Here is a 55,082-nt window from a genome sequence, read left to right as displayed (position 1 = left end):
GGGATCCCAAGCTGGCGGTAAGGACTCCGTTCCGCTGCGGGGAAGGGTTCCGGCGAAGATCTCCCACAGATCCCGCAGATCCTGAGTGGTGGTGGCCTCATCCAAGCTGATCCCCAGCGTCCGGTCATCGATCTGGCGGAGGTTGATCTGCCGCTGAGCAGCGCGGGCCTGGATCGCCTGCACCTGCTCTGGAGAAGCTACCTTGACCCAGAAGGTATCGAAGAAATGCTCTGGCCCCACCTCATAACCCAACTGGCAGATCCCAGTGGCCAAGTGATGGGCCTGGCGGTGGATGCGCTCGGCTATGTGTCGCAAGCCGCGGGGGCCGTGGTAGACGGCATACATAGAAGCCATCACCGCCAAAAGCACCTGGGCAGTGCAGATGTTGCTGGTGGCCTTGTCCCGCCGGATGTGCTGCTCGCGGGTCTGCAACGCCAAGCGCAGGGCTGGCTTGCCTTGAGCATCCTGAGAAATCCCCACCAGCCGTCCTGGCAGCAGCCGCTTGTGGGCCTCGCGGGTGGCGAAGTAAGCCGCATGGGGGCCGCCATAGCCCAAAGGCACGCCGAAGCGCTGGGTGGATCCCACCACGATGTCCGCTCCCCACTCTCCTGGGGGTTGCAATAGGGTTAAGCTGAGCAGGTCGGCAGCCACCGCCACCACCATCCCCTTCTGGTGAGCCTGCTCCACCAACTGCCGGTAGTCCCGGATTTCTCCAAAGGTGTTGGGATATTGCAACAGCAGCCCAAAGCCCTTCTCCGGGCAAAACTCCGCCAGATCCGTCACGCGCACCTGGATCCCCAAGGGCTCTGCCCGCGTCTGTACCACGGCAATCGTCTGGGGATGACAGCCCCGATCCACCCAGAAAACTGGGGATCCCCTGCCTGCCAAGGTGTAGGCAAGAGCCATGGCTTCTGCGGCTGCCGTGGCTTCGTCCAGCAGGGAAGCATTGGCGATCTCCATCCCCGTCAGGTCGATCACCATCGTCTGGAAGTTGAGCAGGGCTTCCAACCGTCCCTGGGCAATCTCAGCTTGGTAGGGGGTGTAGGGGGTGTACCAGGCAGGGTTTTCCAGGATGTTGCGCTGAATCACCGGTGGCGTCAGGGTGTTGGAATAGCCCATGCCCAAAAAGGAGCGCCACACCTGGTTCTGGGCCGCCATTGCCTGCAGTTCCGCCAACACCTGCTGCTCAGGGCAAGGGGATCCCAATTGCAAAGGCTGGCTGCTGCGAATGGCCGGCGGCACCGCCTTCTCCACCAGCTCCTGCAGCGAACTCAGCTCCAACACTTGCAACATCTGCCCGATTTGCCGGGCATCCGGCCCAATGTGCCGCCTGAGAAAGAGTTCGGTCTGCTCCAGCAACCCCACATCGGGAGAAGGGGTGGGTTCTGGGATCCCTGTGGATGGATCCCGGCTTGGGGGGTCAAGTCGAGTCGAGTGGAGAAGGGCCAAGTCGGACATGGTGCAATCAGCCGCGAAAGGAATGGCAAGAAAGACTGTCTCCTGATCATAGTTGTTAAAAATTGTTTCTGTCGGGATCCAAATCCTGTCTTGGCCTTCGATTCGGGGTAGAGGGGATGAGACACTAGATGGTCGGAGAATGCTAGCGACCTATACATACAGATGAGCCTTTTGGATTCTGCTTGGAGAAGTGATGCTATGCGTTGGCTGCTGTCCATCTTGGTTCGTATCTTGTTGGTGCTCTGTCTGTGCCTTACTCCCTTGGGGATCCCTGTTGTGGCCAGGGCCGCAGAGCTTCCCGCGGTGAAGCACTTAGACACTCCGATTGACGTGAACAACACCATCTTGCGCAACTACCGCCAACTGCCGGGCTTCTATCCCACCCTGGCTCGCATCCTGGTGAAAAATGCCCCCTACAAGAGCCTGGAAGACATGTTGCAGATCTCAGGCCTGACAGAGCAGCAAAAGGCCCTGATCAAAGCCAACGCCGAGAACTTCGTGTTTGGCGAGTATCAGGAAGGGGCTAACCAACTGGAAAACCGCATCAACCAAGGGTACTACGGCTGATCTCGGCAGAGAGACCCTCGGGAGAAGGGGCTGGTCGTTTTGCCTCTCTGCGGCTTTTTGGGAAAGGGATCCTGTGGCCTACGATAACGTCTGCAAGTACTTGGTGGAATGGTTCCCCGAGTCCTTTGCCCGGTGGCTGCTGGGATCCCCTGTTTCCTTGGCTCAGCTACAGCCGACGGAGCTGTCCACCGAGCCCATCCGAGCGGACTCTCTTATCCTGCTGCGGGCCCAAAACTTAATTTTGCATCTGGAGTTTCAAACCGACCCGGATCCCGATATCCCCTTCCGCATGGCCGACTATTGCCTGCGCCTCTACCGCCGCTATCCTGCCCAGGAAGTGCGGCAGATTGTCATCTACCTGAGAAAAACCCAGTCAGAACGGGCGTACCAAACCTCTTTTCAACGGGGATCCCTTTCTCATCGCTTTGAGGTCTTGCGCCTGTGGGAACAAGATCCGGAGGTGCTATCTCAATATCCAGGACTCCTGCCTTTAGCCGTGTTGGCAGATCCGGAAAACCCGGAGCCGCGACTCCGCCAAGTGGCCAGAGCAATAGCAGAGATAGAGGATCCAAAGCTACGGCAAGAGGTGAAAGCGGCCACTGCTGTTTTGGCAGGATTAACATGGACGCCAGAGGAAATTAGCAGGGTACTGGGAGGTCTGGCTGTGCGGGAATCTGTGATTTACCAGATGTGGCGGGCAGAAGCCCTCAAAGAGGGTCGAGAGGAAGGTCTGCAGCAAGGTCTGCAACAGGGTCTGCAGCAAGGTCTGCAACAGGGTCTGCAACAGGGTCTGCAGCAAGGTCTGCAGCAAGAAGCAGCTCGACTGACTCTGAGTCAACTGCGGCGCAAGCTGGGATCTTTGCCGGAAGACCTGTCTGAAACCATCCGCCTCTTACCTACCGAGCAACTGGAGGCTTTGGCAGAAGCGCTGTTGGACTTCCAAACCCTGGCCGATTTGATCCAATGGCTCAGGGAGTCATCATCCAACTAGGGTTTGCCGTCGCGGCCTTTTCCAACCTCACAGGACTCTGTGGGTGAGTTAGGATCCCTGTTACTCAGATGGACTCGATGAAACGGCCACAGGTTTTGATCTGTGGCTACTACGGCTACGGCAATGCCGGCGATGAGGCGTTGTTGCTGGCTCTCTTACGAGAGCTAGAGCAGTTGCCCAGCCCCGTACAGCCGGTGGTGCTCTCCCGTCGCCCTGCCGAAACGGCTGCCACCTATGGGGTGCTGGCCTATCCGCGCTTCAACAGTTTGGCTTTACGGCGCTGTCTCCAGGAGGCCCAGGCTTTCATCTGGGGTGGAGGTGGCCTGCTGCAGGATCGCACCAGTTGGCGCAGCCCTCTCTACTACCTGGGGGTAATGGGCCTAGCCCAGCGATGGGGGCTAAGAACCGTTGCCTGGGCCCAAGGGATCGGGCCGCTGCAGCGAGGGTGGATTCGTGCACTGGCCCGCCGGTCTCTGGCAGGTTGCACGGCCATTAGTGTGCGGGATGGAGTTGCCTCCCAATGGCTGCAAGAGTGGGGGATCCCTCACCAGGTAGCTCCGGATCCCGTCTGGGATTTACCGTCCAAAACCTTGCCGGAATGGGAAATGTGGCCTCAGCCCCGTATTGCTGTGGTCTTGCGTCCCCATCCGCAACTGACCGGAGCCTGTCTAGAAGCTTTGAGCCAGGGTTTACAGCGTCTCCAGGCTTCCACGGGAGCACATCTTCTCTTCGTGCCCTTCCAGCTAGCCCCTCCCGGATCCCCTGACCTTGGGCCAGACTACCGCTTGGCTCAGCAGCTTCAGCAGCGCCTACCCCACCACAGCCAAGTGCTGGAAATTCGGGATCCCTGTTTGTTGAAAGGAGTCTTTCGGGGCGTCAGGCTGGCGATCACCATGCGCTACCACGGTTTGGTGATGGCGGCGGCAGAGGGCTGCGCCTGTTTTGGTCTCAGCTACGATCCCAAAGTGAAAACACTGCTTCGGGAATTGGGCATGCCCGGCTGGGATGTGCAGGAGATACCCACCGATCCTGAAGCCCTGCACCGAGCCTGGTTGGCTTGCTACTCAGAGGGTTCGGCTCTCAGTCCTGATCAAGTTGCGGTTTGGGTGGAGCAATCGACTCAGCACGGCCAGTTGCTAAAACAGCACCTGAGGTGGGATTGATGAGGTTCCGTGAAGATCGCAGCAGAAGCTGCTGCCCCTGTAGCTCTGTTTCCGAATGCCAGTGCGGATTTCGGTAGCCGTTGTTTTCGAGATCCGCTCTACCCTAAAAAATAGGGTTAAAGTACAGGGATCCCCCTCCATGACTTCCCAGACCCAGCCCTGCACGCGCGAACAGATCTTAAACGGGATGGGCATCACCACCCTGTTCTCGGCTCTCGTTGTGGGTCTCTGGATCGGGCTGGGATCCTCCTTCCCTGTGCCGTTTCGCTGGGATCCCCTGGCCTTGGCGTGGGGAACGGGGCTGGGGCTAGGGGTGGCTCTGCTCAGCGGGGGGGTTTACCGGTTCTGGCCGGCTTATCGTCGGGCAGCCACTGCCTATTTACACTGGGTGGCGGATCCCTTGCGGTGGGGAGATGTCTTTTGGGTGGGCCTGCTGCCGGGCTGGAGCGAGGAATGGCTGTTTCGCGGCGTGTTGATGTCCCTGCTGGTGGCCAGCCCCTTGGGGTGGACAGGCGGGATCCTCCTGAGTGGCCTCTTGTTTGGCGTCTTGCATTGGTTGGGATGGCAAGGCTGGCCTTATGCCGTCTGGGCCGGTGGGGTCGGCATCCTCATGGGGATCGGCTTGTGGCTGTCGGGAAACCTGTTGGTCACCATTGTCGCCCACACCCTTGTCAACTGGATTGGGGTTTGTGCCTGGAAATGCTTTTTCTCTCAAGCGGAGCCCTGAAGGATGCAGTTTTCCTGCTCCCCTCTTCCCTTATGGGAAAGGGGTTGCCTGTAAGCAGCGCAGAACCTTGGGCAAGTGCCGCAAATTGAGCTTAACTTACTTGTCGATGCCTTCCTGTCAATGCCCCACCGAGATCTCCTACAACTAGTTTGGGGATCCTTCCCATGGCTGCGCGTGGGGCGATCCTTGCTGCTGGTCGGGCTGGTGGTGTACGGCTACCTGCTCTGGCTGGGCTGGTTTCAATCGGAGCGGCTGATCTTTCTGCCCCAGCCCGCCAGCTATCGAGATGGGGACGCCATTCTCAAGCTCACGACCTCTGATAGGCTGCAGATTTCAGCGGTATATCTGCCCAATCCGGCTGCTGCTTATACCCTCCTCTATAGCCATGGCAACGCTGAAGACTTGGGGGATATCCTGCCCCGCTTGGTGCACCTGCAGCAGGCTGGGTTTGCCGTCTTGGCCTACGACTACCGCGGTTACGGCACCAGCGAAGGGATCCCTTCCGAGGCCGGCGCTTACAAAGATATCGAGGCCGCTTACACTTACCTAGTTGCCCAAGGGATCCCGCCGGAGCGGATCTTGGTCTATGGAAGATCAGTAGGGGGCGGGCCCTCGGTTTACCTGGCAGCGCAAAAACCAGTGGGCGGCCTGATCCTGGAATCTACTTTCGTGACTGCCTTCCGCGTCTTGACGCGCATCCCGCTGCTGCCCTTCGATCGCTTCGATAACCTCAGCCGCATGGCCAAGATCAATTGCCCGCTGCTGATTTTGCACGGCACCCATGATCGTTTGATCCCCTTTTGGCACGCTGAAACCCTTTATCAAGCAGCGAGGGATCCCAAACGCTTGGTGCCCATCGAGGGAGCCGATCACAACAACTTGCTGCAGGTGGCCAGAGAGCGCTATGTCACCATCCTGCACCAATTCGTAGCCGAGCTGGTGGATCCCAAGCTGCAGGCAGGCTGAGCAGCAACTGCCAATGTTCCCTTCCTTGCGTAACTGGGAGGTCGCGAGCGGGAATAGGAATGGTGGCGTTAACTGGCCTTTAAGCTTTTTGAGCCAGCAATTCTTGCAACAGATTCTGCGCCGTCTCCATAAAGCGCATCACATCGGGATGATGGCTCCAGATGGGGTCATTTTCAGGAAAAACCTCCAGCGAGAACATACCCTGCACTGCCTGGAGGTAGGGCAGCAGGACGGCATAGCTGGCCTGGCTGAGACCAGACCTCAGAACCTTATCCAAGAGCTTGAGCATCTGCCGTACCAGCTCCCAGCTCACTTTCAAAGGGGGGTAGAGCATCACACAGAGGGGAAACAGCTCCTGCTGGATAGCCGCCATGCTGCCTTCTAGGGCACAGAGGCCCAAGTACACCTGAAACATCTCCACATCGCGGATGCTGGAAATCCGCACGTTCAGATCTGTCAAGGGACCGCTTTCGCAGTGATAGTCCGGAAAACGTTGGGCTACCTCGGCACAAATGGACTCTGCCACGCTGGTAACCAGGGGCAAGAGCTCTTGAATAGCAGCCAAAGGCGCAGAAAAGTGATCGCCTGCCTGGGCGGCAGCGGCCTCGTACATCCTCTGCAAAGGCATGTACAGGTGGTCATCCATAACCTTCAAGTAGGGGTGGAAGAGACCCCGCTCCTGGGGCAGCAGAGCCTGCAGGACCATTTGCCCCGTGTAGTGAAATTGCATGCTTAAAAAGCCAAGTACCCGCGGATCCGGCTTGCTGTAGCGAGCCCGCAGCTGGCCACAAGATGGCGCGATCTTTACCGAAAAGCGGGCTGGTGAGAGGCCCTCCCCACAACTTGCTGCTGCCTTTTCAAATAACTCCTGGGAATCCTCGGCAATTTGCCAGGGATCAATCAAGTCCGGATCCAGCCGCTGCCTCGGTATTTCAGCAGCCAAGAGCCGCTCCGTCTTCGCCCAGGCCTGGGAGCTGGCAAAGCGCAAAGATCCCTTCACCTTGTCAGCTAGAGGGGCGCCTGGCAGCTCGCCCAAGGCAGCCTGTGCCCGTAGCTTGTCTACATATTTTTGCGCCCACAGGGTGGCCAAGCTGCAAGGTGTAACGGTTTCTGCGTCTTGCCTCAATTCTTCCATGGCCTACCTTACGTCAGAGGATCTAGTGCTACCTAGCATACTTCTAGGGGGCTACCGCTGCAGCAAAGAACTTAAGGAACGTTAAGATCCGCGCAGCAATTGTTTACGTTCTGCCTGGGCGCAAGGCGTCAGGGAAGAGGAGGAGCACTCCCTCCCGCCAGCAAGAATCTTAAAATCACCTGCAATCCGCTCGGAAAAGTGGAGTTATGTGGCAAGATCGGGAGGGATCGGATCGAAGGATTCGGATCCCTGTCTCACCGGATTGAACCCTTTTACGGAGGATCAAGAGCGTATGTCTCTCCGACTTGGCGATACTGCTCCCAATTTCACGCAAAAGTCCACCCACGGCGAAATTGACTTCTACTCTTGGGCTGGAGATAGCTGGGTGGTGCTGTTCTCTCACCCCGCCGATTACACGCCGGTCTGCACCACGGAGCTAGGCACTGTTGCGAAGCTGATGCCCGAATTTGAAAAGCGGGGTGTGAAGGTGATCGCCCTCAGTGTGGACGATGTGGACTCCCACGTCGGCTGGGTAAAAGACATCGAGGAAACCCAGAACGCCACCCTGAACTATCCCATCTTGGCGGATGCAGACCGCAAGGTTTCTCAGCTCTACGACATGTTGGATCAAACCAACATCAACCAAGAAGGGCTGCCCCTGACGGTGCGCTCGGTGTTCATCATCGATCCCAACAAGAAGATACGCCTCATTCTTACCTACCCGGCCAGCACAGGCCGCAACTTCGACGAGCTCCTGCGGGTGATCGATGCCCTGCAGTTGACGGATAAGTATAACGTTGTCACTCCCGCCGACTGGAAAGACGGTGACGATGTCATCATTCCGCCTTCGCTGAAAGATCCGGAAGTGCTGAAAGAGAAGTTCCCAAAAGGCTACAAGGAAATTAAGCCCTATTTGCGGGTCACCCCTCAGCCTAATAAGTAGTAAAAGCCCGAACACCAACTTTGACAGGCGCTTGAGAAGGGATCCCTTCGTCGGGTAAAGCTGGGATCCTTTTGGTCTGGATCCCCTTATCGGGGATCCTTTTTACTGTTCGGGGAAGGAGGCTGCCTCTGCTGCTTTTTTGGCCAGCTCATCTACTGTGAAGTAGCGATGAAATTTATCCGTCACGCGCAACCAAGGGGAACGGCAGCCTTCTTTGCGATAGCGGGTAACGAAGCCTTTTTCTACCAGCTCTGCCACGTGCTGATAAGCACCTTGACCGCGCAACTCCACCAAATCGGCTTGCGAGAGGGGGCCACGCAGAATGATTGTAGCCAGGGTACGGGTAGCACCCACCCCAATTTCAGGGGGTAAAAGCTGGTTGGCCAGCTCCAAAAACGGCTCCCGCAACTGCAGGGCAAACCCCTCCTCCACCTGTAAGACCTCCAAGGCAGAATCGCGATGGGCATAGTCTTCCATTAATTCCAGCAGCGCATCGTAGGCTTCGTCGCGACTGCAATGGGCCAACTGGGCCAGGGCGGATAGCTCCAGGGGCTGCCCTTTTAAGTAGAGGATCGCTTCGATCTGATTTTTCAGGGCCAAGACACGCTCCCTCTGACCTTGCCTTTCCGCCAACAAGGGATGCGAAATCGACTTAAGAGAACGCGGGGCCATTGCAACAAGGGATCCGCTCAACTTGCTCCGTAGCATAGCAGCAGTTCTAGGCTGAGGGATCCCTTGGCCAAGCGGGCCGGATCCATCCTCGCCTTCGAGCTAGAACCCTACCCCTGATGCCACCACCATCACCACCACCGCTGCAAAGATAATCAAAGCGTAAAACTGGGCCTTGCCGCTCTCCAGGTATTTCATCGCCTCGCCGCTCACCATGGTCACCAAGCCCGTCAGGTTGACCACACCATCCACAATGCGGCTGTCCACCTCCAGCGCCTCCCGTGCCACGAAGCGGGTGCCCTGCACAAAGACTCGCTCATAGAGGTCGTCAATGTACCACTTGTTGAGGGAGAAGTAGTAGAGCGGTTGCAGGCTTTGGGGGAAGGTGCCCGGGTCGATGCGCTTTTGCCAGTAGATCAAGCTGGCCAAAGTGATGCCGATCAGCCCAATGCCCACGGAGCTACCCGCCATGATCAGAAACTCTGCCCAATCGAAATGGCCCGCCAGCACCTCCTGCCACTCTGCTGCCACCAGCGGCAAAATCGAGCCTGCCTCCGCCACAGACTCAGCCGGCGGGTGGATGAAAGCTTCAAAGAAGTTGGCAAAAGGGGTGCCCACCAGGCCAATCAGCACAGAAGGGATGGCCAGAGCCAACAGCGGGAAGGTCATCGACCAAGGGGACTCATGGGGCTCTGAGGCGTGGCCATGCCCATCGTGTAGGTTTTCCTGAGCTTCAGGATGGCTGCTGGGCTGGGGTTTTTCTTGAATGTTCATGGCTCCGGGGCCAAAGGCCGGCTGTTTCCCCGCGAAAACATAGGCAAAAGCCGGCACAGGACGACCCGCGCTGACAGCCACCTCCTGCCGCAGTCTCAGGTTGGTGCCTCGAAACTCCCCTTCAAAGGTGAGGAAATAGATGCGAAACATGTAGAAGGCAGTGATGCCGGCGGTGAGGAAGCCCACCCCCCACAAAGCTGGGTTCCGTTCAAAAACAGCGCCCAAGATCTCATCCTTAGACCAAAAGCCGGCGAAAGGCGGGATCCCACAAATGGCCAACGTGCCGATCAAAAACGTGATGGCCGTAACCGGCATGTATTTGCGCAACCCCCCCATCAGGCGCATGTCTTGGGCCAAAACCGGGTCATGGCCGACCACCGCTTCCATGCCGTGGATAACTGAGCCAGAGCACAAAAAGAGCATCGCCTTAAAGTAGGCGTGCGTCATCAGGTGAAACAGGCCCGCCCCATAGGCGCCGCACCCCATGGCCATGACCATGTAGCCCAGCTGGGAAATGGTGGAGTAGGCCAAGCCTTTTTTGATGTCGTTTTGGGTGATGGCAATGGTGGCCCCCAAGAAGGCTGTGCCCGCCCCCGTCCAGGCGATGATGTCCATGGCCACCGGGATCCCTTCCAGCACCGGGAACATGCGGGCCAAGAGGAATACCCCAGCCGCCACCATCGTGGCTGCGTGGATGAGAGCGGAAATGGGCGTGGGGCCCTCCATGGCATCCGGCAACCACACATGCAGGGGGAACTGAGCGGACTTGGCCACCGGCCCCAAGAACACCAACACCGCAAACAGGGCAATTAAGCTGCTGCTCACCGCTCCGGCAGCCAACATCTCCTGCAAGTTGCGCCCGATCTCGTTGAACGCGAAGGTGCCGGAAATCCAGTAAAAGCCCAAAATGCCCAACAGCAGGCCGAAATCTCCCACCCGGTTGACCACAAACGCCTTTTGCGCTGCTTCTGCCGCCGCCTGCCGGTCGTGCCAAAAGCCGATGAGCAGGTAGGAGCACATCCCCACCAGCTCCCAGAAGATATAGATCTGCACCAGGTTGGGGCTGACCACCAAGCCCAGCATCGAGGAGCTAAATAAGCTCAGGTAGGCGTAGAAACGCACATAGCCGGGATCGTGGGCCATGTAGCCATGGGAGTAGATCTGCACCAGAAAGGCCACCGTGGTCACCACCACCAGCATCATGGCACTCAGGTGATCCACGACAAAGCCCATGTCCACCGAGAAGGATCCCGCCTGGGCCCAGGTGAGGGTTCTGAGGACGGTTTCGTGCCCTTGCACCTGGCTGACCAAAAGGGCAAAGGCATGAACCATCGCCGTCCCGGTCGCGAACACGCTCAAAAAGGCAGCCAAAGAGCGGTTGGCCCTTGTCCAGGCGTTGAACATCAGGATACCTAAGCCGAGGAGAAAGGCTGCCACCAAAGGATAGACGGGGATCAACCAGGCGTATGTGTAGATGAATTCCATGGGAAATGCTTCCGAATGCGTCCTCTCACAGCAACGAACCTGCTCTGCTAGCCCTGCAATTGGCCGGTGGGAGTGTCTGGTGGGCTGGCATTTGCTCAACTGCTTCTGCCATTGTAAACTTTTACGACAGGGTGCGGAGCCGGATCCCGAGCATCAAGTCCATCAGAGCAGAGGCTTTTCCCGCAGATCAACCGGGATCCCCGCAGTTGAATCTGTAGATATCCTAAAGAATCGGCTCTGAGCCGAAGCCGACGGTCGCAGGCCAAAAGATGACAGGGATCCCTTGCGAGCGCTACAACAAAGGCTAGATCTCTCAGCGGTCTGGAGAAGCTGCCCATGAGCTTGAACCTGGTGACCTTGGTGGGGCGAGCCGGCATGGATCCGGAGGTGCGCTACTTTGAGTCAGGCAAGGTGGTCTGTACTTTTAGCTTGGCGGTCAACCGATTCCGCAAAGGGGAAGACAAGCCTGATTGGTTTAACCTGGAGCTGTGGGGCCGCACTGCCGAGGTGGCCGGAGAGTATGTGCGCAAAGGCAGCCTCATCGGGGTAACGGGCAGCCTCAAGTTCGATCGCTGGACAGACAAATCCACCGGAGAAGAGCGCCAGAGACCCATCATCGCTGTGGATCGGCTGGAATTGCTGGGATCCCGTCAAGACCGCGACTCCAACCTGCCCCCCGAAGAGCCGTTTTGACCCGTTGGACTGGAGCTGGGCAACCTCAAGGTCCCGCTCCTTCCAAGCATCGCCTACAGGCCTGCACCACTGCTGTCAAATCCTGGCTGCACCAGGGATAGTCCAACGGGGGTCGCCGGATCACCCACAGAGGGATCCCCAGGGTTTTGGCCACTGCCTGTTTGATCCCCAGCCCGCCTGCTTCCCCAGAGGCTTTGCTGATCACCACCTGAGGGCTGAGCTGTTGCCAAAGCTGCAGTTCTTGCTCAAAGCTGAGGGGTAAGCGCATCCCAATCACCCGCTCGGCAGGGATCCCCGTTTGCACCGCCTGGGAAACCGATTCCGGCAGCACCCGCGCCCACAGTTGGCAGCGGTCTTGCCAAGGCACAAACAGGGGCAGCACCTTCACTCCCACCGTCAACAGCACCCGCCGCCCCGCCAGCACCGCCTCTGTGAGCACCCCCTGCCAGTCCGGCACCACCTGGACCCAGGGATCCAGCTCCAGAGGAGGGCGTTCGTAGCGCAGGTAGGGGATCCTCAGTTGAGCCGTCACCTGGATGGCCAGTTGCGAGATTTGCTGGGCAAAAGGATGAGAGGCATCCACCACTACGCGGATCCGGCACTCTTGCAGGAATTGTTCCAGAGATGGCGGCGAAAATCGGGTGACCACCACCTGACCGGGCAAATCCTGATACAGCCTTCTGGCCCCTTCAGTGGTGACGGTTGCCACCCAAGGGATCCCCTGCCGGCTGAGGGCGTCGGCCAAGCTGCGGCTCTCGCTGGTGCCCCCGATCAAAGCCACTTCAACTGGACTACCAACTGAGCTCATGGTGTGTTGCCAAACTTTGACGCCCGTAGATACGATCAAGATCACCGGCTGGAGGCAATTGCTCATGATCGAGATGCATGTGGCTGGGATTGCGGTCGATGCCGTCAACCAAAACCCCATTGTCATCCTGCGCGATGGCAGTGAGCGTCGTGCCCTGCCCATTTGGGTGGGAAAAGCAGAGGCCAACGCCATTTTGCAGGCCCTGGACGACCAAAAGCCACTGCGCCCCATGACCCATGATCTCATCCTCAATTCCTGGAAGACGTGGGGGATCAAGCTGGAGCGAGTCATCATTCACGCGTTGCTGGATAACACCTTCTACGCGGTGCTCGTCACCGTGAATGGTGACAAAAAACAAGAGATCGACTGCCGCCCCAGCGACGCCATTGCCCTCGCTCTGCGGGCCCATGTTCCCATCTGGACGGTGGAAGAGGTCATTGCGGAAGCCTCGATCCCCATGAACCAGGATGCCGACGAGGCGGAGCGGGAGGCCTTTCGCAAGTTTGTAGAAAATGTAACCCCCAGAGACTTTATCCGCAGCTACCCCATGACCGACCATCCCACCGAAGCCGACAGTTAAGCAGCTAAGGCGGATCCCACCCCCAGGGATCCCGGCAGACAGGCCATGCCCCAGGTTGCCAGGTTAACGGTCTATCCCATCAAGTCCCTGGATGGGATCTCTTTGTCTGAGGTGAGGCTGACGGCAGGGGGGACTTTGGAGGGGGATCGGCGCTACGCCCTGGTGGATGCGGAGGGAAAGCGGGTGAACGGCAAGCGCCATGCTGCGGTCCACCGCCTGCGGGCCCGGTTTGATCCCCAGTTGGGCCAGGTGCAGTTGTGGGGGGATGGCAAGACGGCCCAGTTTGACCTGCAGCAGCAGCGGGATGCTTTACAAACTTGGCTCAGCCACTGGTTGGGCTTTCCGGTGCAACTGCTGGAGGATCCTGTCAGGGGATTTCCAGACGATCCCTATGCCGACGGCCCCACCCTGATCAGCACAGCCACTCTGGAGACGGTGGCCGGTTGGTTCCCCAACTTGACCCTGGAAGCGGTTCGGCAGCGCTTTCGCATGAATATCGAGCTGTCGGATTGCTCTGCCTTTTGGGAGGATCGTCTCTTTGCCCGCGCAGATCAAGGGGTGCGCTTTCGCATTGGGGAAGTGGAGCTGCTGGGCCTCAACCCCTGCGCCCGCTGTGTGGTGCCCACCCGGGATCCCCTGAGCGGAGAGGCCTATCCCGGTTTTCAAAAGCACTTCGTAGCGCAACGGCAGAAAACCTTGCCACCCTGGGCCGAAGCCAGCCGCTTTGACCATTTCTATCGCCTTGGGATCAATACGTGGATCCCGAGAACGGAGGCGGGCAAGCACCTGAGGGTTGGGGATCCCGTCGAAATCCTCGGGGTTGAACCCCTCAGCCTTTACCCTGAGCTGAATCGAACCCCAGGTTAGTTTCCGACCTACAATCAAGCTAGAGCAGCTCTTTTGGCTTGACCAAGCTATGCAAACCCTGGATCGGCCCAACGCCCCCACCCAGCAGCCCTACCCAGAACCGGTCTATCCCCGTCGCCCCACCCGTACGGTGGCCGTAGCCGATGTGTTGATCGGCAGCCAGCACCCGGTGGTGGTACAGTCCATGATCAACGAGGACACCCTCGACATCGACGCAGCAGTAGCCGGGATCCGCCGTCTGCACGAGGCAGGCTCAGAGATTGTGCGGGTTACCGTTCCCAGCATGGCCCATGCCAAGGCGATGGAGGCGATTCGGGAGAAGCTGATCCAAACCTACAAGCCCGTGCCTTTGGTAGCCGATGTCCATCACAACGGCATCAAGATCGCCCTGGAGGTGGCCAAATACGTGGACAAGGTGCGCATCAATCCGGGGTTGTTCATCTTTGAAAAACCTCAGCCCGGTCGCACAGAATATACCCAGGCGGAATTTGAGGCCATTCGTAACAAAATCCGGGAAACCTTCACCCCCCTTGTCCAGACCCTCAAAGCCCAGAACAAAGCCCTGCGCATCGGGGTAAATCATGGATCCCTGGCAGAGCGGATGCTCTTCACCTACGGGGATACGCCTGAGGGCATGGTGGAGTCGGCCCTGGAATTTGCCCAAATCTGCGCCGAGCAAGACTTTCACAATGTGGTGCTTTCCTTCAAGGCCTCCCGCCCGCAGGTCATGTTGGCGGCCTACCGGCTGGCAGCCCGTCGCTTCGATGCCCTGGGCCTGAATTACCCCTTCCACTTAGGTGTCACCGAGGCGGGCGATGGAGAATATGGGCGCATCAAGTCGGCGGTGGGGATCGGAACCCTCTTGGCTGAAGGGATCGGCGACACGATTCGGGTTTCTCTTACGGAAGCGCCGGAAAAGGAGATCCCGGTGGCCTACGGCATTTTGCAAGCTCTGAACCTGCGCAAAACCATGGTGGAGTATGTGGCCTGCCCTTCTTGTGGCCGCACCCTGTTCAATTTGGAGGAAGTGCTGCAGAAGGTGCGCGCCGCAACCCAGCACCTGGTGGGGCTGGACATTGCCGTGATGGGCTGCATTGTCAATGGGCCGGGAGAGATGGCCGACGCCGACTACGGCTACGTGGGCAAGACGCCGGGGGTGATCTCTCTCTACCGCGGCAAAGAGGAAGTGAAAAGGGTGCCGGAATCGGAAGGTGTCCAGGCGCTGATCGATTTGATCAAAGCCGATGGGCGCTGGGTGGATCCCCCTTCTTCCCATTAACTCTGCTTCCCCCTCAAGAGGCGACCTGCCCAGCCATCCTGCCGCGCTCTTGCTTCGCTCAGAAACTGGCTAGTGGCGTTTGCCACGCAGGGCTTTGGCGCGGTTGTTCACCTGCCTTACAAACAGAGGCAGCAGGTGCGCCTGGATATATTCAAACGCTGCTTGTAGACCTTCTTTTTCGTAAACCAGGCCGATTTCCGCCTCAACCTGCGTGGGATCCCTGAAGGCCGACAAAAATTGGTTGGAGGTCAGCCAAGTGAAGAGTTCTGCGCGATTCAGGTCACAACTGGGCGGGGAGGGCACTTGCCAGTCTTGAGGTGGCCCAAGCAGCCACTGCCGGGCAAACAAGCTCAACACCGCATCCCCCAGCCAAGCCTTGTCTCGACGGGATCCCTCGTCCAACTGGACCACCTGCTGTCTGATGGTCTGGCCGGTTGGGGAGAGATGGGATCCTGTCGGCATGGAAGTGGCAAGTGCGCAAGGACTGGCAGCAGACAAGCCCGGCGGCAAAGCGCCCCTGCCTCATTTTAAGATAAGGTCTGGCCCGTTGCAGATGGAGTGTGGCATTGTGAGGATCCTTGGAGCATGTTGTTGGAGCTAACCCCAGAAGAATGCGAATCGGTGATTCCGGTGGTGCCAACGCGCCTTCAGTATGCGGCTTACTGGAGCGATGCCCTCAAGAGCACGGGCCGTATCATCACAGCCATTTTGGTGGGCGTGGCGCTGCTGGTTCTTTCCCGCGCTTTTGGCGAGGGATCCTTTCTGGGGGCAATCGCCTTCCTGGTCGGGATTCTCTCGTTGCTCTATCCCTTCCTGTGGGGGCCGCTCTATACTATCTCCCGCCGTCAGCTAGCCTTTCGCGAGATTCCCTACGGGGGATTGTTTTTTGGGCAGGTGTTGCGCACTCGCCGCTTCGAGGTGGTGGTGGAAGAGCGAGAAAAGCTGGATGAAGAGGGCAACTTCTACATTGAAGAGGTGCGGGAGCGCCAGTTTGAGATGGAAATTGGCGATGAGACCGGAGTCGTCTATCGTGTGCGGGCCAAGGACGATCCCCGCTACAGGCGAATTGTCAAAAAGCAATCGGTGCTCGGGTTGGTGAAAGCCTATTCCCGCGATTTGCAGCGCCGGCCCACCTTGAGCGAGGTCTATGTGGTCAAGCTGGGGGAGTGGGTGGGAGATGTCTCCTATCTGGATCGGGAGGCTTTTTTGGATATGGCAGATGAGCTGTTGGAGCTACAGGCCCAAGGACAAGCTTGATCCCCTGGATCCCTGGTGTTCTCTGGGATGGAGGGAAAGGGATCCCTGCCTTTTTATTCTGAAACCTAAACGGCTGCCTATCCGGGAGCGCCGCTTTTAACGCTGGGTTAGCCGCATTATTGTACTGGCCAGGGGTAGGGTTGGGTAGTTTACTGTGGACTGGCGGGAGCTTTAAACTGAGGGCTGTAAGCTAAAAACAACTGCCATGGGCGATCCTCTCACCCCCCAAGTTAGCGAGCGCATCTGCAAGCACATGAACGAAGATCATGCCGATGCAATAGCCCTTTACGCCAGGGTCTTTGGCCAGGTGGAAGGAGTTACCCAAGCCCGCATGCAGGCCATTGACCCGGAAGGGATGGACTTGCGGGTGCAGGTCGACGGGGCCGTACAAACGCTGCGGATCCGCTTCGACCACCCCCTGCGGGACTCCGAGGACGCCCATCAAACCTTAATTGCCATGGTGAAGCAGGCTCGCGCTCAAGTTAAACAGGCTACAAAGTGATGAGAGATACAGTTGAGGCTTAGCTGGCCTGCTGTAGGAGCAGATCCAACTGGCCGCGAGCCTCTAGCGCGTAAAGATCGTCGCAGCCGCCGATATGCTGGTCGTTGATGAAAATTTGCGGCACCGAACGGCGGCCGTTGGCCCGCTTGGCCATTTCCGCCCGTGCTGCCTCGTCTCCATCGATGGCGTACTCGATATACTTCACGCCTTTGCGATCCAGCAGTTGCTTAGCCCGGATGCAAAAGGGACAAAAACGCCAGGTGTAAATCTCAACAGTCATAAGAAAACAACAAACGCTTTTACATAGCTTAACATTTTCACGGAGCCGGGATCCCTTTCCTTGCAAACCTGGGGTTTTCTGCCTCCCATGGTCTAGTTGGCTTCCTTCCAATTGTGGCCAATTTGGATATCCACCACCAGCGGTATGGAGAGGGGCACCGCTCCTTCCATTTCTGTTTGGATCAGCGGTTTTAGGGCCTGCCATTCCGAGGGATCCACCTCAAACACCAGCTCATCATGCACTTGCAGGAGCAAGCGGGAACGAAAGTTCTGCAGCTTTTGCCGCAGGCGCACCATTGCTACTTTGATAATGTCCGAGGCGGATCCCTGGATGGGGGCATTCACAGCCGCCCGCAATTCGGCTTGTTTGCGATGGCCTGTCAGACGGGACAAATTGGGAAAATAGCGACGGCGACCCAAGATCGTTTCCACATAGCCATGTTTTTCCACAAAGGCTTCGGTGGAGCGCAGGTAGGCGAAAATACCGGCGTAGCGCTCGTTAAATCGCTGTAAAAATTGCTTGGCTTCGGATAGAGAAACCCCCGCAGTGCGGGCAAAGCGCTGCGCTCCCATGCCATAGATCACCCCATAGTTGATCGTTTTGGCCAGGCGGCGTTCTTCGCTGGTTATTTCCTGTTTTTCCAGGAGCAGGCGGGCGGTCAGGGTATGCACATCTTCCCCTGAGCGAAAGCCTTCCAGCAAGGCAGGTTCTTGGCTGAGGTGGGCCAAAATGCGCAGCTCAATTTGAGAGTAATCTGCTGCCGCCAATAGCCATCCCTCTTGGGGAATAAAAGCTTGTCGAATCCGGCGACTGAACTCGGTGCGAATGGGAATATTTTGCAAGTTGGGGTTTGAGGAGCTGAGCCTGCCGGTGGCAGTAACGGTTTGGTTAAAGTCGGTGTGGACTCTGCCGGTATCGCTTCTTACCAGGGCAGGCAGAGCATCCACATAGGTCGATTTCAGCTTGGCCAAGGTGCGGTATTGCACAATGGTTTCGATGAGAGGATGATCCCCCTCTAGCTTTTCCAAAACCGAGGCATCGGTGGAATAGCCGGTGGCCGTTTTGCGGGTTTTGCGAGGATCCAATTTCAGCTTTTCAAAAAGCAGGGATCCCAGTTGTTTGGGAGAATTGAGGTTGAAGGTCTCTCCGGCCTGGGCATAGGCTTTCTGCTCCAAACTTTGCAGCTCTTGTTCCAGCTCTTGGGAAAATTGCCTCAGAAACTCGGTATCAACGCGAATGCCGATCCACTCCATCTCTTCCAAAACTTGGGCCAAGGGCAGCTCGACTTGAATAAAAAGATCCCACAGGCGTGGATCGGTTTTCTGCAGCTTTTCGGTGAGGATTGGCACCAGACGATAGGCACAATAGGCGTCGGTTCCACAGTATTCTGCAACTTTGGAAATCGGGATGTCGGCGATGGACTGTTCCTTGCCCAGCAACTTTTTGTAGCTGGTGGTCGGCAAATTCAAATGGGTGGCTGCCAAATCGGCCAAGTTGTGGCTGGCTTCTGGATCCAAAACGTAGCTGGCCAACATGGGATCAAATCGGATCCCTTGCAGGCGGATCCCGTGGGCGCGGAAAATGCTCAGGTCGTACTTACAGTTTTGTAGGCTTTTGGGTCGGTTGGGATCTTCCCAAAGGGGTTGCAGGCTTTGTTTAACCAGCTCCCAATCCAGGTTGGATCCCTGGCGGTGGCCGATGGGCAAGTAGGCGATATCTCCCTCTGACCAACAACAGCCAATCCCCACCAATTGGGCATCCCGTGGATCTAGGCTGGTAGTTTCGGTATCCCAAGCTACAATTCCTGGGCAGGCCAGCAGCTCTTGCCGCAAAAGCTCCAGTTGCTCCGGCGTATCGATGATGCGCACCGCCGGCAGAGAAGGGACGGGATCCACGGCAAAATCAAACCACAGGGCTTCGTCAGGAGCGTTTGCGGGATCCCCGGTGGGATTAAAAGCGCCAACCACCTCTGCCTCGGTTGGGATCCCCCCCAAAGCCGTTTGTATTTTGCGCACTTGGGCGATGAAGCTGTGAAACTCCAATTTTTCCAGCAGCGGCAGCAATTCTGCTTGATCAAACCCGGTTAATTTCATGCTCTCCCAGTCGGGAGAAAGAGGAACGTCGCATTTGATCCGAGCCATAAATTGCGAGTGCTGGGCCGCCGGGATCCCTTCTTTGAGGTATTGCTGGACTTTTCCTTGGATCTCGTCCAGGTGGTCGAAAATTTCATCCAAACTGCCGTAGCGCTCCAGCAGCTCCACAGCTCGCTTGGGGCCGATCCCTTTCACCCCGGGAATGTTGTCAGAAGGGTCACCACAGAGGGCCTTATAATCCACCACCTGCCAAGGCCAGATGCCCAATTTTTCTTTCACTTGTTCGGGGCCAAACTCGCTGATGCGATCTTTGCTGTTGAGGTGCAAAACCCGAACTCTTCCATCGGTATCGATCAACTGGAACAGATCTTGATCGCCACTTAAGATCTGCACCCGGTAATCTTGGGGGGCTAGCCTACTGAGGGTGCCCAAAATGTCATCGGCTTCAAAACCAGGCACCACCAAAATCGGGATGCGTAGTGCCGTCAACACCTGCTTCAGGTTCTCCACATCTTCGATAAACTCCGGTGGCGTTTCCGGGCGGCCTGATTTGTAGGTTTCGTCGGCCTCGTGGCGAAAAGTGGGCTGCCGTGTATCAAAGGCAACGGCTACATGGGTAGGGGTGTATTTGTCCAAGACTTCTAACAGCGATTTCAAAAAGCCAAAGCTGACGCTGGTGGGGATCCCAGTGGAAGTGCGCAACCCCCCCTCGCGGCTGTAGGCAAAGGCGTAGAAGGAGCGGTAAGCCAAAGAGTGACCATCCACCAGCAGCAGTGTTGGAGTTTGCCAAGCCATCAGCTGATACCTTGAGGGTGAATCTAGCCTATCGGATCTGGGCTATGGGCAGAAGGGATCCCACATCCGTCTCAAGAACTCGAGCGGCGGGCTGCTGCCGACACCCAATGGCAACTTCTGTAATCACAATCTGTAGGCACAATCTGTAATCACAACTGGCTAGGACGAGATCCAAAAGCCCATCGACGGGCCCGCCAACCCTGATTTCCGTTTTGCGGGCTACAATGCTCATGCCCATTTTTTCAATTGGTTGGCTCAATCGGCAATACCTAAATTTGTTACCCAGTTGATCACCCAAAGCATTGGCCTCTGGTTCTGGACAAAATACAGCCCGCCACAATGCTCTTCTCTTCTCAGCAAATCCTGCCCCCATCTCTCTACCCACCCCTGCATTGGGGCCTCAAGACCCTCTTTCCCGACGGCCTGTGGGAGTTGCCGGCAGATCCCTGTACCCAGCGGGTGGCTCTGACCTTTGACGATGGCCCTCACCCTGAGTACACCCCTGCTTTGTTGCAGGTTTTGATGGATTTTCAGGTGCCGGCCACGTTTTTTGTGTTGGGAGAACGGGTGCAGCGCTGGCCCCACCTGGCCCGTCAGATCCGCCAACAAGGCCACCGCATTGGCCTTCACGGCTGGCAGCATCGCCCTTTTACCGAGCTTGCCCCTGGAGAGCTTTATCAGAGCCTGAAGCGCAGCCAAACCACCCTCGTGGCTGCCTGTGGCGGGATCCCTGACGATTATCGGGCTGTGCGCCCGCCCAATGGCTTGTTTTGGCCGCAGACGCTTGCGGATTTGCGCCGTTGGGGCTTTTGTCCGGTGATGTGGAGCGTGGTGCCTGAGGATTGGCTGATCCCACCGGTATCGGTGGTAGTGGAGCGGGTGCTGGCCCAGGTGCGGCCTGGCTCCTTAATCGTGCTGCACGATGGGGTACAAGGAGGAGCCCAAGTGGTTGAGGTAACGCGGCAGTTGATCCCAACTTTGAAGAAGCGGGGATTTGAATTTGTCCACTTGCCGGATCCCTGAGATCTTTCCAGTTGGGGAGAAATTAAATACAGTAGAGGCACGCGTAGGCAGGAGGGTCAAGCCATGGGCGCACGCAAGATCATCTACGGCATTTTTGGGCAACGGGCCGGCAGCGTCATCGTCGGAACTTGGAACTGGCTGTGGGGGATCCCGGTGGAGAAAGGTGGCACAGGGGCGGTGATGGTGGCGGAAGAATCCCTACGCACGATGCAGGAGACGGTTCAGCGTCTCACGGAAGCCGTTGCCACCCAAGTAGCCGCCTATCAGCGGGCTGAGCAGAAGTACATGCAAAAGGTGCGGGAGTACCAGGCCCTGGAGAACAAAGCTCGCCTGGCCGCCCAACGGGGCGATCAAGAGGCTGCCCGCCTGGCTATGTCCCAAGCGCTGCAAATTGAGGCCATTCTCGGCCCCCTTAAGGAGAACGTGGAAACTGCCGAGCGCTACGTCAACGCCGCCAAGCAAAAGCTGGCCCGCGAGAAAGAGCGATTGGCCGCTTACAAGAGCGAGCTGAGCAACCTCAAAGACATCAACGAGGTGAACCAAGCTCTGGAGCAGATGACCCGCGTCAACAACTCCTACAACATCGACTCGGCCAAGTCCCAATTTGAGGCGGCAAAGAATGCTATCCAGGCTCGCCAGCTCAAATCCCGAGCCATGAGCGAACTCTCGGAAGATCGCAGCGAGCAGATTGCTGCCCAACTGGATGAAATGGCCATGGACGACGAAATCTCCCGCCGCTTGGCAATGCTCACCGGCCAAGGAGGTGCCCAGGCCAACCTGCCGCTACCGGATCTGGATTTCGAGAAGCGGCTCCCCCAATAGCAGCAGTTGCTTCCAAGCTTGGGGATCCCTCGCTTTTCAACCCACGTCGGCAACCCCGCTGCTAAGTTGCAGGGGGAGTTTTCCGTTGGGAATTGACGGTCAACGGGCTAGAGGGAGTGCGCTCGTACTAGGATGATAAAGGAACAATAGGCAACCCATCTGAGGAGAGGATCCCAGCAATGTCAGCAGCACGAGGCGCGCATTCTGCCCGATCAGGCCTGTGGCCCACTTACGCAACCAGCCCGTGGCTGTCTAGAGCGCTGTTGCTGCTCTGTGTCTGCCTCAGCTTGGTGGTCGGTGCCTGTTCCGCAGGCTCTAACCTACGGGCCTACAGGGATCCCAGCGGAGCCTTTGCTTTTGCCTACCCCAATGGCATGGTGGCGGTCAATCTTGGGCCGGGAAAAGGGCCAGTGGTTCTCCTGCGCGACCTGGTGTACGAGACCGAGAACGTCAGCTTGATGATCGCCCCATTTGACAAAGGGGAGACGATTGCCGATCTGGGCAGCCCGGCTGAGGTGGGGCAGTTGGTGGCGGAGAAGATCATAGCCCCTGAGGGATCCGGTCGCTCGGCCAAGCTGTTGGCTGCCGAAGCCTTTGAGCGGCAGGAGCACCCCTATTACCTGCTGGAATACCAAACCGATATGGGATCCCAGCTTCGCCACGAGGTGGTGACGGTAACCGTTCGGCACCATCGCCTCTATACGCTGACAGCCTCTACCCAGGAATCCCGCTGGCCTCAGGTGCAGGCTGCTTTTAGGAACGTGGGCCGATCTCTGAATGTTTCCTAAAGCTTTTCCTGAGAGGATTTTCTCAAGGGATTGAACCGGGTTGACGGACTTGGGTAGGTTAAGGTTGAGCCCTTTAGGGCTGAGTTATGGTCATTTTAGGTTGGGGGCGAGACGCCTGGGCTACTGAGAAAAGCCTTGTGGTTCTGGGGATTATTGCTCCGCAACGCTGACGCGAAGACGCGACCAACGTTTTGGGTGTGGGTGCAGTGTCCTAGCTTGAATCGAAATGACCCTACCTACGGGTTCCAGCCGGGCCATCTGGTGCTAGAACGGTAGTGTTTTGAACCTGCGGAGATGGGATCCCACCCTCTTGGGCCTGCTCTATGACCGTATACGTGGTTCAGATCAGCGACCTGCATCTGTTTGCCAAGCCCCATCACCGGCTGCTGGGGGTGGACACGGAAGCCTCTTTCCTGCAGGTGCAAAAGGCCATTGCCGCTCTGGATCCCTTGCCGGATCTGCTGCTGCTTACCGGAGATCTCTCTCAAGATGGCAGTGCGGCATCTTACGCCCGTTTGAGAGCCCATTTGCAGGCTCTCCCCATCGATACTTACTGGTTGGCAGGCAACCACGATCGCCTGCACACCATGAACCAAGAGCTTCATGCCGAGCGGCTATTTGGGGACAAGAGCTTCAGCCGGGAAAATTGGAGCTTTATTTTGTTGAACTCCCTCGTGCCCGGCAAAGATAGCGGTTACCTGACGGAGCGCACGCTGCTGTGGCTGAGACAGGAATTGCAGCGGAGCAAAGCCGCCCAACACCATGTTTTGTTGGCCTTGCACCATCCCCCTTTTTCGGTGGATTCTGCCTGGCTGGATCAAAGTGCCCTGCAGCAGCCGGAGCGGTTGTTTGGGGTTCTGGACGAGTTCGACCACATCCGCCTCGTTGTATTCGGCCATATTCACCAAGACCTGCACCGCCGGCGGGAGGGGGTTGATTACCTGGCTTGTCCCTCAACCTGTGTGCAATTTCGTCCCAAGAGCCCCCAGTTTGGCCTGGAGGTAATTCCCCCTGCCCTGAGGCAGATATGGTTGGAGCGAGATGGCAGCTTCAAAACTCAGGTTCAACGGGTGGGAGCTGCTCTGCAACGGCCCAACCTGGCCCTGAAGGGATATTAGCTCTCTTCCTCTTGAGCCTCTGCGGGGGGTAGCCCGATGGCCTGCCCCAAACAGACGCTGGCCCCCAGCAAGGCCAACCACCCCGGCAGCAGCGACAGGAAGGCCACTGCAGCCACCAGGGTATTGTTTCCCCCTTGCAAAAGGCTGTAGAGCAGCATTGGCAGCGTGAGAACCCGCCCACCGCCGACGAAGAAGGTGAGCAAAAATTCGTTCCAGGAGATCAAAAAGGCAAATACCGCCCCAATGGCTGCCCCAGGGGCAATGAGGGGCAACGTTACCTGCCACCACACCTGCCAGGGATCCGCCCCCAAACAGCGGGCCTGCGCCTCGTAGCCGCGGTCGAAACGGGCGAACACACTGCCCATCACCAGAGCCATGTAGGGAATGGTGGGGATCAGATGCACCAAAACCACCGCCAGCAGGGTACTGTCCAGCCGCAGGCGAATCAGCACCCCTTGGATGCCCATCAATACGGCCAAAGGAGAGGTGATGATGGGCAATAGCAGCAGCAGGCGCAGCCAGGCAGGCACGGGACGGGTGCCCAAAACTCGCCCTGCCGGGATCCCCACCCCCAAGGCCAGCAGGGTGGTAAACAGGGCAATTTGCAAGCTCTGGCCGAAGGCTGCCCGGAACTGGGATCCCCAGCTCAGCAGTTGCTGCCAACCGGCTATGCTCCATGCCCGGGGCAGGGCATCGGGAAAATACCAGGCCCGCGTGAAGGCCCAAAGGGCCAGCACCCCAAAGGGCAAAGCCCAAAGGAGGGCCACTCCGGCCACCCCAAGGCGGAGCAGGGATCCCCCAATCCATCTGCGTCCTTTCACGGCTTTCTCCAAGGACTCCGTCCCGCTGAGCCAAACGGCAGCTGCAGAAAGGATACTCTGGCTGCAAACAGCCCTCCGATTAGGCTGACCACCGCTGCCGAGACAGCCAGCAGGATGATCCCCAGCGCCACCGCCTGCTGCCGCTGCTCCAGGTTGATGTGGGTGAAGCGCTGATAGATCAGAACGGGCAAGGTGCGCGGGTAGGTGGGCCCTAAGAGCAAGGGAACCTCAAAGGCGCTGAAGACAAAGCCGAAGATGAGAATCCCGGTGGCCAGCAGCCCCGGCCTCAGCAAGGGCAGCGTTACATACCAAAACGTCTGGGCGGCAGAAGCCCCCAGCAGCCGGGCCTGTTGCTCCAGCTCGGATCCCATCCCGCGCAGCAGCGTCAGCGCCACCAGAGCGGCAAAGGGGATCTCCTTCCAAAGCCAATAGAGCAACACCCCCACATAGCCGCGGTCGTTCACCCACAAGGGAAAATCCTGATCCGAGGCAATCCAGCCCAGTTGGAAGGCCAGCCGCGCCAGCCAACCGCTGGGCCCCAGCAGCAGCAGCATCCCCGCCACCCCCACCAAATGAGGAATCGGCAGCGTCAACTGGCCAAGCCAGATGGCCCACCCCCCCACCCCCCGCAACAGCAGCGCCAGCCCCAGCCCCAAAAGCAGCGCCAACCCCGTTGCCAACAGAGCGATTCTGAGGCTGAGCAACAGGGATCCCCCGACTTCCGCATCCCGCAGCAGCTCCCCATACCCCTGCAGGGTAAACCCCCTCTCGCCCAGGCCGTAGAGGCCCACACTCTGGGCCAGAGCCAGCAGCAGCCCCCCGCCGTAGAGCAGGCCCACCAACCCCAACGCCGGCAAAAGCGGCCCATACTGCCGGATCCCCTTAAGCCCCACCGGCCCAGATCCCCGTCCATTTAAGCTATTCATTGAGCCAGTCCCAAGAGCTGCCTCACGAGAGAATTCAAGATGGGAGCGGATCCCTCGACGATCAAGCGATCAAGACTGCCTAGTGCTCCACACCGCCAACGCGACCAACCATTGCGATCTTTACATCCCATGGAGAGAACCCTAGACCAGATTAACCAACGCATTGCCAAAGGCCAGGTGCGGGTGTGGACGGCCCTGGAAGCCAAAGCCAAGCTGGCCACCTTGGGGATCCAGGAAGCCTTTGAGCAGGTGGATGTGATCACCACCGGCACCTTTGAGCCAATGGAGTCTTCAGGAGCCATTGTGAACCTGGGCCATACGGATCCGCCCATCAAGATTCGCCAAGCTTGGCTGAACGGGGTACCGGCCTATGCCGGATTTGGCGCGGTGGATCTTTACCTGGGGGCAGCCCAACCCAGCGAGCAAGCGGATCAAGCCTATGGGGGCGGCCATGTCATTGCCGACCTGGTGGCGGGCAAGCGCGTCCATTTGCGGGCCATCGGCCAAGTGACCGATTGTTACCCCCGCGCCGACTACGAGACCACCCTGACTCGGGATCAGCTCAACCAGTTTTACCTGTTCAACCCCCGCAATGCCTACCAAAACTTCATCGTCGGGGTGAACGGCGGGGATCGGCCTTTGTACACCTACTTGGGTCTGTTGGAACCGCATCTGGGCAATGCCGTCTATTCCAACCCAGGAGAGCTATCCCCCTTGTTGAACGATCCCCTGTTGCGCCGGGTGGGGATCGGCAGCCGCATCTTTTTGGGAGGCGGCATCGGCTACGTCGCCTGGGAGGGCACCCAACACTTTCCGCTGCAAAAGCGATTGCCCAACCAAACTCCCATCGGCCCGGCGGCCACTCTAGCCCTGATTGGGGATGCCAAGCAAATGCAGGCGGAATGGGTGAGGGGCTGCTACTTCCGCAACTACGGCCCCAGCTTGATGTTGGGGGTCGGGATCCCCATCCCCATCCTTGCTCCTGCGGATTTGGAGGCCATTGCCATTCGGGATGAGGAGTTGGTTGCCCCCGTGATTGACTTTTCCATTCCCCGCCGGGTGCGGCCCACCTTTGGCTTAGTGAGCTATGCCCAACTCAAATCTGGCCAGATCACCCTCAATGGCCGCAAGATTCGCACCGCTCCCCTGGCCAGCTTGCGCCGCTCCATACAAATTGCCGAAATCCTCAAGCAGTGGATAGAAAGCGGCCAATTTACCCTCACCCAACCTGTCGCCCCCCTGCCCCTGGATCGGGAGTTTCTCCCCCAAAATCCCCTCGGCTAGACGGATCCTGAATTCCCACCTGCCAAACAGCCTCTCCAGAGAAAGAGACCAGCCCAATCCCCATTCAAGGCTGAGAAACATCAGCGACAAATCCGCCCGGCAATTGCGGGAAGAGCTGGAGGAACTGGAGAAAAGTCAGCAGAAATGGCGCAGTCGCCTGGGAACCTTGGGCAACCCAACCCCCAGCAGATCTGCAGAATTACTGCCGGCTGGGATCCCTTCCAAACCTGCGGCGGGGTTGTTTTCTAGACAGTTGCCGCTACCATTACGCTTTAAGTGTTGCCACCGGAAACTCCCCGGCGGAAAAAAGAGAGGGGGCCGTGTCCAAAGTGGGAGATAAGGTCATGTTCCAGCGTATTGCTCTCGGCTCTGCTGCATTGGGATTGCTTATGACCATACCCGTCCTTCCCGGCCACGGGTTTGGAGAGCCTCGGGTCGTTCCCGATACCCCGTTCTACTTCGACAACCACCGCTTCGATCGCTACCCCGATGCGGTTGTGGTGCGGGTGGTGAGCGGCGACACCTTGGTGGTGCAAATCGAAGGGGAACAGAAGATGCGCCTGATCCGGTTGGCCGGGATCGAGGGCCTCAGCCCGGAAGAAAACCCCTATTACCAGCAAGCCATTGAACTGATGCGGGAGCGCATCCTCTACCGCACCGTCAAGCTGGAAGGGGATAAGCTGCTGCGCAACGTAGATGCTACGGGCTTGGTGGAGGCCTATGTCTGGTTAGAAGGCCATCAGATGAACGCCATGTTGGTGCGCAATGGCCTGGCCCGCATCATCCCCTACAGCCACAACATCAAGTACGACAGCTACTACGGTGGCCTACAAGAAAAAGCCCAGCAGGAGCGCCTTGGCATTTGGAGCCGTCTCTGAGTTGGCTTTATACTGAACTTCAGTTCTTTAATCTTCAAGGGAGCAGAGAGGAAAGAGCTTCTCCCTTCTCTCCCGTTACTTCCTCTAGGTTATGCCTAGCCTGCCTTGACGGTTGAACCCACTCCAGCCCCCAGGGATCCCAATCGCTGGGTGAGGCGGCTGCCTCTGGTGACCGGCCTTTTGGGCAGCGTCCTTTTGGTTATTAATCGACTGGCCTTTACGCCGGAATTGCTTACCAGCCAGTCCCGTTCAGATGCCTTGGGGATCCTCCTCAGCGCCGTTTTGATCCTGACCGGCCTGCTGTGGCAGCAGATCCAGCCTCTTCCACCCCAAACGGCCCCCCTGCAGGGGATCCCCGGCTGTGATTGGCATCCCGATCTTTCCGAAAGCGAGAAACTGGAGCTGGCTTGGGCCTCCCATACCCTGCTCAGCACCACCGCCGCCCGCACCGTGGTGATCTGGGTGGGTGGGCGAACCCTCCTGCAACGGGGGATCCTAGCCACCCCCGGCCAGATGCCCTCCATTCAGCCCAAGAGCGTTTTACAGCGGGTCTTGCAGACGGGGCGGCCCGTGTATTTGGTGGATCTCAAGCTGTTCCCGGCCCGCGCCGAGTTCGATGGCCTGTTGCCCCCCGGATCCCAGGCCGTGCTGTGCCAGCCCATCGGCCAGCGAGGGTGCTTGATTTTGGGGAGCGATACCCCACGCAGCTTCAGCCGGCAGGAGCAAGCCTGGATTGCCGCCATTGCCGACAAGTTAGCGGCCCTATTTGGCTGAGGTTCGCCGCTCCCAACTTCCCTTCGCCGGGAGAGGGGCCGGGGGTGAGGGCTAGCAGCGCGGAGTGCTTGGGCTAGGCGGCGCTCTCCAAGCTCACCTGGAACACTTCGCTGAAGGCTTTTTCCACCTTGTAGCCCGAGTCGATGGTCTCCAGAGGATCCTTGCGCAGGCGGTGGCGCAAACACAGGCTGATCACCCGACGGATATCGGCGACGGTGACCTCGCTCCGCCCTTCCAAAGCCGCCAGGGCCTTGGCAGCCCGGTTGGTGACAATGTCTCCGCGCAGCCCATCCACCTCCAAAGCCGCACACACTCCGGAGATCTTCAAGCGCAAATCGGGATCCACTGCCACGGTGGGCAAAAGATGTTGGGCTTTTTCGATGCGTTCCCGCAGGCGCTGCTGGGAATCGGCATACTTGGCCAAAAAAGCCTGGGGATCGGCGTCGAACTGGCTGCGCTCCTCCACGATCCGCACCCGCAGGGCAGCATCTCGCACCGTTTCGATCTGGACGAACATGCCAAAGCGATCCAGCAGTTGAGGCCGCAATTCCCCCTCTTCCGGGTTGCCGGATCCCACCAGCACAAACCGAGCCGGATGACGAATGGAAATGCCTTCCCGTTCCACGGTGTTCCAGCCTGAGGCCGCCGCGTCCAGCAACACATCCACCAAGTGGTCATCCAGCAAGTTGACTTCATCCACGTAAAGGATGCCTCGATTGGCCTTGGCCAACAGCCCCGGCTCAAAAGCCTTCACCCCCTGAGCTAAGGCCCGCTCAATGTCGAGAGTGCCACACACCCGGTCTTCCGTTGCCCCCAAGGGCAGATCCACCATCGGCACCTGGATCCAAGTGCTTTCCAGCGTTTCCCCTGCTTGGAGCCGTTCCCACACTTGATCGCTCATCAAGTCCCGCTGCCGTGGGTGGCTGTTGAAGGGATCCCCTTTCACCACCTCGATCCGGGGCAGCAGGTCGGCCAAAGCGCGGATGGTGGTGGATTTGCCCGTGCCGCGATCCCCCATGATCAGCACTCCGCCAATGCGCGGGTCGATCACGTTGAGGAGCAAGGCCAATTTCATCTCCTCTTGGCCAACGATGGCCGTAAACGGGAAAACCGGGCGACGTTCCAAGTTCATAGGGGCAATAACCAGCGATTCATCCCCATTATCCCAGAGGCCACTCCCTTCTGGGGGTCAGATAGGCTGGAAAGGGACTGGAACCTGGAGACGTGTTTTCGGTCAAATAGATAAAGCAAGCTCAGTTGTCAGCGTGGGCGCAGCCCTGACCTTCATGGGGAAGAGCAGGTAGCATCGAAGCCTACCGGGTTCATCGGAGTGCTGAATCGGAGTAGAGCCAAAAGCCCACAAATAGGCAGCGCGAGCAACAGTTGGCGGGTGGGGAGACATCAGCAGTGTCAGGCAAAGCAGGTCGGAGACGGTGGACGGCATTTCCAATCCAAAGCGTGGCCCAAAAAGCGCTGGTGGGCCTGATCTGGGTTTGCACCTGGATCCCTGTGCTGACTGTTTCTCTTGCCGTGGCCCAAACCCCCACCACCGCTGTGGTGTTGAGCGATGAGCAGGTGACGAGGTACGCCCGTATCGTCTTGGAGATGGAGCCCCACCGGCAAGAGGCCCAAAAGCGCTCCCAAGCCACGAACGACCCGGCCAGCAAAGATCAAATCCGGCGAGAATTCATCCGCACCGCGACCGAGATCATCACTCGCCACGGTATGACCGTGCCCGACTACAACCGCATTACGCTCTTGATCCGCTCCGAAGAGGGCAAAGCTTTGCAACAGCGCATTGAGGCCGAAATTCTCCGCCTACAAAGCGAGGATCCCCAACCGCCAGCCCGATAAAAGTGACTGGGGCCAGAGGATAAAGATAGGCTGGAAGCGGAAGTTGCTGTTCATCCAGTCGAGCGGGGGAAAAAGATGAACGAGCCCATGTCGCCGTCAGTGCGGGCGGCTGTCGAGCGGATGAAGTCTCGCTTGCGCCTGACTCGTCGCTTCGGGTTTTGGTTCCAGGCGATCTTGGGGGCGACGGCGCTGCTGCTGTGGTTCGGCTTTTTAATTGGCCAGAATACCGTCTATCGAGACGACTCTCTGGGGGCTATCATCGCCTTCTGGTTCACCTTGTTTACGTTGCTCACCCTGGCAGCCGGTCTGTTCTTCAACTGGCGCTACTTGCTCCACGCGGAGCGCCGCTCAGCTTCTGCCGATGCCTTAAGCCAATTGGATCTGCCCAAGCAGTTGCAGTTGGTCACCTATATCAGCCTCATTGGGGCCTTCCTCGCTCTGATTGGTATGGAAGCCCAAGTGGGCGAGCTGTTGGCGCGCATGTTTTCCCGCACCCAGGCCAACCAGGTGACAGGAGTGCTGCTGCTGGCCGCCAACATCAACGTGACGTTTGCCCACTTCGTCTGCTTGGCAGGGGTTCTCTGGATTACCGGTGTCCTCGACCGCGAACCCTAGCGCCGGATCCCTGGCCCAGTTTTGGGAGTCATTGGCATTTACGTTTTTGACCAGTGACAAGACGGCTTGTCGCTTTTGCCGGGGTATAGCAACAAACCCCCCAACCTGGGAGAGGAGCTGGGGGGAAGCACCTCGGCCCTGCCTGAGTTTCCTCCGGACAAGACCTCAGCAGGAGCGATGGCTTCACTTGAAGCCCACTGCCGCTTGCCAGACAAAGGCCAGCAGGAAAAACAGAACAGGGATGATCGGCAAAATGTCGATCAGCGGGTCAAACAATTCATAGCCTTCCGGCAAACTGGCCAGGAGCATCATCGCTGACATGGCAACAAACCTCAGGGGAAAACGCGGCTGAAGGAACTGCTTTTTTCAGAATCGAAATAGAGTGTAACATCACCAAGCAGGGATCCGGACTAAGTTCAAGAAATGTAAAGGAAGTGGCGACCTAGAGAACGCCAATGTTAGAGAGGCCCAAAACGACCCCCACTCCCAACAAATGGCCAAAGCTGGCAACCCCGATGACTTCTGGCCAGGTCATTCCCAGTACCGGCCCAGTCTCTGAGGCCACTCCGGAGGAGGATTTGAAGCTCAAGTAAGCCAGCCCTGTGCAGAGCAGAATGATCACGGCGTTCAGGGGGGACCAGGGGCTGGTTTGAGCGGTCAGAGCCAACAGCGCAACAACAGGCATCATGGTTTCCATCCTCAGCTCAGGTTAACCGACCCTTAGATTACCCCTCCTGCTGGGATCCCCTCGCAATCTGCACATGAATTGCAACAAAACCTCACACTACGGCTTTTCTCTGGCTTCAGGGGCAGTTTGCCGTTGCCGGGATCCTTCAGGAATCCTTGGCCAGGAGAGGAAGGTGCCCCCATGGCTGGGGTTGTGAGGAAAATAAGGCTTGGGCTGAGAAGCTGGGCAGGTCTCTGCCGTATACTAACGAAAGTTAACAAACTTATCTCTTCGATCTCTTTTCGGTGTGATGACTGGGACGCGCTGCCTCGACCCATCCTCTCTGTCTGCACTGTGCGCACCTAAGGATGGCTGCCGATGACTGTTGCTGCTACTGCTGAACCAGCCCAAAAACCTTTCGCATTGCCTCGTGAGCTGTTGGGGCCACCCTCGGAATTTTGGAATCCCACCTTGCTGATGTTTTTGGCTGCGGTGGTGCTTTCGGCCTCTTGCTTTGGCGGGTACGCCTTTTGGCACTGGCCCAAATGGATGGTGTTCTGGCTCAATTTTGTGGCCCTCTATGTTCTGGGCACGGTGATTCACGATGCTTCCCATGGCTCGGCCCACCGCAACCGCTTTCTGAACGAGGCACTCGGACACGGCTCTGCCCTGTTGCAGGGTTTTGTCTATCCCGTCTTTAAGCGGGTACACATGCAGCACCACGCCCACGTCAACCATCCTGAAGACGATCCAGATCACTATGTCTCAACGGGAGGGCCGCTGTGGCTGATCGCGCCGCGGTTTTTCTACCATGAGGTGTTTTTCTTTAAGCGGCAGCTCTGGCGGAAAGGTCGCTGGGATCTGCTGGAGTGGGGCTTGAGTCGGCTGGTGGTTATCCTGACCTTTGGTCTGGCCGGTTACTTCGGCTACACTGACTACATCATGAACTATTGGCTACCCCCTGCCTTTATCATGGGGTTCTTGCTGGGCTTGTTTTTTGACTACCTGCCCCATCGCCCTTTTCAATCCCAAGAGCGGTGGTACAATGCCCGCGTCTATCCCGGATGGCTGACCAACATTCTGCTGTTGGGGCAAAACTATCACCTGATCCACCATCTCTGGCCTTCTGTTCCCTGGTACAAATACCAAGCAGCCTACTGGGCAGCCAAACCTGAGCTGGACGCGCGCAACTGCCAGCAAACGCTGGGGATCTGGGAGAAGGGAGAGTTTTGGGGCTTTTTGTACGATGCTCTGATCGGTCTGCACTGGCACAAGCCCACTTCAGCTCACCCCGCTGCGCCAGCCAATCCAGAATCGGAGGGATCCCCTGCGGATCCACAGCTTGGCTAGCATGGTTTGGCCAACGCTGCAAGTCCCGCAGGTGCTGCTGTTTGTGGAAGCGGCCAGCCTGTTGCAGGACTCTAGCCAGGTTTTGTTGCAGGCCGGTCGGGCAACGGCAGATTTGCCGGAGTTGATTGCAGAAGCACAGACGCGGGCCGAAGCCCAGGTGCAGCTCCTTGGGATCCCGGCAGACTTGCGGGCACAGGTGCGAGGGATCCTCAGGTTGACCTCGCCCCAAGAGGTGCTGGCCTACTTGCAGGACTTGCTGGACAGGGGATCTGGCCCGGATTTGGAAGCCTTTTTGGAGCAGGCGGGATCCGCCTCTACGGTGCTGCGCTTCCCCCCCCTGTTGGTGGGGGCTGTGGCTCTGCAGGTGTTGCTGGAGCGGTTGGACTTTTCTCCAGAAGAGCGGGCTGTGGTGCAAGCCCAACGGGATCAATGGGAACAGGCCCTGGCGGAATTGGCCATCCACCACAGGGTTTCCCCAGAGCCGCTGCAGGCTGCTGCCGAGACGGTGCTGCGGGCGGCTTCAGCAGAGGAGCTGCTGCAACTGGGTCAGGATCTTTTTCAAGATCTCCAAGATCTCGCTGTTGCTGATTCTGAGCCAGAAGCCGAGCCTCAGGTGGAATTGGCGGGGCCTCTGCTGTTCATGATGGTGGCCGATCACCTGCTGGCCCAAACGGAGTATCCGCTGACCCCGGAGCAGCGGCTGGACTTGCAAACCAATCGCGCCGAGGCAGAAACCCGCTACTTGGCCATGCAAAAGTTGGGCCGCATTGAAAACTTGGCGGAGCAGCAGGCTTATATTCGATCCTGGATTGACCAAGCTTCCGTACCGGATTTGCTGCAGGCTTTGGATCGCTTTTTTGCGGCGTCTGAACCCAACTCATGAGGCTCAGGGATCGCCGAAGATTTTGGATCCCCTATGCTGGAGTCAAAGGGATCCCACTTGAGGTGCGAAAGTGGACTGGGGCAGCCTGTTTTGGATTTTCCTGATCTTCAGCTCTTTGCAACCTCTGCTGAACCGTCGTGCCCAAGAGTTCCGGCGCTTGATGGCCATTCGGGAGTTGGAGCAAAAGCGGGGCAGCCGGGTGATTCTGCTCATTCACCGCCAGGAGTCGATCAGTTTTTTGGGGATCCCGGTTTCCCGCTACATCAGCATCGAGGACTCCGAGCAGGTATTGCGGGCGATTCGCCTCACTCCACCCAATACCCCGATTGATTTGATTTTGCATACCCCCGGTGGCCTGGTGCTGGCTACGGAGCAAATTGCCCGCGCCTTGATCCGCCATCCGGCCAAAGTGACAGTGTTTGTGCCCCACTACGCCATGTCGGGGGGGACGATGCTGGCCCTGGCCGCCGACGAAATCGTCATGGATGCCAATGCAGTCCTGGGGCCGGTGGATCCACAGTTGGGGGGGTATGCTGCCGCCAGTATTCTGCAGGTGGTGGCGGATAAACCCATTGCCGAAATCGATGACCAAACCTTGATCCTGGCAGATCTGGCCCGCAAAGCGATGCAACAGGTACAGAACTTCGTGCGGGATCTCCTGAAGGACGATGTGCCCAAGCGCAAAATTGCCCCCGAACGCATCGAGCCCCTCATCCAGTACCTAACCAGTGGACAAGTTACCCACGACTACCCGATCACTGCCGAAGAAGCCCAAAGGTTGGGCCTGCCCATTTCTACTGAGTTGCCACCCCAAATCTATGCCCTGATGGACTTGTACCCACAGGCCACCATGGGCCGCCCTTCCGTGCAGTACATCCCCATCCCCTATGATCCTCGCCCCTCTCTGCCCAGGGGGGGATCCCGCTCTGGCTTAGGGTGAACTCTTGGCGTAAGCTTCCATAGCTTCCAGGCGCAGCCCCCCTGCCCGGCGAAACAGCTCTTGTCCGGTGTGCAGATGGCGGTCGTCGAAGTTCAGGGGGAAATACTGCAGCTCCTCTAGAGCGTCCTCTAGGTGGTTGAGGGCGTAGTAGAGGCGAGAAGCCACTCCCCCCAGGCTGCTGGGATTGGGGAGGCGGCCAAAGATCTGCTGGGCTTGGGCCAGTTTCTGCGCACACTCTTCCAGATAGTCAGCAAAAGACTGCAACAGGTTGGGATCAAAGGGATCCGCCGCCAAAGCATGCAACTGAGGCTCTAGGGAAGACAGCAGGGGCCCCAAAACTCGGTTTAGGGGGGTGTAGACCTGTTGGATCCAGGCTGCGCGGGCGATGGCTTCGTGGCTGACGGTTTCATGGGGAGATCCCGTCGGCTGAGGGCGGGGTGAGGTGCGGCTGGAGTGCAGTTGCCGATCGTATTCGCGGCGAGATTGCGGATCTTTGAGCACCGCGTAGGCAGCGTTGATCTGGCGGATGCGCTCAGAGGTGGCCCGATCTTTTTTGGCCAGCAGGCTGTCGGGATGGTGGTACTTGACCAAACGACGGTAGGCGGACTTGATCTCCTCCGCCGTCGCCCCCACGGAAACGCCCAAAACTTCGTAGTGGGATCCCACTCCCGATCCGCTCTCCATAACCCCTAGGCTTGCCGGAAAGAAAAGAAACTTCCACATTGTACCTGCAGCCTAGAATAAAGGTGAGTTTTCCGGTGCTGCCCCATGTCTTCTTCTCCACAGGGATCCCCCCATCCTTTCAGTGCCCTCTTGGGGGCCGCCATCGCCGTCAGTTTGGGCTACGGGTTCTTTCAACTGCTGCTCTCGATGTTGGCCAAGTTGCCGCCAATTGAGGTGGAGATTGGATCGTTGGCCCGCGGAATCAGCATTCTGGTGCGCTACCTGCTGGTCGGTTCCGTTTCCCTGATTGCCTTCATGTTTGCCATGGTGGGGTTGGGGCTGGCGGCCTATTGTGTGCAATTGCTGGGAGAGCGGCTGACCTCCTCTCAGCGCTGAACCTAGGGGCACAACCTCTGGCCGACTCGTTGGGCGTTTATCATGATGAGCCAGCTTCTTCTCAGCGCAGCACCACCTTGGGGGAGAGCAACAAAGTCAGGGATCCCTGGCGGTAGTCAATCCGGCCTTCGGCAAAGCGCACTTGGGCTAGGCCCGCTTTTTTGAGGGTGATCGCGTGGGCGTTGGCCGGGTTTAGACCAACAGCCGCTTGCACCCACAGGCTCAGATCCGGCTGGTGACCGACCAGAGCCAAAGACGCCAGAGGTTCCCGCTCTGCTTGCCAGCGCACCAGGTCAGCAAAACTGCCGCCCGGAGCCAGCGGTTCAAACACCTCCACAGCTTCGGCCAGGTTCTCGTCCAAAAAGATCTCAGCCGTCTGCCGAGCCCTCACCAGGGGACTGGTGAGCAGGAGATCCCACCTCCAGCCCATGTTCTTGAGCTGGCGGGCAATCTTGCGGCAGCGCCTGCGACCTTCGTCTGTAAGGGCCCGAAAGGCATCCTCGACTTCTGGCCGGGGTTCCTCGGCTATGCCATGGCGAATAAAATCCACAGCCAGCTCCTGCCGGGCAGCTTGCTTTTCTGCCGCACCCTGATAGTGCTCCGCACCGCTAACGCAAACGCCCTCCTGTTGTTCAAACCCAGAGACCATAGAACCCCGTCCTGTCAGCGCGAACGGCACTGTCAAATCTTGACTGCCAAATCTTGGAATAACTGTAACTCTCCCAGAATACTGTGGGAAAAAAGCCCACTCCCTCTACGGCAGCACTCCCGCGACAAAACCGGAAGTCATGAAGAAGACGAGGGGTTATGCAGTCGCTGGCTGACCAGAGTGCGCCCCTCCTGGGTGTAGAGCTGCCAGTAGTTCCAGTAGTTGCCAAACACGGACTTCACATAGCCCCGGGTTTCGGGGAAGGGGATCTGCTCCACAAACACGTCCGGATCCCCGAAGCCAAAGCGGTTCAGCCATCTGGCCACGTTGCCGGGGCCACCATTGTAGCTGGCCAGGGCCAGCAAGGTGTTGTCTTGATAGGTGCGGTGGGTGTAGTCGAAGTACCAGGATCCCAGGTAGAGATTGTCGGCGGGGTTGGTGAGGCTGTACTGGGCCAGGCCGATCTGCTGGGCAATCCAGCGGCCAGTAGCGGGCATCACCTGCATCAAGCCCAAAGCCCCCGAGGCCGAGACGATCTCTGGCTCAAAGCGGGATTCCTGCCGGATCAAAGCCGCCACCATCAAGGGATTGAGGTTAAATTGCCGTGACCAGTGGGCCAAGCCGGGTTGGGCGTAGGGATCCCCGCTCCAGGAATTGTCTGGGCCGGCATAGTAGTGCAGCGGATAGATGGCCTGCCAGAAATCTTGGCGCTGCCTCAACGTCTCCAGCAAGGGATCCGGCTCTTCGCTAAAGCGCAAAGCAGCCACCTGGTTAATGCCCCGCAGGTGCTCTCCGGCGCTGTTGCGCAAAATGCCCGTGACAAAGCGCTCGGCAACGCTCATCTGGCGGGGATCCCGCTGCACGGGAGTTTCGCCCTGCCAGCGTTCCCAGGCCAGTTGGCTGGCTCCCATCAAATGCAGGGTTTGCGTAACTGCAGAGACCCCTGGCAACGGTTGGCGCACCGGCTGAAAATCCACCTCAACCCTTTTGCGCCCGCTGTAGAAATCCCCCACCGGCCAGCCCAGTTGCACTGCCGACCGCCAGCCGTAGTAGGTGTGGGGAAACTGACGCAGTACCTGCCGATAGGTCTGCCGAGCTGCAGCCACATCCCCCTGCTGTTCCCGCCATTTGCCCGCCCAGTAGAGCAGTTGTGCCCCCATTTCTGTATCCCGCTGGGCGGATCCGATCTGTTGGGCCAGGGCGATGGCTTGGCTGAGATTGCCTGCTTGTGCTTGGCTCCAGGCCACTGTCCAGGCGGCATTGGCTGCAGCTTCGCTGGCTGGAAAGCGATCCCAAAGGGCTTGCCGGGTGGCTTGGGCCGATTGGGGGCTGGCGTTGCGATCATAGAGCTGGCTGAGGCTAAGCAACGCCTCTGGAGCTTCTTTATCTGAGCCGGATCCCACCTGTCGGAGGAGTTCAATTGCCGTCGGCAGGTCGCTCAGTTCCGCCAAACGGCGGCGGGTGAGAGAAGCCTCTGGCCCATCGGGAAACTGTGCCAGCAGCGCTTGGTAAGCCGCTTTGGCCTGGGGAAACTCCCGCGAGATCTGGTGGCTGCGGCCCCAGCGGTAGAGGTTCTGAGAGGTGGCGGGGGCACGCCCATAGGCCCGGGCAGCTTTGCCGTACTCCCGTTGCTCCCAGTAGGCATCGGCGAGGATCTGCCAGTCGGAAGCCGTGAGGGATCCCTCCTGAGCCTGCCGCCAGCGATCCAGCAGCGGCGTTAGCCCAGGGGTTTGCGGGTGATGTTGGGCCAAATCCCGCAGCAGGTCATAGCGGTCGGGATCCAGCTCCAGCAAATGCTTGAGGGCACGTCCGGTCAGCGGATGGGTGGGAAATTGCTGCCGCAGCCGATCCACCTGGCCCATCCCCCAGAGGGCATAGGCAGCGACAGGGCTGTGGGGATATTCCTGCAAAATCTTGGGCCACCAGATCCCTTGGGCTGTTTCCTTGTCCTGCAACTGTTCATAGGCTTGGGCCCTGAGCTTCCAAATCTCTTCCCTCAGAACCGGCAGGCTCTCTTCCAGCCCCTGCAAATGCTTCAAGGCAGATTGCGCTTGGCCGGCCTGTAGCGCTGCATAGGCTTGCAGAAAGGCCACTGTGGAAGTTTGAGGCAGTTGCGTCGGATCCCTGTCTTCTGGTGCAGAGGCCACCTCCGCGGTTTCTGCCCAGGATGAGGTGTAGAAGCCCCAGACGGCCCCACCCAGAGCTGCTCCCGCTGCCAGCACACCGGCAGCCCATCTTATCCAGCGTCGTTTGCTGCCTGTCAGGATCCCCATGCTTTGCCTCCCCACCACCTCTGAACTAAGATACTCAACCCGACTGCGTTGAGCCACCGGACGACTCGATACTTGCAACATGGCTGGAAAGCTCACCCAGCAAGCGGTCGCCGCGCATTGTGGCCAGGCGATAGGCAGGGAGAGATGCAACGATTTCTTCAAACTTCAAACGGCGGTGAAACGGCTCATTTCCCCAATTGCGCTGTCGGGCTTTCGCTGCGGTACACCTTGGCCCCGACACTGCGCAGCTTTTCATCAATGGCTTCGTAGCCCCGGTCGATGTAGTGCAATCCGTGGATCGTGGAGCAGCCTTCAGCCGCCAGACCGGCCAACACCAGGGCCGCACCCGCCCGCAGGTCGGTAGCCACCACCGGAGCGCCGGAAAGGGACGGCACCCCTCGGATCAGGGCCACTCGGTTCTTCAGGCGAATATCGGCTCCCATGCGGTTGAGCTCGGGAATGTGGTGCATGCGGTTTTCAAACACTGTCTCCTCAATGGTGCAACTGCCCTCGCTCAAGGCGGCCAAAGCCATGATCGGCGCCTGCACATCGGTGGGGAAACCGGGATAGGGCAGCGTTTGAATATCAGTTGCCTGACAGAGCCAGCCTGAGCTCAGTTGGGCTGGGGCAATGCGCAACCGGTTTGGGCCCTCTTCTTCCACCCGCAGACCCATGGCTTGCAACTTGGCGATCACCGCCCGCAGATGATCGGGAATAACAGGGCCAACTGTGAGGTGAGAGCGGGTAATGGCCCCGGCAATGAGATAGGTGCTGGCCTCAATGCGGTCGGGAATGACGGTGTACTCCGTTCCATGCAAGCGGGTCACCCCTACCACCACAACCGTATTGGTGCCGATACCGCGAATGCGGGCCCCCATGGCTTGACAAAAGCGGGCCAGATCCGCCACCTCCGGCTCTTGGGCGGCGTTCTCGATCACCGTTTCTCCATCCGCCAGCGTAGCGGCCATCATCAAGGTCTCGGTGGCACCGACGCTGGGATAGTCCAGGTAAATACGGGTTCCCAACAGTTTACGGGCATAGGCATGAACCACCCCATGCTCGATTTGGACCGTTGCCCCCAAGGCTTGTAGACCCCGCACATGCAGATCCACAGGACGAGACCCGATCGCACAGCCGCCGGGCAAGGGAACTCTGGCCACCCCCAGCCGCGCCAACAGAGGCCCTATGATGAAAAAGCTGGCCCGCAACTGGCTGACCAATTCATAAGGGGCTTGAGAGGTTTTGAGGGAGCTGGCATCCAGGTCCAGGGTATTGCCAACATGGGAAACCTTAACTCCCAGCGTGGCCAGGATCTGCCCCATGCGTTCAATGTCCAGCAGACGCGGCACGTTGTGAATTCGACAGGCCTCAGGAGCCAAGATGGCCCCGGCCATCAGCGCCAAGGCAGAGTTTTTTGCCCCGCCAATAGGGATGTGGCCACTCAGGGTCTGCTTGCCAATGATTTTCAGCACTGGCCCCATCATCTCAGGTGAGGGTGCAATTCCGGTCAAGCCTGGCGAAGATCCCAAGGACTCTATCCTACCGACATGCTGCGGCTCTGCGCCGTGCGGAGCACGATCAGTGAAGTCTCTCAATCTTCCTCCTCACCTAACAAAGAATACACATAGGAAAGGCGGCCTCTTTCCAGGAAATACTCTGGAGAGAGAAGCAGCCAAATGCGCAAGCAGAAACTCGGTAGAGGAAGGAAGAGAAGGGCTGTCGATGCTGCCCTCATCTTACCCAAGTTCCTGGTTTGCGACAGCAGTTCCGGCAACTCGGCCAAAGGGATCTGTCCCGCCGACCTGGACAAAGCCGAAGCCTTGTCATCCTCAAGACACCTGGGAGCATCCCACAGTGCGCTGAGGAAAGCCGACCGACCTCCGTGCATCTAGAGATGAAGAGATAAAAATCTCAAAGATGCCTCGCGTTGGAGGTTAGGTTGGGATGGGCCTCAGCCTACCGGCAAAATGGGGATCCCTGCTGCTTTTTGAGAAAGACCGTCTTCAGCAGACGGGGATCCTCAGCACAGCCGGATGGGGTTTAGCCCAGCGGCAAGAAGCAGTATGATACTCATGAGAAGCACTTGCAATAACGATGGGAGACAGCCGATGATCGCCACTCAAGTCTCTGCCCAAGAGTTGTTTCGGGCCGCCTATGAAAACCGCTACACCTGGGATCCCGCTTTCCCAGGCTACAGCGCCGAGGTCACCTATTGGGATGGGGAGCGCACATTCGTTGGGCAGGTGCGAGTGGGAGCAGACCTAAAGGCCACTGTTACCGGCGTAGAGGATGAGGAAGCTCGAAAAGCCATTCACAACCAACTTTGGGAGATTGCCATTCACCGGGTGCACCGCAGCTTCGACGAGACCCATGGGAACAACACCTTCCGTTATGGCCAAACCCTGCCCGATGGCACAGTGGAGATCCTGGTGGGGGGCAAAGCAGAAGGGGATCGCTACCACGTGCGCGATAACCAGGTTACTATGGTGCACCGGCATATCCACGGAGTGGTGGTTACCATCCACACCTTCAGCAGCCACGATACCGGCGAAGGCTATCTTTCCCACCGCTACGATTCCGTCTATCACGATCCCCAAACGGGCGAGCAAAAAGGCGGGCGCAGCCAATTCGAGGATCTGTACACAAAAGTGGGCAAGTATTACATCCTCTCGGAGCGGCGTATCCAGACGGAGACGGAAACCGGCCCTGTGGAGAAGCGCTTCACCTTCAGCAACTTGACCTTGCTGGACACTGGGGCGTGAGCGACCCGGCATTGACCCCAGCAGGGTAGGGGGCCAGCTCTCCCGTTCGTCACTGTTGGGCAGCTACCGGGAGGCTGAGTTCACGCCCTTCTTGGCGGCCAAGCCTTTCTCGATAACGGGAAAGCCGATCTGTAGGCTTTCAAGCTTTGTTGCAGAACGATCCTCCCGGTTAGAAAAAGCAAGAGAGCCTGAGCTATGCTTTGAATATTCTCCCGCCTGCGATTGGCATGGACAACACCACAGCAAGACCCGACCCGGATGCCGAAGCCCCCATTGGTGCCCCTGACCTGATCATTCGCCCCGCCCAACTGGGGGATCTGGAGGCTGTGGAAGAGATTTTGGCGCAAGCCTTTGATGAAGAGTACAGCAGCCGCTCGGTGGATATTCGTCGCCAAGTGCGGCGGTTGCGCCAGTGGTATGGGCCCCTGAAAACCCTGACCCTGTTTCCCAATCGCTTCCAGCACATGTTTACAGTGCATGTGGCGGAGCTGAAGGGCAAGATTCAGGGGGTGATTCAGGTTTCTCCCTTCAACCATTCCCGCAGCACCTGGCGGGTCGATCATATCGCAGTGGCGCCCTCTGCCCAGCGACAGGGGGTGGGATCCCGGCTGCTCAAGCACTGCATGGAGCACTTTCGGGAAGCTCGCACCTGGATCCTGGAGGTGAACATCCACAACAAAGGGGCAATGGCGCTCTACCGGCGCAACGGCTTCCAACCCTTGGCTCAGATCACCTACTGGTCGATTCCAGCCGATATTCTGGCAGCTCTCAGCCAGCACGAGCCCAAATTGCCCAACCTGGTGCCGGTGACCAACCGGGATGCCTATGCCATCTACCAACTGGATACGGGATCCATGCCCGCCAATGTGCGCCAGGTGTACGACCGCGAGGTGAACGATTTTCGCACCAACCCACTGGATTGGCTCTTGGAGCAGGCCAAATGCGCCATCAGCCAGACGGAACGGGTGGAAGTGTGTGTTTATGAGCCCGAACGCAAAACCGCCATTGGCTACTTCAACTTGAAGTTGGATCGCACCGGGCAGCAACCTCATGTGGCCAAGCTCACGGTTCACCCCGCCTACACTTGGCTCTACCCCGAACTCATGGCCAAGATGGCCCAGCTTACCCAGGCTCATCCGCCGCAATCTCTGGCCTTGGCCTCCACCGATTACCAGCCGGAACGGGAGGAGTTCTTGCTGAAGCTGGGAGCCCAGGATGTAGAGCGGACGTTGCTGATGTCGCGTTCGGTGTGGCACAAAATCCGCGAAAGCCGCTTCTTTAGCTGGGATAGCGCCTATCTCAACGCGGTGTTGCGGGGATTGCAGGTGAAGCAGCCGGTGCCGGAGCGGTTTGAGGGGCCACCGGAAGGCTGGCTGGAGCACCACTTTCATCCCATCAGCCCAACTGAGCCGGATCCCAGCTCTGGTCGCGTCGGCGGTGCGGAGTCCTCACCAAGGCACTCCAGAGACTCCCAATCTGAGACTTCTCCACCCCCTAGCTGATCGCGTCAGGGAGAGAAAACCCCAATCCCGGCTTGCTTGCACCTTGCGAAAAACGGATGAAAGACCCGAAGGGCAATTCTACTGCGGATCCCTCTTGGCGGGCGCTGATTCAGGCGGCACTGCACCGTAACCGTAGCGATCCCGGTGTGCGGTATTTGCAATTGGCCACGGTGGATCCCCAGGGGCATCCGCGCAACCGCACGGTGGTTTTCCGGGGGTTTTTGGGCGATACCGATCGCATTCAATTGGCGGTGGATAGTCGTAGCGAGAAGATTCGACAAATTGCCCACTGCTCCCAGGCTCAGATCTGCTGGTATTTCTGCAAAACCCGCGAACAATTCCGCATTGCCGGCACCCTTGAGGCCATCGCCGCGGATCATCCGGATCCCCAAGCTCAGCGCCAGCGGCAGCAGTTGTGGCAACAGATATCGGAAAAAGGACGGCTCCTCTGGTTTTGGCCGGAACCCAAAGGGCCGCTCGCCCCGCCAGAGGCTTTTATTCAAGAGTTGCCGAAAGAGAAAGATCCGCTGCCCCCGCAGACTTTTGTGGCATTACTGCTGGAGCCAACAGAGGTGGATCACTTGCAGCTTAAGGGGGATCAGATCTATCCCCAATTGCGGACAGTGTACGAACGTACCTCCCAAGGGTGGCAGCGTCGGGCTGTGAATCCCTAAAAGGGATCCAAACTTGCTTAGCCTGGTCTGGAGTGGGGGATCCCTTCTTTCCTTGACGTTCCCCGAAAGCCCAAAGAATAGAGGAATGGACGTGTTAACGTAGCTGAACAATCCTGTTCTGCACGGTGGGGGGCGTTGCCCTCAGATGGAACTCTGTATGCGCATGCCTGGTCTATCGGTGGTAGGGCAACGGCTGATGCCTTTCCTCTAATCGACACGTATCACTTGGGCTTGCAGTGGTCTCGATGTGCGTCTTGATCTGGTCATTTTCTGCCTACATTGCTCGGGCTGTCGCCTCTCTTTTCGCTGGTGGGCCATCCATGAACAGGGCCTTGAGGGGCAAGGGATCCCTAGTGTTGTCTGTCGCTTTGGTTGGGGTAGGGGTTCTTGTGCAGGGATTGAGAGCACAAACTCTGGAGAAACCGATGCTGGAAGCCTTGGAAGATTCTGTTGAGGGGAATGTTATCCCTGTTCTGCCCTCAGAGCCTGTCTTATCCCCCCAGGCTGCCCCCACCTCCGCCCGTACGGGACCCTTTCGGGTCGGCAATCGCACGCCCCATCCGGTTCGGCTGGTGATCTTGATGCGCAGCGGCGAACGGATGATCAATCCGGAAACGGCCCACTGGGACTTTGCCCCTGGAGAAGGGGGCAGCGAAGGATTGCTGCTGAGCTTGGGAGAAGAACCGCTGCAAATCGGCCCCGGAGACATTGTGGTGGCTTTCGCCTTGGATGGAACCCGCCGCTATTGGGGGCCAAATGTGGTGGGAGAGTCTCTGGCCCCGTTTTGGGATGGGGAGAGCGGCTCCTGGTCGATGATCTTGCAGCCTTAGATGCTTTTGTACTGAATAGAACATCTTGTGGTTTATAACTGGCTGCGAAGTTTGTAGCTTTCTAGGGTGTTGGCCAGCAGCATCGTTACCGTCATCGGCCCTACGCCTCCCGGTACGGGCGTGATGGCAGCGGCCAACTCTTTGACCGCTTCATAGTCCACATCTCCCACCAGTTGCTCAGATCCGGCAGGGGTCTCGATGCGGTTGATGCCAACGTCGATGACCACCGCGCCGGGTTTTACCATGTCTGCCCTCAATAGGCGGGGGCGGCCCACGGCCATCACCACAATGTCGGCGGCGCGGGTCACTTCCGCCAGATCGGGGGTGCGGGAGTGGGCTAGGGTGACCGTCGCATCGGCGGCCAGCAACATCAGGCTCAAGGGCTTGCCCACCAAGATGCTGCGACCAACCACCACTGCCTTTCGGCCTGCAATCGGGATCCCTTCTGCTTGCAACAGGCGCATCACGCCCAAGGGGGTACAACTGCGCAAGCCGGGTTCGCCGCGCAACAGCCGGCCCAGGTTGAGGGGGTGAAGTCCATCCACATCTTTGCCGGGATCGATTGCCAAAAGGGGGGGGATGGGATCCCAGCCGGGGGGCAAGGGCAGTTGCACGAGGATGCCATCTACCCGCTCATCCTGGTTGAGTTGGTCGATGGTGTCGAGCAAATGGGCAGGGGAGTCTTGGGCGGAAAAATGTCGGCCAAAAGAAGCAATGCCCAACCGCTCACAGGCCCGCTCTTTGCCGCGCACATAAGCCGCACTGGCGGGATCCTCTCCAACCCGCAGCACTGCCAATCCCGGTGGCCGCCCCACCTGGGGTATCCAAGCTTGCACTTGGGCGGCCATCTCCGCTTGCAAGCGGGCGGCTAAGGCTTTGCCATCGAGGATCTTTGCGGGCATGGGGGCGCAAGGATAAAGACAACCATCCAACGACCATCCATAGTGAAGCAGAATGGCGACAGCAGTGCAGGGGGAATGATCAGGTGGGATCCCTATGATTCGGGCAGGTCTTCTTCCTCTTGGCCCAATTGCTCGATGATGATCTCCACCTGCTGCCGCTTTTGCTCCAGGAAGTCCGCGCAGGTTTTCAGGGTTCGGGCGGCCTGTTGAAAGCGCTCCACCACCTCGGCCAGATCCAGCTCCCCCGATTCAATCTGGGCAATCAAAGTTTCCACTTCGGCAATGGCCGCTTCATAGCGCCACGGCTCCTCACGTTTGCGGCGGTTCATGGCTCTCCTCTACTCGTACCCACAGGCTTCCCGAGGCCAGTTGTATTATCAGGCGGGTTTGGGGGGGCAGTCGATGGGTGCGGATCAGGGATCCCTCTTCATCTCGCACCAGGGCATAGCCCCGTTTCAGGACGGCTTCAGGATCGAGAGCTTGGAGGCGATCTTGCAGGGCCTGTTGGTGCTGTTGGTGTTGCCGGAAGCGATGGCGCACGGCTTGGAGCAGGCGATGTTGGTGCTGTGTCAAGCGCTCCTGAGCCTGTTGCAACAGCCGCTCTGGATGCACGTAAGCCAGGTGGTGTTGGGCCTGCTGCAAACGCTGCTGGGCCCTTTCCAAAGCTTGGCGAGTGCGTTCGATCAACTTCTGGCGCAACTGGGATCCCTGACGCTGCAATTCCCCCAGATCCGGCACGATCCGCTCGGCAGCTGCCGTTGGGGTATGGGCGGCGTAGTCGGCAGCGTAGTCCGCCAGGGTTTCATCCCGCTGGTGGCCGATCCCGGTGACCACCGGGATCCGACATTCGGCAATCGCTCGCACCACCCGCTCATCGTTAAAACAGGCCAAATCTTCGCTGGCTCCACCGCCCCGCGCCAAAAGAAGCACTTCCGCCCGCCCATCCTGTTCCACCCGGCGAATGGCCCGCACAATTGATTCCGGGGCCGCCTCCCCTTGCACTTGAGCTGGGGAGAACAGCACCCGTAGCCCGGGGTAGCGCTGGTTGAGGGTGCGCCGAATATCTCCCCAGCCGGCAGCGTGGGGGGAACTGACGACGGCAATGCACTGGGGATGAACAGGCAGAGGTCGTTGGTTATCGAACAAGCCCTCAGCACTGAGGCGGGCCTTGAGCTGTTGAAATCGCAACGCCAACAGCCCTTCCCCGGCAGGCAGCAATTGCCAGATGACGAGGCGATAATGGCTGCCGCCGCTATAGATGCCAAGTTGCCCAAGGGCAAGCACCTGTTGCCCCACTTCCGGCCAGAAGCTGAGCCTGGAAGTTTGGCCCTGCCAGACCACCCCCTTGAGAACGTCACCGGTTTCCGGATCGACTAGGGTCAAGAACAGGTGGCCATTGCGGTTGCGCTGGCAACTGGAGACTTCCCCGCTCACCCACAGCCTGACCAAGTAGGGATCCCCGGCCAGCAGCGATTTCAAATAACGGGACACTCCCCCCACCGAGAGCAGGGGAGCTTCATCCGTGAGCAAAAACTCCATCCCACTGCTGCGGGCGGCTAAAGTCACTTCTGAAGGGACAGGATCGCGCATCCAGGGTTCTCGAATAGCGATGGGACTTGTCGGGATCCCATCTAGAATAGGCGACAACCGGGCGAGAGAGGAGGTGAGCTGGCGGGTGACCTTCGCCCAGTGGCTGGGGCTAGGGGCGCTGTTGGGCCTGCTGGTTCTGCTTTGGCAGATCCGGCAGATCCTGCTGTTGGTGTTCGCGGCCATTGTGTTGGCAGTAGCATTGGATACCTTGGCCCAGATCCCACAGCGCTACGGCTTTCGGCGTGGCCCCTCAATTGTCATCACCAGTTTGACGGTTTTGGTGGCCGCGATCTTGGTGGGGCTAATCGTGGTGCCCCCCCTGGCGGAGCAGTTGCGGCGGCTGTTTACCGATGGGGTGCCCGCTGGGATCCTTCAGGCCCAGCGACTGTTCGAGAGCTTGATTCTCTCTTTGCCGACGGATATTGAGCTGCCGACGCTGCGGGAATTGGCCAATAGCTTGGTGCCCCAGGCCACCGAGTTGGTGCGACAGGTGCGCGACTTTTTCTCCGAGTCCTTCACTGCCTTTTTTGGCACCCTGCTCAACCTATTGTTTGTAATCATCCTCACCATTTTGTTGTTGGCGGATCCCCAAGCCTACAGTCGCGCTTTTGTCTCGGTTTTCCCGGCCTTTTACCGTCCCCGCATTCGCTACATCCTCAAGCGCTGTGAGCTGGCGCTGCGAGGGTGGCTGATGGGGATCCTGTTTACCAGCACCTTGGTGATGCTGCTGAGTGGGATCGGGCTGTGGATTTTGGGGGTGCCCCTGATCTTGGCCAATGCGGTGCTGGCGGGATTGTTCAACTTCATCCCCAATATCGGCCCCACCTTAAGCGTGGTAGCCCCCATGCTGGTAGCCCTCACGGATGCCCCTTGGAAGTCCTTGGCAGTGCTGGGGCTGTATATCCTGATCCAGCAGTTGGAAAGCAGCGTCTTCACCCCCATCGTTATGTCCCGACAGGTGTCGCTCCTGCCCGCCCTAACCCTAGTAGCTCAAGTTACTTCAGCCTTTTTCTTTGGGGTGCTGGGCCTGTTCCTGGCCGTGCCTTTGGCGGCAATCCTGCAGGTGTGGATTCAGGAGGTGCTAATTCGGGATGTCCTGGATCCCTGGCAGGGATCCCGATTTCGGCTCTTGCTCAGGTTGGAAAGTGGAGAGAATGGGATCCAGAGCTCCACCCAGGCGGAAAACCAGGATCCCATTCCGCGACCGCAATCGGTGCGAGAAGGTTGAGGGGGCAATGCTCCTGGCTTGGCTCAACCCCATCAGCTTAGCCACACGACCGGCCCTTCCATTGGGCAGGAATCGACGTTCTCCCCACGGCTAGAGCCGGGGGATTCTTTCCCGTCGCTCCACGCTCCTCGCGCTTGACCGGTGTGAGAACGCGACAACTGGCAACTGCGCACCCAGGCAGAGCGGCATCGGGGAAACAGTGAGGCCCACGGCCCGCTGTGCGAAGGGCATTCTGTCAACCAAGGATTCTGTCCCGCTATCGCTCACCTGGCAAGGTTGGACTGTGGAGTCCCGGCGGGAAAAGCCGCAACCCCTGCTGTCGCACCCGCCGCTCCTGGAAGGGAATGGGGGTCACGCGCGGCAAAGGCGTAGCCACAGGCTGGGGAGTTGAAGTGGGCACAGCTTGCGGAGAGGGCTCTGGGCTGGGCTCAGGCGTAAGCTCAGGTTCAGGAGTGGCCACCACGGGCGGTGGCGTTGGAACAGCCGGGATCCCCTCTGGTGTCGGACGGGGGCGGCCCAGTTGAAAGCGCGGCTGGCGACGAGGTGCAAGCGTGGGCGTCGCCTCTGGCGTTGGAGTCGGAGTGGGTGTGGGTGTGGGCGTCGGGCTGGGTGTTGGCGTCGGAGTAGGAGTGGGCGTGGGTGTCGGAGTTGGCGTTGGCGTCGGAGTTGGCGTTGGCGTGGGTTCTGGAGTCGGGGTGGGCTCCGGTGTCGGAGTTGGGGTAGGGGTGGGCTGGGGCTGGACGATGGCCAGGGCCTCTTCGGCTTTTAGCTCCCCCCGAACCAGCTTGGAGAGGGTATCTTGGCCGCCAGGGGTGTAGGTGATCTCGCGGGCGGCGCTGTTGAACACATTGCGGATGGGATCCCCTTTGCTGTCCACCAGTTCCAGCACCATCACATTGCGACCGGGCCTGAAGCCCTTCAGATAAAAAGACTCCCAGCGATCCAGCAGGCCAGATTGGCCGTTGAGGGTGTAGCGGATCCGCCAGTCCCGTGGCAAGTCACTCAACAGGCTCTCCCGCACTGGGGCATTGGCCAGCCAGAAATCCACCAAGATTGGCTCGGCCCCGTAGCTGCCTGTGGGGCGGTTGTAGGTGAGCAGGGGCAGTTGCGGCTGTGGTACGTACTCGGGGGTGGGAGCTAGCACGTGGAAGCTAACCTGGGCATAGGCTTCAGAGTTTTTGAAGCTCTCGTGCCAGGGTTTGCCGGCAAACACCCGCAGAGTATGGGATCCCGGCTCCAAATCCTTGAAAACGAGGGGAGCATCGGCATCGTAATGGGCGATGTAGGGACGGTTGTCCAGCACCACGTGCAGATGAGGGCCGAGACCCAATTGCGGATCTTTGAAAAGCGGATACCCTTGCACCGCGAAGCGAACGGTTACCTGCCGCTCTGGCAACACCTCACCTGGCTTGGGGCTGAGGATCTGAACTTGCGGGCGACAATACTGCAAATGGGCATCCAGCTTGGCAATCTCCGGGGGAACCGGCACGCGCTCTAGCTGGGGAAGCTGTTCCTGCGGGGGTTTAGGCGGGGATCCCCCACAAGAGGCCAAAACGAGGGCGGTCAACAGACAGATCCACCATCTCAACAACCCCCACCTTCTCAACCTGGCATTTCCCGCGTGTTCTTGCATGAGCCTTACATCCCAATGCTCTTTGTATCCTGCCGAGCCGCAGACAAGCCATCCCCACATTACCAGCATGTGTCCTTTGGGGAAGATCCCTTCCCCCGCCCTAGAATGGGATCAACTGGCCTGGCTCAAGCCGGGTCGGAGACACTTTTGAGGTCGTGTATGGCTCTGTTGGCGATAACAGCTCTTGCGGGCATGGATCTGGCCCAGTGGCAAGCTCTGCTCAACAACGTGGCGTTTGCCATTTCTCTGGGGGCCATGCTGTTCTACTGGGGTGGGGCAGCTTTTCCCCAGGTGCAGCTTTTGGCCGAATTGGGCCTAGCGGGGATGATCGGGGCAAACTTGACGATGGCCGCCCTGTTGACGGCCCGCTGGATCGATGCAGGCTACTTCCCCTTGAGTAATCTGTACGAGTCTTTGTTTTTCCTGGCCTGGGGGATCACCGCTTTGCACCTGCTGGCCCTCCACTGGAGCCGCAGCCGCTGGGTGGGGGTCATGACTGCCCCAGTTGTAACCGGGATCGTAGCCTTTGCTGCCTTGGTGCTGCCGGAAGATATGCAGGTAGCCCAGCCCCTTGTCCCGGCTTTGCAATCCAACTGGCTGATGATGCACGTGACTGTGATGTTGCTGGCCTACGCGGCGCTGCTGGTGGGATCCCTTCTCTCCATCAGCTTTCTCATCGTCACTCGCGGTCAGGAAGTGCATCTCAAGGGCAACTCCCTCGGCCTGCAATTTCGCCCTCCCCAACCCCAAACCCATCCCGAATGGGCGGAAGCCACCCTGCCTTCCCCGGCTTCAGAACTGGCCTACGCCGGCCTCCGCTCCCCCCGTCCTGCCCCCTCGTCCGCTGAACTCCCCCCCCAACCGGCCCCCGAAGGGATCCCCTGGCAACGGCTGAGCCTGGCAGAAATCTTGGACAACACCAGCTACCGGCTCATCGGGCTGGGCTTTCCCCTGCTCACCATCGGCATTATTGCCGGCGCCGTTTGGGCCAACGAAGCCTGGGGTACCTACTGGAGCTGGGATCCGAAAGAAACCTGGGCTTTAATTACCTGGTTGGTCTTTGCCGCCTATTTGCACGCCCGCATCACCAAAGGCTGGCAAGGCAGACGCCCCGCCCTCTTGGCCAGCTTGGGTTTTGGAGTGGTTTGGGTATGTTACCTGGGGGTCAACTTTCTGGGCAAAGGCTTACACAGCTATGGCTGGTTTTTCTGAGGGAATTTTTCTCAAAAACCGGCCCGAGTTTATGGGTATTCTGGTGCTGGCAAGCCGTAGTGGATCCCTTCGAGGAGAAAAACGATGCGACTGTTCAACTACCTGATCTTGTTTTCAGCCCTCCTGGCCATTGCCCTCTTTGCCATGCAAAACGCCACCCCGGTCACGGTTACTTTTGCCCCCGGCGTCAGCGTTGAAAGCCCTCTGGTGATGGAACTTCTGGCTGCTGCTGGGATTGGGGCCGCCCTCGCCTGGCTGTATAGCCTCTGGATGCGCGTACAGTTCAGCATCGAAGCCCGGGAAAAAAATCGGCAACTGCAGGAGAAGGAGGTCACCATCACCGAACTCAAGGAAATGGTGGTGGAGCTGGAAGCCAAAGTGAAGCAACTGCCTCCCAGCAAGCGTGCCGAACCCCAAGAGGACATCCAGGATGTGAAAGAAGTGGCCACCGAGGGATCCCCTGCCTAAAATCCCCAGGTTGACCCACAGGCCGTTGAGGTAGAATTGAACCTCTACTTGCCCCTCTCCCTATCTCATACTTCCTATGCAGGTTATCCAAGAAAAACGCCCTGGCAGCCGGGTCGGTCTCAAAATCGTGGTAGAAGCCGACCGGGTGAAGCGCTCCTACGAAAAAACCTTGCGTCAACTGGAGCAGAATATCCAAATTCCGGGATTCCGCAAGGGCAAGGCCCCCCGCAACCTCGTTGTGCGGCAGGTGGGCCGCGAGCGCATCATGGCCAGTGCTGTGGATGACCTGATCAGCGAGGCCATTCAACAGGCTTTCAAGGAAGCTCGGCTCACTCCCATTAGCCGGTTCGAGCTGGATGATGAGGTGGGTCAGCTCTTGGCTCAGTTCAACCCCGAAGCAGACTTCAGCTTCTCAGGATATGTTGAGGTGTACCCCGAAGCCCGCGTTGGCCAATACAAAGGGCTGACCGTCACGGCAACCCGCGTTGACGTCAAGCCTGAACAAATTGACCAGCTCATCGACCGATGGCGGGATCAGCGGGCCACCCTCTTGCCGGTAGAAGATCGGCCTGCTCAGTTGGGGGATGTGGTGGTGATCGATTTTGCAGCCCGCGATGCAGAAGGCAATCCCCTCGACGAGATGACCACCCAGGACTTCCAGTTGGAACTCAAGGAAGACAACTTCATCCCCGGTTTTGTGGCGGGCATCGTGGGCATGCAGCTCGACGAAACCAAGGAGATCGCAGCCACCTTCCCCGACGACTACTTCAGAAAAGAGTTGGCCGGGAAAACGGTTACCTTCACTGTCTGCCTGAGGGAAATCAAGGCCAAAGAGCTGCCCGAATTGGACGATGCCTTTGTGCAAGAGATCAGCAGCTTCCAAACGGTAGCCGAGTTGCGGGAACACCTGCAAAAGCGCCTCGAACAGGATGCCCTGAGACAATCTGAGGAGAACCTGGAAACCGCCATCCTCAACGCCATCTTGGAGACTACTGAGGTGGATTTGCCGGAAACCCTCATCGAACAAGAAACGACACAACTGCTGGCCCAGAGTCTCCAGGCCCTGCGGCAGGAAGGCATCAAGCCGGGGGAGCTCCGTAAGTTCTTGTCCGAGTTGCCTCCCGAAACCCTTAACCAGTTGAAAGAGCGCCACCGACCCGAAGCCATCGACCGGCTGCGGCGCACCTTGGCCCTGAGCGCCATCGTTCGGCAAGAGCAAATTGCCGTAGGTTCCACGGAGTTGGACGTGGAGGTGGAAGAGGTGATGGCGGCCTATGCCCAGCAAGGCCAAAAGCTGGATCGGGAACGAGTACGCCAAGCCGTCTATGAAAGCTTGCTGACCAACAAGGTGATGGCTTGGCTGAAGTCTCAGACCACGGTCAACTGGGTCGATAGCGAGGGGAATCCAACCCAGGCGCCCACTTCTTTGGCAGGCTCGGAGGAGAAGGTTGCAGTGCCAGAGGCCGAGTTTGAGGCCGATGAGCCAGAAGCAGAGGTATCTGGGATCCCTGAGGCAATTGAATCCTCATCAGAGACGGCTACGGGGGCGGAAACGGATGGAGAAGCCGCAGTCGTGGAAGCCGAACCGGCCCCAGAAGAGGCTGTAGAAGTATCCCCTGCGGAAACCCTCTCAGATTCTGCGGCAGATTCAGAACCAAAGGCAACGATCCCGGTTGAGGAGAAGGCAGAAGAAACCACTGCAGAGACCCCAGCAGCAGAAAAGCCTAAGCCAAGCAAAAAGGGCAAAAAAGGCAAGTAAGAGTAGGCTGTGGTGGGGCGGTTTTCCGGATCCCGGCTGGGAACATTCCAAAGAAGGGGGGCGCGACAGTCACCCCTAGTGTTCTAAAATGCAAAAAGCGGATACCTAACACTGCCTACAGTGGCAGAGGGGAGCGTTTAGGGTTTATCCTATTCGCAACATCTGCAAGAGGGCAGGCTACCATGAAAGGATTTGCGCGCGCAATTGGGGCTTGGGGGATCCTCACCCTGATCGCCGGGATCTCGCCCGGCAGCGCTGTGGGCCAATCGGCCTTGCCTCCTGTGCCCATCATGCCCTCGGATCCCCAAGGTTCGTTTCCCGATCCAGGGATCCCGGCAGCCCCTTCGCCTCCCCGTGAGCCGGTCGGGCTGGATCTCCGCCATCTGGTGGGATTGTTCATCAACGAGTCCTTGGGTGCAGGCAACCAAGCTGCCGCAGTCAGTTACAACGACCTCTACACCCGCCTGTTGGCCCGAAGCTACGGGGATCCCCGCCCCCCCATTGAGGTGGAGTACGAGTTCATTCAAGAGATCCTGCGGGAGTATGGGGATCCCGCCGATCGTTTCTGGGATCCGCAAGCTTTCAAGGACTTGCTCAACCGTCCCCGTCCTCCCGTACAAGCCCGCGGGATTGGCCCGCGCCAGGTTTATTTGGCAGTGCCGGATCTCACCCCAGCCACGGCTCAGCAGATCCGCCAAACCCTCTACACCCAAGACTACAGCCAGGGCATTGTCCTCGACCTGCGCGGAGCTGTGGGCTACGACCCCCAAGTGGTGGCCGATGTGGCGCGCCTGTTTTTGCCCCGCTCCGTCCAGCCGCTGCTGATTACCGAAGACCGATTCGGGCAGCCCACCCTCTGGAACAGCGAAAATCTGCCCATTGCCGCCGGGATCCCGTTGGCCGTTCTGGTGGATGGCAACACCCGCCAGGGGGCCACCCTCCTGGCTGCCCAGTTGGGAGCCAGCGGCAGCACCCTCATTTTGGGGCAGCCCACCCAGGGCAGCGAACGACAAACCCGCTTCTTTGCCCTTCCCTCCGGCGCGGCGGTGGAACTGGCCGTGGCCACCTGGAAAACAGGGGATGGTCGCTCTTTGGAGCGGGGTCTGGTGCCCTTGCAGACCGTGGAAGGAGATGACAATGCTTGGCTGAATGCCGGCCTGCAAGCGCTGGCCTTGCCCCCCCGGCGACCTGCCCTGCCCCCACGGCCTACAGTGCTGGTGCAAGAGGGTCGAGTCGGTCGCTTTGAGCTGGGCATGGATACCCGCAACGTGGATACCCACCTGCTGGGCAATGTCGATCAGATCCCAGCGGCCTCTGGAGCCAATGTGTTTCAGCCCAACAGCGACTTGAAGATCTTTTACCTACAAGACTACATCCTCTTCACCTACCGTCATCCGGGCATTGTGGATAGCTTTTTCGCCAACCGCATCTACACCACCCACCCGGAAGCCATGACCGGCGAAGGGATCCGCATTGGTTCCACCTACTCAGAAGTGATCGCCGTTTACGGTGGGCCCGGCGAGAACGGCTACAACGAGGTGGTGCCCTATCCCAAGGGGAGCCGAGAGTATCTGCGCGACGACCGCTACTACGTCAACTACGATGCTCTGGGCCTGGCCTTTGCCTTTGAGGTGGGATCCAACCAGGTCACGGCCATTGGCCTGTTCAAGCCGGGGAGCTGAAGACGAAGGTAAACTACCCCCGCCTAAAGGCGGGAGCTTTCAGTAGCCCTAGAGTCGGCAAGCCAACCCTGGACCTCTAGGCTG

The 55,082-nt window shown here is 58.7% G+C and carries 57 protein-coding genes (1 of these 57 running past the window's edge); 35 read left to right on the top strand and 22 right to left on the bottom strand.

The features are described from left to right. Nucleotides 1-1,458, bottom strand: partial view of an aminomethyl-transferring glycine dehydrogenase gene (gene gcvP / locus NW816_RS06210; RefSeq protein WP_414408596.1) — the 5' end (the start) only. The gene continues 1,509 nt to the left of window position 1, outside the view; only the first 1,458 of its 2,967 coding nucleotides appear in the window; the start codon lies at nt 1,456-1,458; its stop codon lies beyond the left edge, outside the window. A 198-nt stretch (nt 1,459-1,656) separates the two neighbouring features. Here gcvP and psbU point away from each other — a divergent pair, with 198 nt between their 5' ends. The 5 genes from psbU (at nt 1,657) to NW816_RS06185 (ending at nt 5,872) form a co-directional block, all read left to right on the top strand. Continuing rightward, a complete protein-coding gene (gene psbU, locus NW816_RS06205; protein WP_414408595.1) occupies nt 1,657-2,025 on the top strand; it encodes a photosystem II complex extrinsic protein PsbU in 369 nt (122 codons plus the stop codon). Between the two features lie 73 nt (nt 2,026-2,098). Then, on the top strand, nt 2,099-3,016 hold the full coding sequence (locus tag NW816_RS06200; RefSeq protein ID WP_414374380.1) for an Rpn family recombination-promoting nuclease/putative transposase: 918 nt from the start codon (nt 2,099-2,101) through the stop codon (nt 3,014-3,016). A 77-nt stretch (nt 3,017-3,093) separates the two neighbouring features. Further along, nucleotides 3,094-4,179 carry a polysaccharide pyruvyl transferase CsaB gene (gene csaB / locus NW816_RS06195; protein WP_414374379.1) on the top strand — a complete coding sequence of 362 codons (1,086 nt, stop codon included), beginning with the start codon at nt 3,094-3,096 and terminating at the stop codon, nt 4,177-4,179. A 139-nt stretch (nt 4,180-4,318) separates the two neighbouring features. Beyond that, the gene (locus NW816_RS06190; protein WP_414408594.1) at nt 4,319-4,906 is read left to right on the top strand and encodes a lysostaphin resistance A-like protein; all 588 of its coding nucleotides are present in this window, start codon (nt 4,319-4,321) and stop codon (nt 4,904-4,906) included. Between the two features lie 174 nt (nt 4,907-5,080). Next, nucleotides 5,081-5,872 (top strand): alpha/beta hydrolase, encoded by a 792-nt coding sequence (locus NW816_RS06185; protein WP_414408593.1) that lies wholly within the window; start codon nt 5,081-5,083, stop codon nt 5,870-5,872. A 79-nt stretch (nt 5,873-5,951) separates the two neighbouring features. Here the strand turns inward: NW816_RS06185 and NW816_RS06180 are convergent, their stop codons facing one another. After that, nucleotides 5,952-7,007, bottom strand: a complete 1,056-nt coding sequence (locus NW816_RS06180; RefSeq protein ID WP_414342724.1) for a hypothetical protein — start codon at nt 7,005-7,007, stop codon at nt 5,952-5,954. Nucleotides 7,008-7,299: 292 nt separating this feature from the next. Between NW816_RS06180 and NW816_RS06175 the strand changes: the two genes are divergently transcribed. After that, nucleotides 7,300-7,950 (top strand): peroxiredoxin, encoded by a 651-nt coding sequence (locus tag NW816_RS06175; RefSeq protein WP_414408592.1) that lies wholly within the window; start codon nt 7,300-7,302, stop codon nt 7,948-7,950. Between the two features lie 102 nt (nt 7,951-8,052). On the opposite strand, the gene scpB is transcribed toward NW816_RS06175, so the two are convergent. Both scpB and NW816_RS06165 read right to left on the bottom strand, forming a co-directional pair. Next, a complete protein-coding gene (scpB, locus tag NW816_RS06170; RefSeq protein ID WP_414408591.1) occupies nt 8,053-8,550 on the bottom strand; it encodes an SMC-Scp complex subunit ScpB in 498 nt (165 codons plus the stop codon). A gap of 171 nt (nt 8,551-8,721) precedes the next feature. Beyond that, entirely contained in the window at nt 8,722-10,878 is a 2,157-nt protein-coding gene (locus NW816_RS06165; protein WP_414408590.1) for an NAD(P)H-quinone oxidoreductase subunit 5, read from the bottom strand. A gap of 336 nt (nt 10,879-11,214) precedes the next feature. Between NW816_RS06165 and NW816_RS06160 the strand changes: the two genes are divergently transcribed. Beyond that, entirely contained in the window at nt 11,215-11,571 is a 357-nt protein-coding gene (locus tag NW816_RS06160) for a single-stranded DNA-binding protein (protein ID WP_414408589.1), read from the top strand. A gap of 25 nt (nt 11,572-11,596) precedes the next feature. Here NW816_RS06160 and NW816_RS06155 read toward each other — a convergent pair whose 3' ends face one another. Further along, on the bottom strand, nt 11,597-12,445 hold the full coding sequence (locus tag NW816_RS06155) for a cobalt-precorrin-6A reductase (RefSeq protein WP_414408588.1): 849 nt from the start codon (nt 12,443-12,445) through the stop codon (nt 11,597-11,599). Here NW816_RS06155 and NW816_RS06150 point away from each other — a divergent pair. Genes NW816_RS06150 through ispG form a run of 3 tightly spaced genes read left to right on the top strand, consistent with a single transcriptional unit; the run spans nt 12,444 to nt 15,105 of the window. Next, nucleotides 12,444-12,959, top strand: coding sequence for a bifunctional nuclease family protein (locus NW816_RS06150; protein WP_011431791.1), 516 nt, complete (start codon nt 12,444-12,446; stop codon nt 12,957-12,959). The genes NW816_RS06155 and NW816_RS06150 overlap by 2 nt on opposite strands. A 45-nt stretch (nt 12,960-13,004) precedes the next feature. Continuing rightward, complete coding sequence (locus NW816_RS06145; RefSeq protein ID WP_414381660.1) at nt 13,005-13,826, top strand: MOSC domain-containing protein; 822 nt, start codon at nt 13,005-13,007, stop codon at nt 13,824-13,826. Nucleotides 13,827-13,875: 49 nt separating this feature from the next. Beyond that, nucleotides 13,876-15,105: a (E)-4-hydroxy-3-methylbut-2-enyl-diphosphate synthase gene (gene ispG, locus NW816_RS06140; protein ID WP_414331679.1), complete on the top strand. Its 1,230-nt coding sequence runs from the start codon at nt 13,876-13,878 to the stop codon at nt 15,103-15,105. A 69-nt stretch (nt 15,106-15,174) separates the two neighbouring features. Here the strand turns inward: ispG and NW816_RS06135 are convergent, their stop codons facing one another. Then, entirely contained in the window at nt 15,175-15,615 is a 441-nt protein-coding gene (locus NW816_RS06135; RefSeq protein ID WP_414408587.1) for a hypothetical protein, read from the bottom strand. Between the two features lie 75 nt (nt 15,616-15,690). Between NW816_RS06135 and NW816_RS06130 the strand changes: the two genes are divergently transcribed. After that, on the top strand, nt 15,691-16,362 hold the full coding sequence (locus NW816_RS06130; RefSeq protein ID WP_414408586.1) for a hypothetical protein: 672 nt from the start codon (nt 15,691-15,693) through the stop codon (nt 16,360-16,362). A 205-nt stretch (nt 16,363-16,567) separates the two neighbouring features. Further along, on the top strand, nt 16,568-16,864 hold the full coding sequence (locus NW816_RS06125) for a DUF2470 domain-containing protein (RefSeq protein WP_011431796.1): 297 nt from the start codon (nt 16,568-16,570) through the stop codon (nt 16,862-16,864). Between the two features lie 19 nt (nt 16,865-16,883). Here NW816_RS06125 and grxC read toward each other — a convergent pair whose 3' ends face one another. The 3 genes from grxC to NW816_RS06110 all read right to left on the bottom strand — a co-directional run bounded on the left by grxC (nt 16,884) and on the right by NW816_RS06110 (nt 20,291). Further along, the gene (gene grxC, locus NW816_RS06120; protein ID WP_011431797.1) at nt 16,884-17,144 is read right to left on the bottom strand and encodes a glutaredoxin 3; all 261 of its coding nucleotides are present in this window, start codon (nt 17,142-17,144) and stop codon (nt 16,884-16,886) included. A 92-nt stretch (nt 17,145-17,236) separates the two neighbouring features. Then, on the bottom strand, nt 17,237-20,032 hold the full coding sequence (gene polA / locus NW816_RS06115; protein ID WP_414408585.1) for a DNA polymerase I: 2,796 nt from the start codon (nt 20,030-20,032) through the stop codon (nt 17,237-17,239). A gap of 28 nt (nt 20,033-20,060) precedes the next feature. After that, a complete protein-coding gene (locus NW816_RS06110; protein WP_414355428.1) occupies nt 20,061-20,291 on the bottom strand; it encodes a hypothetical protein in 231 nt (76 codons plus the stop codon). 80 nt (nt 20,292-20,371) lie between these two features. Here NW816_RS06110 and NW816_RS06105 point away from each other — a divergent pair, with 80 nt between their 5' ends. The 4 genes from NW816_RS06105 to cpdA all read left to right on the top strand — a co-directional run bounded on the left by NW816_RS06105 (nt 20,372) and on the right by cpdA (nt 23,783). After that, nucleotides 20,372-21,055 (top strand): polysaccharide deacetylase family protein, encoded by a 684-nt coding sequence (locus NW816_RS06105; protein WP_414408584.1) that lies wholly within the window; start codon nt 20,372-20,374, stop codon nt 21,053-21,055. Between the two features lie 63 nt (nt 21,056-21,118). After that, complete coding sequence (locus NW816_RS06100; RefSeq protein WP_414329450.1) at nt 21,119-21,877, top strand: PspA/IM30 family protein; 759 nt, start codon at nt 21,119-21,121, stop codon at nt 21,875-21,877. A 263-nt stretch (nt 21,878-22,140) separates the two neighbouring features. After that, complete coding sequence (gene psbP / locus NW816_RS06095; protein WP_011431801.1) at nt 22,141-22,665, top strand: photosystem II reaction center PsbP; 525 nt, start codon at nt 22,141-22,143, stop codon at nt 22,663-22,665. Between the two features lie 323 nt (nt 22,666-22,988). After that, nucleotides 22,989-23,783 carry a 3',5'-cyclic-AMP phosphodiesterase gene (cpdA, locus tag NW816_RS06090; RefSeq protein ID WP_011431802.1) on the top strand — a complete coding sequence of 265 codons (795 nt, stop codon included), beginning with the start codon at nt 22,989-22,991 and terminating at the stop codon, nt 23,781-23,783. Here the strand turns inward: cpdA and NW816_RS06085 are convergent. Both NW816_RS06085 and NW816_RS06080 read right to left on the bottom strand, forming a co-directional pair. Further along, nucleotides 23,780-24,604 (bottom strand): ABC transporter permease, encoded by an 825-nt coding sequence (locus NW816_RS06085; protein WP_414408583.1) that lies wholly within the window; start codon nt 24,602-24,604, stop codon nt 23,780-23,782. The two genes, cpdA and NW816_RS06085, sit on opposite strands and share 4 nt — an antisense overlap. Then, a complete protein-coding gene (locus NW816_RS06080) occupies nt 24,601-25,530 on the bottom strand; it encodes an ABC transporter permease (RefSeq protein ID WP_011431804.1) in 930 nt (309 codons plus the stop codon). Before NW816_RS06080 ends, NW816_RS06085 begins: the two co-directional genes overlap by 4 nt. 129 nt (nt 25,531-25,659) lie before the next feature. Here NW816_RS06080 and NW816_RS06075 point away from each other — a divergent pair, with 129 nt between their 5' ends. The 3 genes from NW816_RS06075 (at nt 25,660) to NW816_RS06065 (ending at nt 28,466) form a co-directional block, all read left to right on the top strand. Continuing rightward, on the top strand, nt 25,660-26,814 hold the full coding sequence (locus tag NW816_RS06075) for a homocysteine biosynthesis protein (RefSeq protein WP_414408582.1): 1,155 nt from the start codon (nt 25,660-25,662) through the stop codon (nt 26,812-26,814). Nucleotides 26,815-27,203: 389 nt separating this feature from the next. Continuing rightward, a complete protein-coding gene (locus NW816_RS06070; protein WP_414408581.1) occupies nt 27,204-27,692 on the top strand; it encodes a thermonuclease family protein in 489 nt (162 codons plus the stop codon). 105 nt (nt 27,693-27,797) lie between these two features. Then, entirely contained in the window at nt 27,798-28,466 is a 669-nt protein-coding gene (locus tag NW816_RS06065; RefSeq protein ID WP_414408580.1) for a cofactor assembly of complex C subunit B, read from the top strand. 73 nt (nt 28,467-28,539) lie between these two features. On the opposite strand, the gene bchI is transcribed toward NW816_RS06065, so the two are convergent. After that, on the bottom strand, nt 28,540-29,598 hold the full coding sequence (gene bchI / locus NW816_RS06060; RefSeq protein WP_414408579.1) for a magnesium chelatase ATPase subunit I: 1,059 nt from the start codon (nt 29,596-29,598) through the stop codon (nt 28,540-28,542). A gap of 326 nt (nt 29,599-29,924) precedes the next feature. On the opposite strand from bchI, the gene NW816_RS06055 reads away from it, so the two are divergent. Continuing rightward, nucleotides 29,925-30,320 carry a DUF4168 domain-containing protein gene (locus tag NW816_RS06055; RefSeq protein WP_414408578.1) on the top strand — a complete coding sequence of 132 codons (396 nt, stop codon included), beginning with the start codon at nt 29,925-29,927 and terminating at the stop codon, nt 30,318-30,320. Nucleotides 30,321-30,395: 75 nt separating this feature from the next. Further along, entirely contained in the window at nt 30,396-30,935 is a 540-nt protein-coding gene (locus NW816_RS06050) for a DUF3611 family protein (protein ID WP_011431777.1), read from the top strand. A 183-nt stretch (nt 30,936-31,118) separates the two neighbouring features. On the opposite strand, the gene NW816_RS06045 is transcribed toward NW816_RS06050, so the two are convergent. Both NW816_RS06045 and psaK read right to left on the bottom strand, forming a co-directional pair. Then, on the bottom strand, nt 31,119-31,256 hold the full coding sequence (locus NW816_RS06045) for a photosystem II reaction center protein K (RefSeq protein ID WP_414350277.1): 138 nt from the start codon (nt 31,254-31,256) through the stop codon (nt 31,119-31,121). 121 nt (nt 31,257-31,377) lie between these two features. Beyond that, nucleotides 31,378-31,623 (bottom strand): photosystem I reaction center subunit PsaK, encoded by a 246-nt coding sequence (psaK, locus tag NW816_RS06040; RefSeq protein ID WP_011431775.1) that lies wholly within the window; start codon nt 31,621-31,623, stop codon nt 31,378-31,380. A 357-nt stretch (nt 31,624-31,980) separates the two neighbouring features. Here psaK and NW816_RS06035 point away from each other — a divergent pair, with 357 nt between their 5' ends. The 3 genes from NW816_RS06035 to NW816_RS06025 all read left to right on the top strand — a co-directional run bounded on the left by NW816_RS06035 (nt 31,981) and on the right by NW816_RS06025 (nt 34,775). Then, entirely contained in the window at nt 31,981-32,952 is a 972-nt protein-coding gene (locus NW816_RS06035) for a fatty acid desaturase (protein ID WP_414381682.1), read from the top strand. 1 nt (nt 32,953) lies between these two features. Next, the gene (locus tag NW816_RS06030; protein ID WP_414408577.1) at nt 32,954-33,835 is read left to right on the top strand and encodes a hypothetical protein; all 882 of its coding nucleotides are present in this window, start codon (nt 32,954-32,956) and stop codon (nt 33,833-33,835) included. A 70-nt stretch (nt 33,836-33,905) separates the two neighbouring features. Beyond that, entirely contained in the window at nt 33,906-34,775 is an 870-nt protein-coding gene (locus NW816_RS06025) for an SDH family Clp fold serine proteinase (protein WP_414350282.1), read from the top strand. Here NW816_RS06025 and NW816_RS06020 read toward each other — a convergent pair. Next, nucleotides 34,767-35,459 (bottom strand): J domain-containing protein, encoded by a 693-nt coding sequence (locus tag NW816_RS06020; RefSeq protein ID WP_414408576.1) that lies wholly within the window; start codon nt 35,457-35,459, stop codon nt 34,767-34,769. The two genes, NW816_RS06025 and NW816_RS06020, sit on opposite strands and share 9 nt — an antisense overlap. 84 nt (nt 35,460-35,543) lie before the next feature. On the opposite strand from NW816_RS06020, the gene NW816_RS06015 reads away from it, so the two are divergent. After that, on the top strand, nt 35,544-35,834 hold the full coding sequence (locus tag NW816_RS06015) for a DUF3082 domain-containing protein (protein WP_414408575.1): 291 nt from the start codon (nt 35,544-35,546) through the stop codon (nt 35,832-35,834). A 61-nt stretch (nt 35,835-35,895) separates the two neighbouring features. Here the strand turns inward: NW816_RS06015 and sixA are convergent, their stop codons facing one another. The 3 genes from sixA to murA all read right to left on the bottom strand — a co-directional run bounded on the left by sixA (nt 35,896) and on the right by murA (nt 40,240). After that, nucleotides 35,896-36,483: a phosphohistidine phosphatase SixA gene (gene sixA / locus NW816_RS06010; RefSeq protein ID WP_414408574.1), complete on the bottom strand. Its 588-nt coding sequence runs from the start codon at nt 36,481-36,483 to the stop codon at nt 35,896-35,898. 137 nt (nt 36,484-36,620) lie between these two features. After that, the gene (locus tag NW816_RS06005) at nt 36,621-38,837 is read right to left on the bottom strand and encodes a transglycosylase SLT domain-containing protein (protein WP_414408573.1); all 2,217 of its coding nucleotides are present in this window, start codon (nt 38,835-38,837) and stop codon (nt 36,621-36,623) included. Nucleotides 38,838-38,941: 104 nt separating this feature from the next. Continuing rightward, complete coding sequence (gene murA, locus NW816_RS06000; RefSeq protein WP_414408624.1) at nt 38,942-40,240, bottom strand: UDP-N-acetylglucosamine 1-carboxyvinyltransferase; 1,299 nt, start codon at nt 40,238-40,240, stop codon at nt 38,942-38,944. A gap of 460 nt (nt 40,241-40,700) precedes the next feature. Here murA and NW816_RS05995 point away from each other — a divergent pair, with 460 nt between their 5' ends. The 5 genes from NW816_RS05995 to NW816_RS05975 all read left to right on the top strand — a co-directional run bounded on the left by NW816_RS05995 (nt 40,701) and on the right by NW816_RS05975 (nt 44,524). After that, on the top strand, nt 40,701-40,823 hold the full coding sequence (locus tag NW816_RS05995) for a hypothetical protein (protein ID WP_414357486.1): 123 nt from the start codon (nt 40,701-40,703) through the stop codon (nt 40,821-40,823). A 41-nt stretch (nt 40,824-40,864) separates the two neighbouring features. After that, entirely contained in the window at nt 40,865-41,518 is a 654-nt protein-coding gene (locus tag NW816_RS05990) for a DUF3386 domain-containing protein (RefSeq protein ID WP_414408572.1), read from the top strand. 227 nt (nt 41,519-41,745) lie between these two features. Further along, nucleotides 41,746-43,020 (top strand): GNAT family N-acetyltransferase, encoded by a 1,275-nt coding sequence (locus NW816_RS05985; protein ID WP_414408571.1) that lies wholly within the window; start codon nt 41,746-41,748, stop codon nt 43,018-43,020. 56 nt (nt 43,021-43,076) lie between these two features. Beyond that, on the top strand, nt 43,077-43,694 hold the full coding sequence (locus tag NW816_RS05980; protein ID WP_414381697.1) for an Npun_F5749 family FMN-dependent PPOX-type flavoprotein: 618 nt from the start codon (nt 43,077-43,079) through the stop codon (nt 43,692-43,694). A gap of 320 nt (nt 43,695-44,014) precedes the next feature. Then, nucleotides 44,015-44,524, top strand: coding sequence for a hypothetical protein (locus NW816_RS05975; RefSeq protein WP_414408570.1), 510 nt, complete (start codon nt 44,015-44,017; stop codon nt 44,522-44,524). A 32-nt stretch (nt 44,525-44,556) separates the two neighbouring features. Here NW816_RS05975 and folD read toward each other — a convergent pair whose 3' ends face one another. The 3 genes from folD to xseA form a co-directional block, all read right to left on the bottom strand. After that, nucleotides 44,557-45,426, bottom strand: a complete 870-nt coding sequence (gene folD / locus NW816_RS05970) for a bifunctional methylenetetrahydrofolate dehydrogenase/methenyltetrahydrofolate cyclohydrolase FolD (RefSeq protein ID WP_414408569.1) — start codon at nt 45,424-45,426, stop codon at nt 44,557-44,559. Nucleotides 45,427-45,518: 92 nt separating this feature from the next. Beyond that, on the bottom strand, nt 45,519-45,755 hold the full coding sequence (xseB, locus tag NW816_RS05965) for an exodeoxyribonuclease VII small subunit (RefSeq protein ID WP_414408568.1): 237 nt from the start codon (nt 45,753-45,755) through the stop codon (nt 45,519-45,521). Further along, a complete protein-coding gene (gene xseA / locus NW816_RS05960; protein WP_414408567.1) occupies nt 45,736-47,016 on the bottom strand; it encodes an exodeoxyribonuclease VII large subunit in 1,281 nt (426 codons plus the stop codon). Before xseA ends, xseB begins: the two co-directional genes overlap by 20 nt. A 73-nt stretch (nt 47,017-47,089) precedes the next feature. Here xseA and NW816_RS05955 point away from each other — a divergent pair, with 73 nt between their 5' ends. Continuing rightward, the gene (locus NW816_RS05955) at nt 47,090-48,244 is read left to right on the top strand and encodes an AI-2E family transporter (protein WP_414408566.1); all 1,155 of its coding nucleotides are present in this window, start codon (nt 47,090-47,092) and stop codon (nt 48,242-48,244) included. Between the two features lie 256 nt (nt 48,245-48,500). Here NW816_RS05955 and NW816_RS05950 read toward each other — a convergent pair whose 3' ends face one another. Further along, complete coding sequence (locus tag NW816_RS05950; protein ID WP_414408565.1) at nt 48,501-49,811, bottom strand: hypothetical protein; 1,311 nt, start codon at nt 49,809-49,811, stop codon at nt 48,501-48,503. 258 nt (nt 49,812-50,069) lie between these two features. On the opposite strand from NW816_RS05950, the gene ccsB reads away from it, so the two are divergent. From ccsB to NW816_RS05930, 4 genes are all read left to right on the top strand, one after another. Further along, complete coding sequence (gene ccsB, locus NW816_RS05945) at nt 50,070-51,089, top strand: c-type cytochrome biogenesis protein CcsB (protein WP_414388903.1); 1,020 nt, start codon at nt 50,070-50,072, stop codon at nt 51,087-51,089. 84 nt (nt 51,090-51,173) lie between these two features. Then, nucleotides 51,174-51,557, top strand: coding sequence for a lipopolysaccharide assembly protein LapA domain-containing protein (locus tag NW816_RS05940; protein WP_414408564.1), 384 nt, complete (start codon nt 51,174-51,176; stop codon nt 51,555-51,557). A 76-nt stretch (nt 51,558-51,633) separates the two neighbouring features. After that, the gene (gene tig / locus NW816_RS05935) at nt 51,634-53,316 is read left to right on the top strand and encodes a trigger factor (protein ID WP_414408563.1); all 1,683 of its coding nucleotides are present in this window, start codon (nt 51,634-51,636) and stop codon (nt 53,314-53,316) included. A gap of 182 nt (nt 53,317-53,498) precedes the next feature. Further along, complete coding sequence (locus NW816_RS05930) at nt 53,499-54,998, top strand: S41 family peptidase (protein WP_414408562.1); 1,500 nt, start codon at nt 53,499-53,501, stop codon at nt 54,996-54,998. The last annotated feature ends 84 nt before the right edge of the window (nt 54,999-55,082 follow it).

Source organism: Synechococcus sp. W55.1 (assembly GCF_047461655.1).
Taxonomy (GTDB): domain Bacteria; phylum Cyanobacteriota; class Cyanobacteriia; order Thermostichales; family Thermostichaceae; genus Thermostichus.
Note: the sequence above shows the minus strand (reverse complement) of the source record. Positions and strands in the feature narration are given on the sequence as shown.

Excerpts from the sequence above, each read along its gene's own strand:
- psbU (WP_414408595.1), top strand. The coding sequence starts at position 1,657 with ATGCGTTGGCTGCTGTCCATCTTGGTTCGTATCTTGTTGGTGCTCTGT.
- csaB (WP_414374379.1), top strand. The coding sequence starts at position 3,094 with ATGAAACGGCCACAGGTTTTGATCTGTGGCTACTACGGCTACGGCAAT.
- NW816_RS06190 (WP_414408594.1), top strand. The coding sequence starts at position 4,319 with ATGACTTCCCAGACCCAGCCCTGCACGCGCGAACAGATCTTAAACGGG.
- NW816_RS06180 (WP_414342724.1), bottom strand. The coding sequence starts at position 7,007 with ATGGAAGAATTGAGGCAAGACGCAGAAACCGTTACACCTTGCAGCTTG.
- NW816_RS06175 (WP_414408592.1), top strand. The coding sequence starts at position 7,300 with ATGTCTCTCCGACTTGGCGATACTGCTCCCAATTTCACGCAAAAGTCC.
- NW816_RS06165 (WP_414408590.1), bottom strand. The coding sequence starts at position 10,878 with ATGGAATTCATCTACACATACGCCTGGTTGATCCCCGTCTATCCTTTG.
- NW816_RS06160 (WP_414408589.1), top strand. The coding sequence starts at position 11,215 with ATGAGCTTGAACCTGGTGACCTTGGTGGGGCGAGCCGGCATGGATCCG.
- NW816_RS06150 (WP_011431791.1), top strand. The coding sequence starts at position 12,444 with ATGATCGAGATGCATGTGGCTGGGATTGCGGTCGATGCCGTCAACCAA.
- NW816_RS06155 (WP_414408588.1), bottom strand. The coding sequence starts at position 12,445 with ATGAGCAATTGCCTCCAGCCGGTGATCTTGATCGTATCTACGGGCGTC.
- NW816_RS06145 (WP_414381660.1), top strand. The coding sequence starts at position 13,005 with ATGCCCCAGGTTGCCAGGTTAACGGTCTATCCCATCAAGTCCCTGGAT.
- ispG (WP_414331679.1), top strand. The coding sequence starts at position 13,876 with ATGCAAACCCTGGATCGGCCCAACGCCCCCACCCAGCAGCCCTACCCA.
- NW816_RS06130 (WP_414408586.1), top strand. The coding sequence starts at position 15,691 with ATGTTGTTGGAGCTAACCCCAGAAGAATGCGAATCGGTGATTCCGGTG.
- NW816_RS06125 (WP_011431796.1), top strand. The coding sequence starts at position 16,568 with ATGGGCGATCCTCTCACCCCCCAAGTTAGCGAGCGCATCTGCAAGCAC.
- grxC (WP_011431797.1), bottom strand. The coding sequence starts at position 17,144 with ATGACTGTTGAGATTTACACCTGGCGTTTTTGTCCCTTTTGCATCCGG.
- polA (WP_414408585.1), bottom strand. The coding sequence starts at position 20,032 with ATGGCTTGGCAAACTCCAACACTGCTGCTGGTGGATGGTCACTCTTTG.
- NW816_RS06105 (WP_414408584.1), top strand. The coding sequence starts at position 20,372 with ATGCTCTTCTCTTCTCAGCAAATCCTGCCCCCATCTCTCTACCCACCC.
- NW816_RS06100 (WP_414329450.1), top strand. The coding sequence starts at position 21,119 with ATGGGCGCACGCAAGATCATCTACGGCATTTTTGGGCAACGGGCCGGC.
- cpdA (WP_011431802.1), top strand. The coding sequence starts at position 22,989 with ATGACCGTATACGTGGTTCAGATCAGCGACCTGCATCTGTTTGCCAAG.
- NW816_RS06080 (WP_011431804.1), bottom strand. The coding sequence starts at position 25,530 with ATGAATAGCTTAAATGGACGGGGATCTGGGCCGGTGGGGCTTAAGGGG.
- NW816_RS06075 (WP_414408582.1), top strand. The coding sequence starts at position 25,660 with ATGGAGAGAACCCTAGACCAGATTAACCAACGCATTGCCAAAGGCCAG.
- NW816_RS06070 (WP_414408581.1), top strand. The coding sequence starts at position 27,204 with ATGACCATACCCGTCCTTCCCGGCCACGGGTTTGGAGAGCCTCGGGTC.
- bchI (WP_414408579.1), bottom strand. The coding sequence starts at position 29,598 with ATGAACTTGGAACGTCGCCCGGTTTTCCCGTTTACGGCCATCGTTGGC.
- NW816_RS06050 (WP_011431777.1), top strand. The coding sequence starts at position 30,396 with ATGAACGAGCCCATGTCGCCGTCAGTGCGGGCGGCTGTCGAGCGGATG.
- NW816_RS06045 (WP_414350277.1), bottom strand. The coding sequence starts at position 31,256 with ATGTCAGCGATGATGCTCCTGGCCAGTTTGCCGGAAGGCTATGAATTG.
- psaK (WP_011431775.1), bottom strand. The coding sequence starts at position 31,623 with ATGATGCCTGTTGTTGCGCTGTTGGCTCTGACCGCTCAAACCAGCCCC.
- NW816_RS06035 (WP_414381682.1), top strand. The coding sequence starts at position 31,981 with ATGACTGTTGCTGCTACTGCTGAACCAGCCCAAAAACCTTTCGCATTG.
- NW816_RS06030 (WP_414408577.1), top strand. The coding sequence starts at position 32,954 with ATGGTTTGGCCAACGCTGCAAGTCCCGCAGGTGCTGCTGTTTGTGGAA.
- NW816_RS06020 (WP_414408576.1), bottom strand. The coding sequence starts at position 35,459 with ATGGAGAGCGGATCGGGAGTGGGATCCCACTACGAAGTTTTGGGCGTT.
- NW816_RS06015 (WP_414408575.1), top strand. The coding sequence starts at position 35,544 with ATGTCTTCTTCTCCACAGGGATCCCCCCATCCTTTCAGTGCCCTCTTG.
- sixA (WP_414408574.1), bottom strand. The coding sequence starts at position 36,483 with ATGGTCTCTGGGTTTGAACAACAGGAGGGCGTTTGCGTTAGCGGTGCG.
- NW816_RS06005 (WP_414408573.1), bottom strand. The coding sequence starts at position 38,837 with ATGTTGCAAGTATCGAGTCGTCCGGTGGCTCAACGCAGTCGGGTTGAG.
- murA (WP_414408624.1), bottom strand. The coding sequence starts at position 40,240 with ATGATGGGGCCAGTGCTGAAAATCATTGGCAAGCAGACCCTGAGTGGC.
- NW816_RS05995 (WP_414357486.1), top strand. The coding sequence starts at position 40,701 with ATGGGCCTCAGCCTACCGGCAAAATGGGGATCCCTGCTGCTTTTTGAG.
- NW816_RS05990 (WP_414408572.1), top strand. The coding sequence starts at position 40,865 with ATGATCGCCACTCAAGTCTCTGCCCAAGAGTTGTTTCGGGCCGCCTAT.
- NW816_RS05985 (WP_414408571.1), top strand. The coding sequence starts at position 41,746 with ATGGACAACACCACAGCAAGACCCGACCCGGATGCCGAAGCCCCCATT.
- NW816_RS05980 (WP_414381697.1), top strand. The coding sequence starts at position 43,077 with ATGAAAGACCCGAAGGGCAATTCTACTGCGGATCCCTCTTGGCGGGCG.
- NW816_RS05975 (WP_414408570.1), top strand. The coding sequence starts at position 44,015 with ATGAACAGGGCCTTGAGGGGCAAGGGATCCCTAGTGTTGTCTGTCGCT.
- folD (WP_414408569.1), bottom strand. The coding sequence starts at position 45,426 with ATGCCCGCAAAGATCCTCGATGGCAAAGCCTTAGCCGCCCGCTTGCAA.
- xseB (WP_414408568.1), bottom strand. The coding sequence starts at position 45,755 with ATGAACCGCCGCAAACGTGAGGAGCCGTGGCGCTATGAAGCGGCCATT.
- xseA (WP_414408567.1), bottom strand. The coding sequence starts at position 47,016 with ATGCGCGATCCTGTCCCTTCAGAAGTGACTTTAGCCGCCCGCAGCAGT.
- ccsB (WP_414388903.1), top strand. The coding sequence starts at position 50,070 with ATGGATCTGGCCCAGTGGCAAGCTCTGCTCAACAACGTGGCGTTTGCC.
- NW816_RS05940 (WP_414408564.1), top strand. The coding sequence starts at position 51,174 with ATGCGACTGTTCAACTACCTGATCTTGTTTTCAGCCCTCCTGGCCATT.
- tig (WP_414408563.1), top strand. The coding sequence starts at position 51,634 with ATGCAGGTTATCCAAGAAAAACGCCCTGGCAGCCGGGTCGGTCTCAAA.
- NW816_RS05930 (WP_414408562.1), top strand. The coding sequence starts at position 53,499 with ATGAAAGGATTTGCGCGCGCAATTGGGGCTTGGGGGATCCTCACCCTG.